Source organism: Micromonospora sp. NPDC051141 (assembly GCF_044455765.1).
Classification (GTDB): domain Bacteria; phylum Actinomycetota; class Actinomycetes; order Mycobacteriales; family Micromonosporaceae; genus Micromonospora.
Map to the genome: position 1 here is coordinate 1 of NZ_JBITFD010000019.1, position 54,752 is coordinate 54,752.

The window sequence follows — 54,752 nt, forward strand, 5'->3', positions numbered from 1 at the left end:
GGCGGCCGGCTATGCCTGTCTCCCCGCGGGCCCGGGGGGGGGGGGGCGGGGGCGGGCGGGGCCGGGGGGGGGGCGCCCCCCCCCCCCGGCCGGCGCCCCCCCCCCCCCCCCCCCCACGGGCTGAACGGATCAGTAGTTGAGGGAGCAGAACTCCGGGTGGCCGACCGCGGTGCCGGTGCACTCGACCCGGGCGTCGGTCGGATACACCTTGACCGTCATGGTCGAGGTGAAGTTCGCCGGGGTGAACGTCAGCGATCCGCCGACGCCGAACGGCTGCCCGCTGACGGTGCCGGAGAAGTTGCGCCCCCAGGTGGCCGCCGTGCCGAGGGTGTACGGCCCGCCGACCGCGGTGGGCGGCGTGCCGGACTTGGTGTAGCTCTTCCGTTCAAGGTTGGTGGAGACACCGCCGCTGGTCCGGTCCGCGTTACTGGACACGATCTTGGCGTAGGTGACCGAGCTGCCGTTCGAGCACCACTCGACGTTCATGGTCATGAAGGCGGTGGTGGCGCTGACCGTGCCGGTGCTGCCGTTGGTGTAGACGACGGGCACGTTGAGCTCGTTCACCGGGATCTTCATCTGGAGCCGGTAGGCGCTGCCCGACGCCTGCGCGCAGGTGCCCTGAAGATATCCGGTGTACGTCGCGGCGCTGGCCGGCGGCGCGGCCACCGCGACCAGGCCGGCCGCGCATCCGGCGGCGAACAGCGAACGAATCATGTTGCGGGTGACTCGCGACATTTCCTCTTCCTCTTTTCCGTCCCACGCGAGGTGGGGCGCCGGCAATTGTTCCCGCGTCGGTGCGCAGGGTGGGGTGGAAGCGTCCGGCGTTCGCCCGTACCGCATCAGCGCCGGTCAAGCCGCTTGCCGGTGACGGATCACCGGGTCGGCGGTGTGCCGCGCGGCCGGGCAACGCGAATTCCGTTCCCCGCTTCTATTCGTATCATCCGATCCCGGGAAATGCACCCGGAGGAAGGTGAATTGCTTTTGCTGCCACAACAGTTGACCCCCGAAACTGTCTTAGCATTTTCCTTTCCGCAGCACCGGGCTGGCCCGGACCCGCGGTGTCACCCCTAGGATCGGCCGGCATGAGTGTCGATCCGGCGGACCACCGGCTGCGGCGGGCCCGGCGCGTCACCCTGCTCTCGCTGGGCACGAACGGGTGGACCACGGTGCTGCTGCCCGCCGTCGGCCTGCTCCGGGAGCCGGACCCGGTGCGGGCGGTGCTCGGCGTGGTGGGGTTGCTCGGCTTCACGGTGGCCCAGGTGGCGGTGCTGCACGCGGCGGTCACGCCCTGGCTCGCCGCCCCGGCGCGGCGCCGCCGGCACCTCGTGCTGGCGGTGGCCGCGTTGCTCAGCCTGCCCCTGGTCGGCCCGGTTGCGGCCGGCGCCTGGCCGACCTGGGCGTGGTTGGGCGCGTCGCTGGTCGGCATGACGCCGTTGCTGTTCCGGCCGGCGGTGGCGGTGGTCGCGGCGGTCGGAGTGCTCGCCGCCGCGGCCGGGGTCACCGTGGCGACCGGTGGACCGCTGCCCACGGCGCTGCTGGTCGCCGGCGGGGTGGGCGCCGGGATCGCGCTGCTCACCTGGGTCCAGGTGTGGTTCTGGGACCTGCTGGTCGAGGCTCGGCAGGGGCAGGCGGCCGGGGCGCGGCTCGCCGCGACCGAGGAGCGGCTGCGGTTCGCCCGCGACGTGCACGACCTGCTCGGCCACGATCTCACCGTGATCGCGCTGAAGGCCGAGCTGGCCGAGCGGCTGGCGTCGGTGGACGGCGCCCGTGCCGGCCGGGAGGCGGCCGAGGCGCGTCGGCTCGCCGCGTCGGCGTTGACCCGGGTCCGCGCCGCCGTGCACGGCTATCGCGCCGTCGACCTGGTCGAGCAGGCGGCGGCGGTGGGGGAGGTGCTGCGCTCCAGCGGGGTGCGCTGCACGGTCGGGCCGCCGGTCGGCGCGCTGCCGGCCCCGGTCGCCGCCGACCTGGCCGCCGTGCTGCGCGAGGCCGGCACCAACGTGCTCCGGCACAGCCGGGCCGGCTGGTGCCGGATCGAGATCACCCGCGACGATGGGCTGGTGACGCTCACCGTACGCAACGACGGCGTCCGTGGCCCCGGCCCGGACGCCTTCAGCGGTGGCCTCCGTGGCCTCGCCGACCGGCTCGCACCCTCCGGTGGCCGCGTCCGGGCCTCCACCGAGGACGGCGTGTTCAGCCTGGTGGCGACCGTGCCGGTGACGCCGTGATCCGGGTGCTGCTGGCCGACGACGAGGAGCTGATCCGGCTCGCGCTGGCCGCGCTGCTCGACCTGGAACCGGACATCGAGGTGGTGGCGCACGCCGCCGACGGGCGGGCCGCCCTGGCCGCCGCGCTGGCCCACCGCCCGGACGTCGCCGTGCTGGACCTGGAGATGCCGCCGCCCGACGGCGTGGCGGTCGCCGCCGAGCTGACCCGTCTGCTGCCCGGGTGCGCCCCGGTGATCCTCACCGGTCACGGCCGGCCCGCGCAGCTCCGGCCGGCGCTGGCGGCCGGGGCGCGCGGGTTCCTCGCCAAGGGCGCTCCCGGCGGCGCGCTGGCCGACGTGATCCGCCGGGTGCACTCCGGCGCACGCTACGTCGACCCGGCGCTCGCCGCCGACGCGTTGACGCTGCCCGAGTGCCCGTTGACCCCGCGCGAGCTGGAGACGCTGCGACTGGCCGAACTGGGCACCCCGGTCGCGGTGATCGCCCGCCGGACCCACCTGGCCGCCGGGACCGTCCGCAACCACCTGAGCGCCTGCGTGCAGAAACTCGGCGCCGCCGACCGGGCCGAGGCGGTCCGGCGGGCCCGTGAGGCCGGTTGGCTCTGAGCCGGGCGGTCCGCAACCGGGTACCGGACGTCCCCGCCGTCCGCCGGGGACTAGCCTGGTCCCGTGCGGACGGTGGAACTGCTCTGCTCACCCGAGCTGGACGCCACGGTGCGGGCAGCCTGGAGCCGGCTCGCCGCCGCCGGCCTGCCCAGCCTCGCCCGTAACACGCATCCGACCAACCGGCCGCACCTGACGCTCGCGTCGGTCGACGATTTCCCGCCCGGCGCCGAGCAGCGCCTCGCCGACCTCTGCGACGCCGCGTTGCCGCTGCCCGTCCGGCTCGACCGGCTGGCGGTTCTCGACGGCAGCGCGCCGCTGGTCTGGCTGGTCCGTCCGACGCCGCAGCTCGTCGCGCTGCACGGCGCGGTCTGGGACGTGCTCGCCGAGGCGTCCGGCCCGCACCCGTGGCACCTGCCCGGCCGCTGGGTGCCGCACCTGAGCCTGGCGTTGCGGTTCCGGGGGGCGGACCGCCGCCGCGCCCGGGCGGTCGCCGCCGCGGACCGCCCGGGCGGGGAGTTCGTGGCCGCCCGCAGCTACGACGGCGACACCCGCACCGTCACCGAGCTGACCGCCACCTGCCCGCGCCCCGGCGGCTGAGCCGGGGCCGCCCCGGTTGTGGGGCGGCCCCGGACGCGGTCAGCGGTGGAAGCGGAGGTAGTCGAACTCCGCCGTCACCGCCGGCGTCGCGCCGCCGTGGGCGACCAGGCCGATCCGCGGCGTGGTGTCGGCCGGGAAGGTCCACACCGCGCCCCACGTCCAGTGCGTCCCGTCCCGGCTGGAGCCGGCGCGGAACTCGTGCTCGCCGGTGACCCGGTCGACGTGGTGGGCCAGCCGCAGCCAGGTCGTGGTCCCCGGGGTGCCGACGATGCTGCCGCCGTAGACCGGCTGGCCGGCGAAGGGCAGCTCGTAGCCGAACTCGACCTGCCGGGTGTTCCAGATGGCCACCTGGCTCAGCCGGGCGAACCGGTCGTCGTCGACGTACGCGACGAGGCCGGCCTGCTGGTAGTTGCGGACCGTCTCCTCGCCCAGGTCGAGCGTCACCCTGGTCTCCGCCACGTAGTCACCGGCCGGCGCGTCGCGCAGCAGCACCCCGGCGGTGTTGCCGGTGCCGGAGAGGTCGGCGTCCTGGACCGGCCAGCGCAGCGCGCCGCCGGACACGGTCGCGGCCGGGTCCTGGCGTACCCACCGCCAGGCCGGGTCGAGGCCGCCGGAGAACTCGTCGGAGTAGTCGCGCAGCACCGGGCCGACCCGGGGCGGGGCGACCTCGTGCCGCGCCGGGCGGTACAGGCGGGCGGCGCTGACGTTGTCGAACTCGGCCGTTCCGCCCTCGGCGCGCAGCGCCAGTGGGCCGTTCGCCGGCCGGGCGAGCCGCACCGACACCCGGGCGACCGGGTCGCCGAGCCGGGACGGGCTGAGCGTGGCGACGAGTTGCCGGCCGCGCACCTCCACGGCGAGGTTGTGCCGGTCGCGCAGGTCGGTGCCGGCGGGCAGCGGCACGCTGGCGGCGCCGGCGGCCAGCCGGCCGCCGCCGACCCGGACGTCCACCGTGCCGAGCCGCAGTCCGGCCGTGGTCGCGCCGGTCAGCCGCAGGTCGGTCTCGACCCGCAGGTCGCCGCCGAGGCCGGTACGGGAGGTGAGCGTCCCGGTGCCGGTCAGCACGCCGCCGGCGGCCCGCCACGAGCCGGACCCGGTCCGCCAGTCGCGCAGGTCGGCGGTCTCGAAGCGGGCGTCGACGCGACCGCTGGTGGCCGGCGCGGGGCGGTCGCCGTCGGAGGGGCCGGCGCCGGCGTTGACGGTGGGCCATCCGTCGATCCAGTCGAGGCGGTCCAGCAGCATCGGCCGCTCGTTGACGCCGAACGGCTCGTCCAGGTAGGGGTCGGCCCGGTCGATCGCGTGGTAGGCGATCCAGTCCTGCCCGGACAGGTCGGTGAGCACCGCGTTGTGGCCGGTGCCGATCCACCGGTTGCCGTTCTGGGTCAGCACCGGCGAGCCGCCGGCCCGGGAGACGTCGAGGCGCTGGCCCTCGCGGTCGAGGAACGGACCGCGCGGGTCGCGGGCACGGCCGACCTGGACGGAGTAGCCGGTGGCCGGGCCGGCGCAGCAGTTCGCGGTGGAGGCGAAGAGGTAGTACCAGCCGTCGCGGCGCAGCGCGTAGGCGCCCTCGAACTTGTTGTCCACCGCGACCGGTGTCGACGTGCCGACCGCGCGCAGCCCGTCGGGGGTCAGCTCGGTGACCGAGATGCCGCCGTAGTAGCTGCCGTAGTAGAGGTAGGAACGGCCGTCGGCGCCGGTGAGCTGGCTCGGGTCGATGGTCCACAGGTAGCCGCCGCCGGGGCCGGGGCGCGGGGCGACCACCGGCGTGTCGACGAACGTCCAGGGGCCGGCCGGACTCGGCGCGGTAGCCACGCCGACGGCGGTGTCGAACGTGTCGTCGGAGACGGTGGTGTCGGTGACGGTCAGGTACATCACCCAGCGCCCGCCGATCCGGCGCACGTCGGGCGCCCAGAACGCGGAGCCGGGCGCGGCGTAGGCGGGCCGCTGGTCGGCGCTGAACGCGTCGCCCACGTAGCTCCAGTCGACCAGGTCGGTGGAGCGGGCGATGGGCACCCGGTGGACCCGGCCCTCGCCCTCGCGCAGCGGGTCGGAGGTGCCGAAGGCGTACCAGACGCCGTCGTCGCCGCGGACCACGACCGGATCGGCGAAGGTGTCGGCGAACCCGGCGGAGACCGGGTTGCGGTAGCGGTCGGGCCCGGCGGCGGGCGCGGGCGCCGCCCCGGCGAGCGTCAGGGTGAGTACGGCGGCGAGCACGCCGCCGCGGTGGAGGTGTCGCATCGGGCCTGCCTCGGAGTAGACGGAGGTCACTGCGGTGCACACGTTTGTACAGCGTTGGATACAACGTTGTAAAGAACCGTTCGGAGGAGAGTGGGCGCATTGCCCCCGGCGCTCCCGTCCCGGGTGGTTACGTGAGGTGCAGACCCCGTTGCACCGTGTCCCGACGAGAGGGGGCGCAGACCATGCGAGTGCCCAGCCGTAGCCCCGGTCGCCAGCCCGGCCCCACCGTCACGTCCACCGCTCCCGCCCGCCGGCTGCCGGCCGTCGACCGGCCCGCCGCCGGGCCCGACCTGGCCGCCTACCGGGCGGCGGTGGCGGACCTGCTGGTCGAGGTGGGCGCGTTGGCGGACGCGCCCTCGACCACCGCCCGACAGGTGCTGCTCGACCAGCGGCTGCGCGAGCCGGCCATCGCCGCGGTCCTGGACGCGACCCCGCAGGGACTGGTCGGCGCGCGGGAGACGCTGCTGCTGGAGATGGCCCGCTACCAGCCCAACGCGCGCAGCTCGGCGCAGGACCTGACCGCGCTGGTCCGGATCTTCCTGCTCTCCCGCGTCGACGTGCTGTGGTGGCGGGACAGCCCGACCTTCCGCACCGACGACCAGGTGCGGGCCAGCACCGAACTCGTCGACCTGGAGTGGCTGCGCCGCCGCGGCTTGCTGGAGTTCCGCTACCGCGAGCAGCCCGCCACGGTGCTGGGACGCGGGCTGCACGCGGTCCGGCGCCGGGTCCGCCCGGGTGCCAGCCCGCGTACCGCCGGTCTGCTGTTCCGCCGGGCCCGTCGTGAGATGGTCGCGCTCCTCAACGACCTGGCCCGGGAGTTCGCCACGGTCACCCGCGCCGGCACGCCGCCGCTCTGGGTGACCAGCCTGGCCCGCAGCGCCGAGCACCAGTACCGGCTGCGCCGGCTGGGGTACGCCGCCATGGTGCCCAGCGGGCACTGCCTGGGCTGGGCGGCCGACGTCGAACTCGACTGGTACGAGCGGTTCGGCGCGCGCAACGCCCTGGCCGGGTTGCTGCTGGGCCGGCAGGAGGCCGGCGAGATCAACGTGGTCGACGAGGGACAGGCCTGGCACCTCTGCCTCGCGCCCTCGGCCCGTCGCCGGTACCGGCGGGCGTACGAGGCCGAGATGGGGTGCTGACCCGATGTGCGGGATCGCGCTGAGCATCGGCCCGGAGGCCGACCCGGCCACCTTCCGGCGGATGCTGGCCGCGCTGGCGCCACGCGGGGAGGTGACCGAGACCCGGCAGGAGAACGGCCTGCTGGCCGGCGTACGCCGACTGCGGATCGTGGACCGGGACCGGTCCGCGCAGCCCTGGGTCTCACCCGACGAGCGGCACCTGCTCTGCTTCAACGGCGAGGTCTTCAACCACCACGAGCTGCGCGCCGAGCTGACCCGGCTCGGTCACGTCTTCCGCACCACCGGCGACACCGAGGTGGTGCTCGCCGCGTTCCGCCAGTGGGGCGAGGGCGCGGTGCGCCGGCTGCGTGGCGAGTACGCCTTCGTGGTGGCCGAACGTGCCGGCGGTCGGGCGTACCTGGCCCGGGACCCGCTCGGGGTGAAGCCGCTCTACTGGTCCCGCGGCCCGGGTTGCCTGCACCTGGCCTCCGAGGTCAAAGCGCTGGTCGGGCACGGCGCGCCGATCAACGAGGTGCCGCCCGGGCACCACGGCTGGGCCGGGCCCGACGATCCGGTCCGGCTGCGCCCGCACGTGGACCTGCTCACGCTCGGCGCCGGGCTGCCGGTGATCGACGACCCGGACGAGGCCGCCCTGCTCGTCCGCGTCGCGCTCACCGACGCCATGCGGACCCGGTTGGACACCGACCTCACCGTGGGTGTGGTGCTCTCCGGCGGCCTGGACAGCTCGCTGGCGTTGCTGCACGCCCGGGAGCTGCATCCGGACTGCGTGGCGGTGACCGTCGGCGCTCCGGACAGCCCCGACGTGGCGTACGCGCGGCGGCTCGCCGCCGACCTCGGCGTGCCGCACGAGGTGGTCGAGCTGCGTCCGCGCGACATCCGCCACGCCGACGTGCGCGAGGCCATCCGGATCTCGGAGCTGACCGAGTACGGCGACATCATCAACGCGGTGGTCTCGGTGCCGATCTTCCGGCGCCTGCGCGAGCTGGGCGTGAAGGTGGTGCTCACCGGCGACGGTTCGGACGAGCTGTTCGGCGGCTATCCCATGTACCACCAGGTCGGGCCGGAGCGGTCCCGCCGGCTGTTCCTGCACAGGATCCGCAACCTGTGCCGGACCGAGTTGCAGCGGGTGGACCGGGCCAGCATGGGGCACGGCGTGGAGGCCCGGGTGCCGTTCCTCGACCTCAGCGTCGTCGAGCTGGCCATGCGGCTGCCGTTGGACCTCAAGCTGCGCGCCGGGCAGGAGAAGTGGATCGTCCGGCGGGCCTTCGCCGACCTGCTGCCCGACTACGTCCGGCGCCGGCCGAAGAACCCGATGTCCTACTCGTCCGGGCTGCACGAGCGGGCCCGGCTCTACAAGCCGCTCTTCGCCCGGTTGCACCGCTCCTTCGGCTACCACCTGCTGGAGCCGGTCCGGCGCGACTTCGACAGCGTCCTCACCCGGTGCGGCAACGACCTCGACCGGGCCATCGCCGACGGCGTGGCCCGGCCCGACTACACCGTGCTGGAACACGCCCGGGACCTGGTCGGGGCGGCCCGGTGGAACGCCGCGCCGATGGTGCGTCGGCTGGTCAACCCGCGGCGTACCCGCGGCGGCGACGAGGCGTCCCTGTCGGGGTGAGCCGTCCGCGATGGACATCCGGGCGTCGCTCTTCTAGCGTCGCGGGCATGCGGAGGACTCTCGTCGCCACCGGTCTCGCACTGCTGCTGCTCGGCGCCGGCTGCGGGGAGGGCCGCCCGTCGGCCGGCCCGGTCGGCCCGGCCGACGTCGGCACGCCGACCGCGTCCCGGCAGGACCCGGGCCAGGCCGAGCGCACGCTGGCCAGCCTGCGCAAGGTCGACGACCTGCCGCTGTACGAGATGACCTACGTCGGCGACTACGACCCGACCGCCGGGGTGGCCGACAGCACGCCGCCGAGCCCGTTCGGCTGCTCGCTGTTCGCCGCGCTCGCCGACCGGGACCGGCCGCTGTTCGCCCGCAACTTCGACTGGCAGCCGAACCCGGCGCTGGTGCTGCGCACCGACCCGCCCGACGGGTACGCCTCGATCTCGCTGGTGGACATCTCCTACCTGGGGGTGCCCGCCGACCCGGCCGGGGACCGACGACTGCTCGACGCGCCACTGCTGCCGTTCGACGGAATGAACGAGCGCGGCCTCGCCGTGGGGCTCGCCGCCGACGACGGCGCGCGGGCCGAACCGGTGGCCGGGCGGCCCACCGTCGGCTCGGTGCGCATCCTGCGCCTGGTGCTCGACGCGGCGGCCACGGTGGACGAGGCGGTCGCCGTGTTCGAGCGGTACAACCTGGACTTCGACGGCGGCCCGCCGCTGCACTACCTGCTCGCGGACGCCACCGGGGCGTCCGCCGTGGTGGAGTTCGTCGACGGGAAACTGCGCGTCGACAAGCGGCGGGGCCCCTGGCAGGCCCTGACCAACGTGCCCGCCGTCGGCGTGCCGGACCGGGAACTGCGCCAGGACCACCGGTACGGCGTGCTGGCCCGGGAGCTGGACCGGGCCGGCGGGACGGTCGACGCCGCCGGCGCGCTGCGCCTGCTCGACGCGGTCCGCCAGTCGCACACCCGCTGGTCGGTGACGTACGGGCTGCGCAGCGGCGAGGTGCGGCTGGTGACCGCCGGTGGCGGCGCCCGCGACTACCGGCTGCCGATGGGCTAGCCGACCGGGTGCCCGTGCCGGCGGGCCAGCGCGCCCAGGTCCGGCTCGCCGAACCGCTCGACGAGCGCCGCGAACCGGGCGACCTTGTCCGCGCCGAAACGCCGCACGGCCGCCGAGTACGAGGCGGCGGAGACGAACGTCGGCGGCGTCGTCTTGCTGTGGAACTTGTCCGCGTACATCACCAGCACCTCCTCGTCGGTGCCCGGGGTCCAGTCCGCGACCGGGAGCGGAAGCCGCTGCCGGAGCACGTCCTCGCGGGTCAGGCCCACCCCGGTGTGCCGGGAGCAGAAGCGGCCGAGCGTCTCGGGCAGGCCCGCCTGGAGCAGCAGCGCGTGGCCCAGCACGCCGTGCCGGACGTAGTTCGCCCGGTCCAACCGGCCGGCGGCGTCGTGCAGGCGGTAGACGCCGATGTCGTGCAGCAGGCTGCCGGCCCGCACCAGGGCGACGTCCAGGCCCGCGCCGTGTCGCTCCAGCAGTTGCTCCGCCACCTCGCACACGATCCGGCAGTGCGTCCAGACGAGGTGGAACGCCGCCTCCGTCGGCGCGTGCCGCTCGTGCAGCGCCCGGATCTGCGCGTCCGTCGGCACGGCGGTCCGCTGCTCGGTCGTCATGTTCCCGGGTCCCTCCCACGGGTCGGGCCCGGCCCCCTCGGGGGTGCCGGGCCCGGTGCGGCCGTCGTCAGGTCACCAGCTCAGGTAACCCGCCTGGGTCTGCGCGTTCAGCTCGGGCACCAGCAGGAACTGTGCCAGCCAGGTGCGCGGGTCGCGCAGCTCCAGCACGTCCAGTCCCTTCTGGATGTCGCTGGAGTAGATGTGGCCGTTGTACCAGTACGCCGACCAGGAGCCGCCGGTGCGTAGCTGGGTGGCGTCCAGCGGGCCGCGCTCCCAGTAGGCGATCTCCTTCGGCGTGCGGGAGTCGGTGAAGTCCCACACCGAGATGCCGCCCTGGTACCACGCCTGGACCATGATGTCGCGGCCGGGCACCGGGATCAGCGAGCCGTTGTGCGCCACGCAGTTCTCGGTGTCCGCGTTCACCCGGGGGATCTTGTAGTAGCTGCGGAACGCCAGCTTGCGGGCGTCGCCGCGACCGGTGATGTCGTAGATGGCGTCGGCGCCCCGGTTCGGGCCGACCACCTCGTTGCAGGTGGCCGCGCCGCCGCCGCCCAGCTCGTCGGTGAAGACGACCTTGGTGCCGGTGTTGTTAAACGTGGCCGAGTGCCAGAACGCGAAGTTCTCCGTGTCGGTGACCCGCTCGATGACCCGCGGCGCCTCCCGGTCGGAGATGTCCAGCAGGATGCCGTCGCCCATGCACGCGCCGGCGGCCAGGTCCTTCGACGGGTAGGCGGTGATGTCGTGGCAGCCGGTGGTGGCGGACTTCTCACCCGGGATGCCCGGGTAGCCGCCGTCCGGGAAGAGGTTCGGCGTGGCCACGACCGAGGCGGTGGTGGGGTTCCTCACCGGCACCTTGACGATGGAGATGGAGTCGTGCGGCGGCTGGCAGTCCGGGAACTCGGCGCGCGGGCTGTACGACGAGACGTACAGGTAGACGTCGCGTCGGTCCTTGCCCGGCACCAGCGTGTGGGTGTGCGAGCCGCACGCGGTCTCCACCGACTTGATGTAGCGCGGGTTGCGCTTGTCGCGGATGTCGAAGATCTTGATGCCCTCCCACGACTCCTTGACGGAGGCGGGCTGGGCGGTGCTGGCGCACGAGTCGTCGGTGCGGGACGAGTCGGTGGACAGGAACAGCAGGTCGCCGCTGACCGAGATGTCGTTCTGCGAGCCGGGGCAGAGCACCTGCGCCACGATCGACGGCCGGCTCGGCCGCGACACGTCGTAGACGACGAAGCCGTCGTAGTTGCCGACGAACGCGTACCGGCCCTGGAAGGCGATGTCGGTGCCCAGGGCGGCCGTGGTGTCGAACGGGGCCTGCTTAGGCAGGTTGGCCACCTGGCGCAGGTTGGGGCTGCTGGAGATCTCGTCGACCCCGGGGACGGCGTTGTCCACGGTGGCCGGCGCCGCCTGGGCGCGGGGGAGTTCCTGGGCGCTGCTCGGGGGCGCGGCGACCACGCCGGCGAGCAGCAGGCCGGCGGCGGCGAGGCTGACGGTCCGGGCACGGGACATGCGGATGTTGATCATCGGCAACACCCTTCGAAAGGGGGATGATGATTCGCCACACCTTACCGATCGGTGACCGTCATCAATGTGACGCCGATCACATCGAGGAACTTTACGCTCTGGATAGGATCGCTGTCACCTCGACCGGAGGGAGGGTCGTATGACCGGCCGGCAGGCACGCGTGTGGCTTCCCGTCACAGCGCTGGTGGCGCTCCTGGTGCTCGGCGGCCTGGCGCTGGCCGGGCGCGACGACAGCCGTCCGGCGGCGGCGCGGCTCAGCCCGGCCGCCACCGCCCCGACCACGCCGGCCGCGACCAGCGCGACCGGCTCGGCGCCGCCGGTGCTGGTGCCGGGACGCCCGGGGGAGCCGGCCGCCACCCGCGACGGCGGGCAGGTCCGCAACGCGGCGGCGCGCTTCAACAGCCTCGACGTCTGGTACGTCCGGATGATGATCCCGCACCACGAGCAGGCGCTGGAGATGGCGACGCTCGCCCCCGACCGGGCCGCCGACCCCCGGATCCGCGCCGTCGCCGACCGGATCCGAGCCGCCCAGGGGCCGGAGGTCGGTGTGCTGCGGGCCTGGCTCAGCACCCGCGACCTGCCCGCCGAGGTCGCCGGACACGATCACGCCACCATGCGCGGGATGCAGTCCACCGAGGCGGTGCGGCAGCTCGCCGCCGCCCGGGGCGCGGAGTTCGACCGCCTCTTCGTGCAGATGATGACCGCCCACCACCAGGGCGCGGTGGTGATGTCCACCGACCTGCTCAGGGTCGGCGCGGACCAGGCGATGCAGGAGTTCGCCAACGCGGTGGCCGTCGAGCAGTCCGCCGAGATCACCCGCATGCGGGCCCTCCTCACCCGCTGACCGGGCCAGGGCGACCCGCCCGGCTGGCCCCGTACGCTGGGTGACCGTGGACCGCCTGATCCTCGGCCGCCCGGTGCGCGGCGTCGCGTTCGACGTCGCCGTCTCCGGGCTGGTCGTCGTGTTCGCCGTGCTCGGCCTCCTGGCCGAGCAGGGCGGCCTGCCGGCGTTCGCGGTCGGCGTGGCGATGGCCGCGGCGTTGTTCTTCCGACGCACCCACCCGTCCGCGGTCGCCGTCGTGGTGGCCGCGCTCGCGCTGACCCAGGTGATCGTCGGCTGGGGGCCGCTGGGCTACGACATCGGCGTGCTGATCGCGCTCTACAGCGTGGTCAAGTACGCCGACCGGTCCGCCGACGGCATCCTGGCCGGCATCGGCGCCGCGATCGGCGTGCTGCTCTCCGCGCTCTCCTGGCCCGGGCCGTCGCCCTGGTGGGCGGGCGCGCTCTACTACGGCCTGGTCACCGGCGCGGTCTGGCTGGTCGGGCTGAACGTCCGCACCCGGCGGCTCTACGTGCTCAGCCTGGAGGAGCGCGCCGCGACGGCCGAACGCGAGCGGGAGGCCGAGTCGCGGGCCGCGGTGGCCGAGGAACGCACCCGGATCGCCCGCGAGCTGCACGACGTGGTCGCGCACAGCATGGCCGTGATGATCGTGCAGGCGGACGGCGTGCGGTTCACGCTGGACCGGGACCCGGCGACCGCCCGCGAGGCGGCCAAGGTGGTGGCGGACACCGGCCGGCAGGCGCTGGAGGAGATGCGGCGGCTGGTCGGCGTACTCCGGGAACCCAGCCGGCCGGAGCCGGCCGCGATGGCCGACGAGCCGGCGCACCGGCGTCCCGCGCTGGTCGAGCTGCCCGCCTTGCTCGACCGGTTCCGCGCCGCCGGGCTGCGGATCGACTGCGGTGGCGCCGGCGCGCCGGTGGCGTTGCCGCCCGGCCTGGAGCTGACCGTCTACCGGGTGGTGCAGGAGAGCCTGACCAACGCGCTCAAGCACGCCGGCGTGGGCGCGTCGGTCGAGCTGACGCTCGACTGGGCCGCCGACGCCGTCGCGGTCCGGGCCGTCGACGACGGGCGCGGTCGCCCGGTGGTCCGGCCGGCGCCGTCCGGCGGGCACGGCCTGGTCGGCATGCGGGAACGGGTCGGGGTGTACGACGGCAGCCTCGCCGCCGGCCCCACGCTGGCCGGCGGATGGCGGGTGGAGGTCCGGCTGCCGCTGCCCGCGGCGACCGGCGCCGAGGAGGGGAGCGCGGCGGCATGACCGTGCGGGTGATGATCGTCGACGACCAGGCGCTGGTGCGCGCCGGCTTCCGGATGGTGCTCGACTCGCAACCGGACCTGGCGGTGGTCGGCGAGGCCATCGACGGCGCCGACGCGCTGCGGGTGCTGGACCGGGTCGAGGTCGACGTGGTGGTGATGGACCTGCGCATGCCCACCATGGACGGGGTGGAGGCGACCCGACGGATCTGCGCCCGGTCGGCCGCCCACCGGCCGCGCGTGCTGGCGCTCACCACGTTCGACACCGAGGCGGACGCGTTCGCCGCGCTGCGCGCCGGGGCGAGCGGCTTCCTGCTCAAGAACGTGCCCCCGGAGGAGCTGCTGGCCGCGATCCGGGTGGTCGCCGAGGGCGACTCGGTGGTGGCGCCGTCGATCACCCGGCGGCTGCTCGACCGGTTCGCCGACCAGCTCGGCGCGGCCCCGGCCGAGAACCCGCGGCTGGCCCGGCTCACCGACCGGGAACGGGAGGTGCTGCTGCTCGTGGCGCAAGGGCTGTCCAACGCCGAGATCGCCGCCCGGGTGCACGTCGCGGAGGCGACCGTGAAGACCCACGTGGGCCGCATCCTGGCCAAGCTCCAGCTCCGCGACCGGGTGCAGGCCGTCGTGCTGGCGTACGAGAGCGGGCTGGTCACGCCCGGCGGTTGACCCGGCGTACGCCTCGGGGCGTACCGGCGCGGCCGGGCGGTGCGACCGGAGGCGTACGCGGGTCGCGCGCGCCGGTGGAGATCACCGCCGGGGTGCCGGCCGGTTCGCCGGAACGGCGGTGGCTCAGCGGCCGGCGACCGGCTGGCCGCCCGGGTCGCCGCCCGGGTCGCCGCCGGCCGGGGCGGTCGTGGTGGGGGTGGTCTCGGTCGGCGCGGTGGTCTCGACCGGGGGCGCGCTGGTGGTCGGCGCGGTGCTCGGCGCGGTCGGCGCCGTCGACGGCACGCGCGACGGGCTCGGCTCGACCGACGCGCTGGGCGAGGCGCTCGGCGTCACCGAGGCCGAGGCCGAAGGCCGCTCGTTCGGACCGACCGGGCGGTAGGTGTAGTCCTCGTCGTCCGCCGACGGCCCCCCGGTGACCGCGGTGTCCGCGACCGAGTTGCTCGGCGCCACCGCCGGGCGGGTGGAGTCGATCCGGGTGGCCGGCGCGTCCGCTTCCCGGGCGGCGGCCAGCAGCGCGCCGAGGGCGGTCACCGCCACCAGCACCGCGCCCGCCGCGCCGACCAGCGCGCCGCGTCGACCGGGGCGGCGCGGCGGCGCGACCACGGCCGCCGGCCGGGTCACCGGCTGCTCGTCGCGGGTGTGCCCGGACCCGGCCGCGCCGCGCAGCGCCGCCGGCACGGTCGCGGTGGGCGAGTCGGTACGCGCCGCCCGGGCCGCGTCGGCCATCGCCGCGGCGCTCGGGTAGCGGTCGGCGGGGTCCTTCGCCAGGGCCCGGGCCACCAGCTCGCGGACCGGTGCCGGGATCTCCGCCGGCAGCTCCGGCGGCTCGTCGTCGAGGTGGCGCACGGCGACCTGGAGCGGGTTGTCGCCGGTGAACGGCGGGCTGCCGGTCAGGCAGCAGTAGGCCACCGCGCCGAGCGCGTAGACGTCCGTGGCGCCGGTGACCGGCCGGCCGGCGGCCTGCTCGGGGGCCATGTAGAGGGCGGTGCCGGGCACCGCGTTGGTGCTGGTGATGCTGGTGACGTTGGTGGACCGGGCCACGCCGAAGTCGACCAGGACCACGGTGCCGTCGTCCTGCACGAGCAGGTTGCTCGGCTTGACGTCGCGGTGCACGATGCCCCGCCCGTGCGCCCCGTGCAGCGCCTGCGCCACCTGCGCCACGATCGACATGGTCTCGTCGACGCCGAGCTGGCCGGCGTCCTCGATCCGTCGGGACAGCGGCTCGCCGGCCACGAACTCCATGACCAGGTAGTCGGCCCGGCTTCCGTCGGGCAGCTCGTCCTCGCCGCAGTCGAAGACCTGCACCACGCCGGGGTGGCGCAGCGACGCCATGATCCGCGCCTCGGAGCGGAACCGGGCGATGAAGTCCGGATCGCGGACCAGGGCGGGAAGCAGCACCTTGACGGCCACCTGGCGGCCGAGCACCAGGTCCTTGGCCCGCCAGACGTCGCCCATGCCGCCGGTGGCGACACGGTCTTCCAGGCGGTACCGACCGCTGAGCAAGACGTCGGAGGAGAGCATCCCCATACCGTACCCACAGCGGTCGCGGAGTATTTCCGGCGATCTCTCCTGCGGCCGTCGGCGAGCGGCTGCGCCCCGGTCGGCCGAACGGCCGAGGGCACGGCGGCGGTGGGCTGACCGTGACCGGCCGGGTACGATCGGCCAGAAAATGTCGGTCTCCCGGCGGCCGTCCGCTTTCCGCGCGGGAGCAGCGACTCGACGGTGGCCTTCGTTACACCGACACGCCGTACCCGCCGGTAGACATTTCTCTCGGTTTTTCAGCCGTCCGGGCCATGCCACCCGCCCGGTCGCGCTCCCGACGTCGGCCCGGCTCCCGGTCGCCCCGCGACGCCGGTACGGTATGTCCCGCCGCCCGGCGTGCCCGGCGGCGTTGTCCAGCGTGCGTCCCGGGGCTCGCCCGGCGTCGATCAGTTCAGCGGGGGGCCGGGGGTGCGGATGACGGTGTGGTCTCCCGCGTCGACGGACGCCCGACGCGCGATCGCGGGACCCGGGCGGCGACCGTGACCAGAGAGCTGAACGAGGCGGTCACCGCGGCCCAGGCCGGTGACGAGGAGGCGTTCCGCTTCCTCTACCGCAGCCTGCAACCGGCCCTGCTGCGGTACCTGACCACGCTGGTCGGCGGGGACGCCGAGGACGTCGCCTCGGAGACCTGGCTGCAGATCTCCCGGGACCTGCCCTCGTTCACCGGCGGCGAGTTCCGGGCCTGGTCGGTCACCATCGCGAGGAACCGGGCCATGGACCACCTGCGGCGGCAACGGCGACGGCCGGTGGTACCGGTGCCCGTGCAGGCCCTGAACGACCTGGCCGGGGACGCCGACACCGCCGACCGGGCCGGCGAGGCCCTCGGCACCGAGAGCGCGCTGGCGCTGATCCGCACGCTGCCACCGGCCGAGGCCGAGGCGGTGATGTTGCGGGCCGTCATCGGGCTCGACGCGGAGACCGCCGGGCGGGTGTTGGGCCGGCGGGCCGGCGCCGTGCGCACGGCGGCGCACCGGGGGCTGCGCCGGCTGGCCGCGCTGCTGGAGCGCGCCGCGCCGGAGGACGTGCCGGGCGCGGTCCTGCCCCGGCCCCGTACCGACAGCCAGGCGCCGCACGCGTCCGAGGCCGAGCCGGCGGAGGGCTGACGTGAGGGGAGACGGCATGAGACCTCACCGGTCCGACGGGCCCGCCGACCGGGCGGCGTCCGACCGGCTGCTCGACGCCGCGCACGCCGTGCCGCCGGCCGACGCCGACCCGCTGACCCGGCTGCTCGCCGCCGCGGCGGCCCCGGCCACCGCGGGGGAACTCGACGGCGAGGAACGGGCGCTCGCCGCCTTCCGGGCCGCCCGGGCCGCGCCGGCGTTCGCCGCGCCGGTTCCGGCGTCCCGTCCGCGTCGTCGGCTCCGCGTCGCCGCCGCGCTGTCCGGGCTCGCCGCCACCGCGGTCGCCGGGGTGGCGTTCGCCGCCGTACGGCTGGACCGGGGTCCGCAGCCGGTGGTTCCGCCGGCCCCGACCACGGCCGGCCCGGCCCCGACCGCCGCCGGTCCGTCGCGGTCGGCCCCCGCCGGACCGTCCGGTCCGTCCGGTGCGGCCTCCGGCGCGGCCCCGTCGCCCGGGACGCCGTCCGGGAGCCGGCCCGCCGTCCCGCCGTCGGTCGGCGCGCTGGTCGGGCACTGCCGCGCCTGGCTGGCCAAGCCGGAGCCGCAGCGCGCCCGGGCCCTCACCACGCCGGGCTTCGCCGACCTGGTGGCCGCCGCGGGTGGGCCCGACCGGGTGGCGGCCTTCTGCCGGTCGCTGGTGTCGGCGGCGCCGTCGCCGAAGGGGCCGCCTCCGAAGTCGGCCGCCCCGAAGGCGCCCACGCCCACGCCGCCGTCGGCGAAGGCGACGCCTCCGAAGAAGCCGACGGACGACGGGCGCAGGCCCGGGCCGGACGACCACGACGAGAACTGAGCCGGCCCGGCGCAATCGGATTCCGGACAAAAATTCATCTCTCCGGGCGCGCGGATTCGGTCTGCTAGACAGAGGATGGGGAAGGCGCGGGCCCCGTGCCGGACCGGCCGGGCCCAGGGCGACGGTGGGTCGCCCGTCCCCGGGGAGAGGAGCCGCCACATGGTGATGTCGCCGGAGCTGGATCGGGCCACCGTCCTGGGGGACGAGGCCGCGGCGCGCGGGCACCTGGCCCGGATCTGCTTCAAGACCGGTCCACCCACACTCACCGGCGTCGAACTGGAATGGACCGTGCACGACGCCGCGGACCCGACCCGACCGGTCGACCGTGAGCGACTGCGCGCAGCGTTGGGACGGCACAGCCCCGTCACCCTCGACCCCACCAGCCCGACCGACGAGCTCCGGCGCGGCGGCACCGTGACCGTGGAGCCCGGCGGGCAGGTGGAGATCTCCACCCCGCCGCGACCGTCGGTCGCCGCGCTCATCTCGGCCACCGAGGCCGACATCACGCAGCTACGCACCCGACTGGACGCCGCCGGCCTCGTGCTGGGCCGTTCCGGCATGGACCCGTGGCGTCCGCCCCGACCGGCCGTGGAGACCGCCCGCTACCGCGCCATGCGGGACGTCTTCGACAGGCGTGGGCCGGCCGGGCGGGCGATGATGTACAGCACGGCCGGGCTCCAGGTCTGCCTGGACGCCGGTGAGCCCGACCAGCTCGCCCAGCGCTGGGCCGCCGCGCACGCCGTCGGGCCGCCGCTGCTGGCCGCGTTCGCCACCGCCGACCGGCACGCCGGCCGGCCCACCGGTTGGGCGTCCGCGCGGATGGCCGCCTGGCTGGCGATCGATCCGGCGCGTACCCGTCCGGTCTGGTCGCCGGCCGACGCCGACCGCGACCCGGTGGCGGCCTGGACCGACTACGCGCTCGCCGCGCCGCTGCTGTGCGTCCGCGGCGACGGACCGGACTGGACCCCGCCGGCGGACGTGACCTTCACCGACTGGCTGGCCGGCGCGTTGCCCCGCCCACCCACCACCGACGACCTGGAATACCACCTCAGCACGATCTTCCCGCCGGTACGCCCACGCGGCTACCTGGAACTGCGCTACCTGGACGCCCAGCCGGGCCGGGCCTGGACCGTGCCGCTGGCGGTGCTGGCGGCGCTGTTCGCCGACCGGACGACCACGGGCGACGCGCTCGCCGCGGCCGGTCCGGTCGCCGACCGGTGGCACGACGCGGCCCGGCACGGGCTGGCCGACCCCGGGCTGGCCACCGCCGCGGTGGCCCTGTTCGACCTGGCCCTGGCCGCCCTGCCGGCGCTGGACCTGCCGGCCGACCTGCACGACGAGACGCACCGAGCGATCCGGCGGCGGCACGCCGCCGCGGAGAGGGGACAGCGGTGACCACGACCGAGCGACCGGGCACGGACGCCGAGCGGCTGCGCGACCGGATCGCGGCCGAGCTGGAGCGCACCCGCGCCCGCACCGCGCTGCTGACCGACGCGGTGGACGACGACGACCTGGTCCGGCAGCACTCCACCCTGATGTCGCCGCTGGTCTGGGACCTGGCGCACGTCGGCAACCAGGAGGAGTTGTGGCTGGTGCGCGACGTCGGCGGGCGCGAGCCGGTGCGCCGCGACATCGACGACCTCTACGACGCGTTCAAGCAGCCCCGCAAGGACCGGCCGGCGCTGCCGCTGCTGCCCCCGGCCGAGGCCCGCGCGTACGTGCGGACGGTCCGGGACAAGGTGTACGACCTGCTGGACGGCATCCGGTTCACCGACCGCCGGCTGGTCGAGGACGGCTTCGCGTTCGGCATGATCGTGCAGCACGAGCAGCAGCACGACGAGACGATGCTCGCCACCCACCAACTGCGCGCCGGCGCCCCGGTGCTGGACGCGCCACCGCCGCCGGAGCCCCGGGTCGACGTCGGCGGCGAGGTGCTGGTGCCGGCCGGGCCGTTCACCATGGGCACCTCCACCGACCCGTGGGCGCTCGACAACGAGCGCCCGGCGCACACCGTGGACCTGCCCGCGTACCGCATCGACGCGACGCCGGTGACCAACGGGCAGTACCGCGCGTTCATCGCCGACGGCGGGTACGACCAGCCGCGCTGGTGGAGCGGGGCCGGCTGGCGACACCGGGTCGAGGCCGGGCTGAGCGCGCCGCTGCACTGGCGGCGCGACGGCGACGGCTGGGCGTACCGCCGGTTCGGCCGCTGGTCCGCGGTGCGCGACGACGAGCCGGTGGTGCACGTCTGCTGGTACGAGGCGCAGGCGTACGCGGCGTGGGCCGGCAGGCGGCTGCCCACCGAGGCGGAGTGGGAGAAGGCGGCCCGCTGGGACCCGGCGACCGGCCGGTCCCGCCGCTACCCGTGGGGCGACGAGGACCCGGGGACCGCGCACGCCAACCTGGGCCAGCGGCACCTGTGGCCGGCGCCGGTGGGCGCCTACCCGGACGGCGCCTCGCCGCTGGGCGTGCACCAGCTCGTCGGCGACGTCTGGGAGTGGACCGCCAGCACGTTCCGGGGGCACCCCGGCTTCACCGCGTTCCCCTACCGGGAGTACTCGGAGGTCTTCTTCGGCGACGACCACCGGGTGCTGCGCGGCGGCTCGTTCGGCACCGACCGGTCGGCGTGCCGGGGCACATTCCGCAACTGGGACTACCCGATCCGGCGGCAGATCTTCAGCGGGTTCCGCTGCGCCCGCGACGCCGGCGACGGGGAGTGAACCGGCCGGATGTGCCGTCACCTCGCGTACCTCGGTCCACCGGTCACCCTGCGGAGCCTGCTGTTCGACCCGCCGTACGGGCTGCTGCGGCAGTCCTGGGCGCCACGTGACATGCGCGGTGGCGGCACCATCAACGCGGACGGCTTCGGCGTCGGCTGGTACCCGGACGACGCCGACCCGGTCCGCTACCGGCGGGCCCAGCCGATGTGGAGTGACACGACGCTGCCGGAGCTGGCGGCCGTGACGTCCACCGGGGCGGTGCTGGCCGCCGTCCGCTCGGCCACGGTCGGCATGCCGCTGCACGAGACCGCCGCCGCGCCGTTCGCCGAGGGGCGCTGGCTGTTCAGCCACAACGGCGTGGTCCGGGGCTGGCCGGACAGCCTCGTCCCGCTCGCCGCCGGGCTGCCGGTGCGGGACCTGCTCACGCTGGACGTGCCGACCGACTCGGCGGTGCTCTGGGCGCTGGTCCGGCATCAGCTCCGGGCCGGTGCGGCGCTCGGCGACGCGGTGGCCGACACCGTCGCCGCGGTGGCCGCCGCCGCACCCGGCTCGCGGCTGAACCTGGTGCTCACCGACGGCGTCACGGTCGCGGCGACGGTGGCCGGGCACGCGCTGTCGGTGCGGCGCGGCCCGGGTTCGGTGCTGCTGGCCTCCGAACCGTTCGACGACGACCCCGGCTGGCAGGCGGTGCCGGACGGGCGGCTGGTGCTGGCCACCGCGGCCGGGCTGGACATCCGCGAGCTGACCCCGGCCGGGGCCGGCTCATCCACCGACGGCAGAGAGGACACCTGATGGGCGCGGAGCCACTGGAGATCCACCTGGAGGAGCAGGACCTCGACCGGGCGCTGCGGGAGGACGTCCGGGCCGGGTTGACCGCGTCGCCGAAGTGGCTGCCGCCGAAGTGGTTCTACGACGCCCGGGGCAGCGAGCTGTTCGAGGAGATCACGCGCCTGCCGGAGTACTACCCGACCCGGGCCGAGCGGGCGGTGCTGGCCGCGCACGCGGCCGACGTCGCGGCGCTGACCGGCGCGAAGACGCTGATCGAGTTGGGTTCCGGCTCGTCGGAGAAGACCCGGCTGCTGCTGGACGCGTTCACCCGGCACGGCGACCTGGGCACGTTCGTGCCGCTGGACGTCTCGGTCAGCGCGTTGCGCGGGTCCACCGAGCAGATCGCCGCCGCGTACCCGGGGCTGCGGGTGCGGGGCATCGTGGGTGACTTCACCCGTCACCTGGACCGGCTGCCCACCGGCGGGCGCCGCCTGGTGGCGTTCCTCGGCGGCACGATCGGGAACCTGCTGCCGGGGGAGCGGGCCGGGTTCCTCACCGCCATGCGCGCGACGCTGGAGGTCGGGGACTGGCTGCTGATCGGCACCGACCTGGTGAAGGACCCGGGCGTGATCGTCCCGGCCTACGACGACGCCGCCGGCGTGACCGCCGAGTTCAACCGCAACGTGCTGCGGGTGATCAACCGGGAGCTGGGCGCGGACTTCGACGTCGCCGCGTTCCGCCACGTGGCGGTCTGGGACCCGGACCGGGAGTGGATCGAGATGCGGCTGCGCGCCGAGCGTCCGACCCGGGTGCGGGTGCTGGACCTCGACCTCACGTTCGCCGTCGGGGAGGAGCTGCGCACCGAGGTCTCGGCCAAGTTCCGGCCGGCGGGCATCGCCGCCGAGCTGGACCGCGCCGGGTTCGCGCGGCAGGCGTTCTGGACCGACCCGGACGGGTTGTTCGGGGTGAGTCTGGCCCGGGCCGAGTGACGGCCGCCGCCGCGGCCCCGGTCACCCCCGGCGACCGGGGCCGGCGGTGATCGGCTAGGCTGGTCGGCGCGAAGGGGAGTAGCCCCCAATGTCGTGGTCGACACACTGGTGCGTTCCGCATCCGGCCACGCGGCCCCGGTCCCCGGGGCGGGCGAGACCTTCGACTCAGGCTGTCGCAGCCGGGTCGAGGGCGTCCCTGTCTCTCCTCCCGGCTTGATCGGGAAGGTTCACATGGAGGGTTTCCTCGTCGCGCTGGTGGTCAGCTTCGGCGTCATCTTCGTCGCCGAGCTGGGCGACAAGTCCCAGCTCATGGCGCTGACGTTCGCCACGCGCTTCCGACCGCTGCCGGTGCTCATCGGCATCACCATCGCCACCGCGATCGTCCACCTCGCCTCGGTGGCCATCGGCGTCGGCCTCAACAGCGTGCTGCCCACGGGCTGGATCTCACTCATCGCCGGTCTGGCGTTCCTCGGCTTCGGCGCCTGGACGCTGCGCGGCGACAAGCTCACCGAGGAGGAGAAGCGGAAGGCCGAACGCAGCACCAAGTCGGCGATCATCGCGGTCGGCGTGGCGTTCTTCCTGGCCGAGCTGGGCGACAAGACGATGCTCGCGACCATCACGCTGGCCACCAAGTACGGCTGGTTCGGCACCTGGCTCGGCTCCACGCTCGGCATGGTCGCGGCGGACGCGCTGGCCATCCTGGTGGGCCGGATGCTCGGCCGGCACCTGCCGGAACGGACCATCCGGTACGGCGCGGCCGTGCTGTTCGCCATCTGCGGTCTCTGGCTCGTCTTCGAGGCGGTCCGGGAGCTGACCTGAGCGGCGCTCGGATGATCAGGAACCGGCGCGGTGGGTAAGTGTCCTGGCGGGGGTGTCACGGCACCGCCGCCAGGATTCGGACGACCGGGAGGTTCCGCGCATGAGCAGGCACGATGAGCCCAACGAGTACGGCTTCGCCGGGGGCGCCACGGCGCCGGAACCGCCTCCCGGTGGTCGCGCGGACGAGCAGGACCGCGCCGAGGGGGTCGCGGTGCCCGGTGACGACCTCACCGAACCGTTCGCCGACGCGCTGGAGGAGACCGAGGACGGCGCCGACCGCCGCGCCGAGCGCCACCGCTGATCCCCGTCCCGCGCCGGCCGTCGCCCCGACCGGGGGCGGCGGCCGGCGCGTTCCGGCTCGGGCCGGCCGTTCCTGGACGTCGGCGGCGGTCAGCGCTGGCCGGGCAGCGCCGGCAGCACCGCGCCGATCGTCTCGCAGAACGCCGCCATCCGTTTCACCAGCTCCTCCGGGTCGGCGTACGGGTCCAGCGCGCGCACCTCGTCGGGGTCCAGCGGGGGCACCGGCACGTGGGAGATCAGCGGGTGCAGCGGCCGGCTGTCCGCCTCGTCCGCGCCGAAGAGGTGCTCGTGCAGCTTCTCGCCCGGCCGGAGCCCGGTGTAGACGATGTCCACCGGGTGATCCGCCTCGGCGGACAGCCGCCGCGCCACGTCCGCGATCCGGACCGGCTCGCCCATGTCGAGCACCAGCGCCTCGCCGCCGCGGCCGATGGTCGCGGCCTGGAGCACCAGGTGCACGGCCTCCTGCACGGTCATGAAGTAGCGGGTCACGTCCGGGTGGGTGACGGTGATCGGCACGCCTGCGGAGATCTGCGCCTGGAACGCGGTCAGCACCGAGCCACGGCTGCTGAGCACGTTGCCGAACCGGACGCTGAGGTAGGTGCCGCCGAGCTGCGCGGCCCGGTGGGCGGTGAGCCGTTCGGTGATCCGCTTGGAGTAGCCGAGGACGCTCGTCGGGTTGGCCGCCTTGTCGGTGGAGATGTTGACGAACTCGGCGACGTCCCGGCACGCCTCCAGCACGTTCAGGGTGCCCCAGATGTTGGTCTTGATCGCCTCGCCGGGGTGCCGTTGGAGCAGCGTCAGGTGCTTCAGCGCCGCCGCGTGGAACACCACGTCGGGCTGCCGGTCGGCGATCACCCGGGCGATGCCGTCGGCGTCCCGGATGTCGGCCAGGATCAGTTCGGGGCCGTCCAGCAGCGCCCGGCCGTGCAGGGACATCTGGAGCGCGTGCAGCGCCGACTCGTCCCGGTCGAGCATCATCAGCTCGTCCGGCTCGCAGCGGGCGATCTGCCGGCACAGCTCCGAGCCGATCGAGCCGCCGGCGCCGGTGACCAGCACCCGCCGGCCGGCCAGTCCGCCGCGCTCGACGGCCAGCTCGGCCACCCGGTGGGCGCGGCCGAGCAGGTCGGTGAGCTGGAGGTCGCGGACGTCGGTGGCGTGGACCGGGCGGTCGAGCACCTCGCGGACCGGGGGCAGGACCTTGAACGTGGCCCCGGCCTCCAGCGTGCGGGTGCGCACGTCGCGCAGCAGCCGCGGGTCGCCGCCGGTCATCGAGAAGATGACCGTACGCGCCTGGGTGGCCCGGACCACGGCGCCGACCTGCTCCCGCCCGCCGAGCACGCGCAGCCCTTCCAGCCGGAGCCCGCGGCTCTCCGGGGCGTCGTCGAGCAGACCCACCGGACGGTAGCTGCTGTCCGGGTCGTGCAGCAGCACGCGGACCAGCCGTTCGCTTGCCGCGTCCACGCCGTAGACCAGGCACCGCTCGGCGTGCCGCGCCGGGCGGTGCCGGTCGGCGTGCAACCGCCACAGTCCGCGGCCGGCCGCCATCAGCACCAACGCGACGGTGCCGCCGACCAGCGGGGTGGTCGCGGGTACCGGCCGTTCGGCCCAGGGCAGCACGCCGGCGAGCGTGACCGCGGCGGTGATCGCCGCGGTGCCGGCCAGCCCGCGGGCGTCCCCGGCGCTGCCGATCGGATAGCGGCCGTAGAGCCGGGAGCGCAGCAGCGTGAGCAGCGCGTAGAGCGCGGCGCAGGCGAGCGCGACGGTGAGCACGCGGCCGGTCGCGGCGGCGGTCAGGTCGAACTCGTAGCGGGTCCAGGCGGCGCCGAGAAATCCCCCGCACCACGCGGCCGTGTCCAGCGTTAACAGGGAGAGAGTGGCGGCGCGGTGGGTGGTGTGACTGCGTGTCCGCAGCGCCTCGTCGGCGGCGGCGGCTTCACGATCCATGGTTGCCCTCTACATGTTCATCCGGAATGGGCGGATTTACATAGTCCGCGCCTTCCGGTCGTTTACATTCGTCTGGTCACCTAACGATGTGAATGGGCGATTCGATCCTGGCACGGCTACTGGGGCTTTTAGGGGGCTTTTGTGCAACTTCATCGGCAGGTCGGCGTGTCGCGAGGAGGAGCGGGATGAGCGTCCTCGGCTACCTGCGCCTGGTCCGACGCCACTGGTGGATCGTGCTGGTCACCGTCATGCTGACGCTGGGCGTGGCCGCCCTGGTCACGGTCCGGTCCGTGCCGCGGTACCAGGCCTCCGTGACGTTCTTCGTCACCACGGCCAGTCCGGGCGTGATGGACGCCTACCAGGGCAGCCTGTTCCTGCAACAACGGGTGAAGTCCTACGGTGACCTGCTCACCAGCGACCGGCTGGCGCAGAGCGTGGTCGCCGACGCGCCGCTCGGCCTCACCGCCGACCAGGTGCGCGGCAAGATCTCCACGGAGGTGCTGCCCGACAAGGTGCTGCTCAAGGCGTTGGTCACCGACACCAACCAGACCCGGGCGCTGAAGCTCACCGAGACCCTGGCGACCGAGTTCACCGAGCTGGTGCGGAAGGTGGAGACCCCGGCGGACGGCAAGGCTCCACCGATCAAGATCGAGGTGGTGAGCGGCCCACGGGTCACCTCCAGCCCGGTCTCGCCGCGACCGGCGCGCAACCTGGTCCTGGGCGGGCTGCTCGGCCTGCTGGCCGGCGCCGCGCTGGCCGTGCTGCGCGGCATGGCCGACGTGCGGATGCGCGACGCCGTGGCGTTGCAGCGGGTGACCGGCAGCCCGCTCTTGGGCGAGATCCCGTTCGAGGCCGGCGCGAAGGCCGCCCCGCTGATCGTCGGTGACGCGGCCACCTCGGTCCGCGCCGAGGCGGTCCGCAAGCTGCGCACCAACCTGCGCTTCGTGGACGTGCACGAGCCGGCCCGGGTCATCGCGGTCACCAGCGCCCTGCAGGGCGAGGGGAAGACCACCATGGCCTGCAACATCGCCATCGCGCTGGCCGAGGCGGGCTGGCGGGTGCTGCTCATCGACGCCGACCTGCGCCGTCCCAAGGCCGCCGACTACCTCGGTCTTGACGGCGGGGTCGGGCTCACCGACGTGCTCGTCGGCGACGTGCAGGTCGCTGACGTGGTGCAGCGGTGGGGCGAGAAGTCGCTGCTGGTCCTGCCCAGCGGCGCCACCCCGCCGAACCCGAGCGAGCTGCTCGGCTCCAAGGCGATGGCGGATCTGCTGGTGGCGCTGCGCGAGTCGGCGGACATCGTGATCATCGACACCGCGCCGCTGCTCGCGGTCACCGACGGCGTGGTGGTGGCCGTGCAGGCCGACGGCGCGCTCCTGGTCACCCAGCAGGGACGGACCTCACGCGGCCAGGTGGCCGCCGCGGCGCGGGCGCTCAGCTCGGTGTCGGTGCGCCTGCTCGGCTGCGTGCTCAACATGGCCAAGGTCGGCAAGGCGGACGCCTACCAGTACGAGACGTACAAGGTGGTCGTGCCGCTGGCCGAGCCGGCCGTGCCCACCGGCCGGGTCGGGGCGACCCAGCGGGACGCGCAGACCGCCGAGGGTGACCGGACTCAGGAACTCACCCGGCTGTCGCGATGAGCGCGCGCAGGGGCCGGATCGACCGCTCGATCTCCTCGGCGCACCGGCGGAAGTCGGCCGGGGAGCCGCCGATCGGGTCCCGCAGGTCGTCCGTGCCGTCGGGGGCGGGTTGCAGCCGCCCCCGGGCACGGACGGCCGCCGCCACGGCCGCCCGCAGCGGGGTGGTCCCGGGCGTGCCGTCCGGCCGGGCCGCGGCGGCCAGGCGGGCGAACTGGTGCAGCGTGAACGTCCGGCCCAACGCGGCCGGGGCCAGCGCCGCGCAGGCCGAACGCTGGCGACGGCTCGCGGTCAGCACCAGCGTCGCCGAGGTGAGGTGCTCCGGGCGCAGCCGGCGGGTGCGGAACGCGGTGACGTCCGCGCCGTCCCCGGTGGCCACCTCGACGGCGTACGGGTGCATGCCCGCCCCGTCGATCGCGTCCGTGCCGGCGCTGGCCACCGTCACCGGGAGTCCGGCCAGCCACCGGCGGGCGATGAACTCGGCCATCGGTGACCGGCACATGTTCGCGTGGCAGACGAAGAGCACCCCGTCGGGCATCTGGCCCCCTCTGGTCGGCGCGGTCGCGCGGGGCGGCGCCGCGACGGTGGGCTGCCGGCGGTCGCGACCGGACAGCGAGGGGATGCCGGCATCGTACGCGCCACGGTGGACACGCCTCCGGCAGGCCGCGCCGGGAGCGCGGCCATGAGGATCGGCATCCTGTCGTACCACTTCCCGCCGGAGCCGGCGTTCATCCCGGGCAGCCTGGCCGAGGAGCTGGCCGCCCGGGGCCACGAGGTACGCGTGCTCACCGGGTTCCCGGACCACCCGGGCGGCCAGCTCTATCCGGGTTGGCGGCAACGGTGGGGGCACCAGACGCGCAGCGAGCGGCTGACCGTCCGCCGGGTGCCCCGGTACGCCGGCGGGGCGGGCTCCGCCCGCGCGCGGGCGGCCGGCTGGCTCTCCTTCGCCGGCAGCGCGACGCTGGCCGGCCGGCGCTACCTGCGGGACCTCGACGCGTTGTACGTCCTCCAACTCCCTGCGGTGACGTTCGCCGCGGCCGGCCTGCTGCGGATGCTGGGCCGGGTGCCGACGGTGCTGCACGTGCAGGACGTCTGGGTGGAGGAGGAGCCGGCCCGGCCGGGGGCGGCAGGTGGCTGGTCGGGGCGGTTGGACGCGGGCCTGCGCCGGCTGTACCGGGAGGCGGACGCGATAGCGGTCAGCGCACCGTCCATGCGCGAGCTGGTGCTTGCCGGCGGGGCCGAACCGGACCGGGTGCGCACGGTGCTGAACTGGACCGACGAGCGACTGTTCCGCCCGGCGCGGCCCGGTCCCGCCGCACGTCGGCTGATCCGCCGGGACGACCGCTGCGTGGTGATGCACGCCGGCACGATCGGCGTACGGCAGGGTCTGGAGACCGCGGTCCGGGCGGCGGCGGCGTTGGGGGACCGGATGGACCTGGTCCTGGTCGGCTCGGGCGCGGAGGAGCGGCGGGTACGGGACCTCGCCGCCGAACTGCGCGCGGACAACGTCCGGTTCGTCGAGCGGCGCTCACCGGCGGACATGCCCCAGCTCTACGCCGCCGCCGACTACCAGCTCGTCATGTTGCGCGACCGGCCGGAGCTGCGCGGCACCGTGCCCGGCACCCTGCCGGCCGCGCTCTCCTGCGCCGCGCCGGTGGTCGCCTCGGCCGGCGGCGACACCGCGGAGCTGGTGGAGCGGGCCCGAGCCGGGCTGTCCTGCCCGCCCGAGGACTGGGCGACCCTGGCCGACCGGTTCTGGCTGGCCGCGGCGATTCCGCCGGCCGCCCGGGCCGACATGGGCCGCCGGGGGCGGGACGCCTACCTGCGGCAGATGTCGCTGCGGGCCGGGGTGGACCGGATCGAGGCGCTGCTGCGCGACGTGGCCACGGTTCGGATGAAAAACCCGAAAACCGACTAGAAGCGTACTTTAGTCGATACATACTCCTATCCGACACGAGCACCGCATGGTGATCGCACACCTGTCGACTCCGAGGAGAGTGGCGTGACGGAACACGCGGCGTCGCCCCGCCGACGCCGACACTCACGGCGCCGCCGGCGGGCCCGCGTCCGGCGCGTCCTGCTGGTCGGGCTGGTCGTCGTCTCGGTGCTCGCCACCGCCGGCGGCTGGGTCACGTTCCGGGGCTGGCAGGCCCGGGCCCACCTGGTGAACGCCGCCGGCCTGGCCAAGGATCTCAGCGCCCAGGTGCTCGACGGCGATGTGGCCCGGGCCCAGCGGACCCTGGCCGCGCTCCAGGAACAGGCCGGCGCCGCGCGCGCGGCGACCGGCGACCCGGTCTGGTGGCTCGGCCAGGGCGTCCCGTACGCCGGGGGCAACCTGACGGCGGTGCGGCAGATCTCGGTGGCGGTGGACGACCTGGCCCGGCTCGCCTTCCCCACCCTGCTCCGGGTCGACCTCGCATCGCTGGTGCCGAAGCAGGGCCGGCTCGACGTGGGTCGGCTGCGCGCGGTCGCGGCCGAGGTGTCGGCCGCCGACCAGGCGGTCCGCCGGACGGCGGACCGGCTACGGGCGGTGCCGACCCGCGGCCTGGTGACGCAGGTGCGGAACGCGGTCACCGCGCTGCGGGAGGAGTTGGACCGGTTGGGCGGGCTCACCTCCGCCGCCGACCGCGGCGTCCGCCTGTTGCCGCCGCTGCTCGGCGCGGACGGCCCGCGCAGCTACCTGCTCGTCTCGCAGAACCCGGCCGAGTTGCGGGCCACCGGCGGCATGTTCGGCGCGTACGCCGTGCTGCGCGCGGACGCCGGCCGGATCCGGCTGGCGGGGCAGGGCAACGCCACGGATCTGCGGTACTTCGATCCACCGCTCAAGGTGGACCCGGAGATGCGCCGGCTCTGGACCGACCTGCCGGGGATGTATCCGGCGGACGTCAACCTGAGCCCGAGCTTCCCGACCGCCGCCGCGCTCTACCGCGAGATGGTGCGCCGGCGTACCGGGATCACGGTGGACGGTGTGCTGGCGGTCGACCCGGTGATGCTGTCGTACCTGCTCGACGTCATCGGCCCGGTGAAGGTGCCGGACGGTCCGGCGCTGGCCGGCGGCACCGCCGTGCGGACGCTGCTCAGCGACTCGTACCGGGACCTGGACGTGAAGGCGCAGGACGCGTTCTACGCGCGGGCCGCGTCGGGGGTGTTCGACGCGCTGTTCACGAGGACGGTTGACCCACGAGCGCTTTTAACCGTTATTAGCCGCTCGATACAGGAACGTCGGATATTGTTCTGGAGTGTCCGTTCTGAGGAGCAACGCGCGGTGGCCGGGACCCGGCTGGCCGGGCAGCTCCCGGAGCAGGACACCGTGCCGACGGTCGGCGTGTTCCTCAACGACGGCAGCGGCGCGAAGCTCGGCTACTACCTCAGGTTCTCGGCCACCCTGACGGTCGGCGCATGCCAGCCGGACGGACGCCGCGAACTGCGGCTGCGGGTCACGGTGCACTCCACCGCCCCGCGGTCGGGTCTGACGGAGTCGGTCACGGGCATGGCCCTGTCCGGCGACAAGTACACCGCCCGCACGTTCGTCTCGGTGCACACCCCCAGCGGCGGCGCGGTCCTCGCCGGCCGGCTGGACGGACGGGACACCGCGATGGGCAGCGGGCTCGACCGCCGGCGTCAGGTCGCGGTGGCGAATGTGGAGGTCGGCCCCGGGCAGACCCGGACGCTCGACGTCACGCTGCTCACCGGCCAGAACGGCGCCGGCACGGCCGATCTGGTGCTCACTCCCACCGTCACCCCGTGGACCACCCAGATAACCACCGCACCCAGATGTGAACAGTAGGAGGGAAACCATCATGCGGCTATCCCGCATCATCATGGCGCTCTCGGTGGGCCTGGCCATCGTGGCCGCGCCGACCGCGGCCGGAGCGGCGCAGCCGCAGCCACCGGTCTATCCGCCCGTGGTCGCGTCGCTGACCGTGACGCCGACCACCATCACGCTCGGCGAGACGTTCACGCTCAACGGCCGGAACTTCCTGCCGAACGAGCAGGTCCGCATCGACGTCGCCATCTCCAACCTGCCCGTCGCCGCACCCGCCGAGGGAACCGCGCGGCGCAGCGACGGCAGCACGGTGGCGATGGCGTCGGTGTCGTACACGTCGAGCCTCGCCGGACCCCAGACGGCGCCCACGACCTTCACGGTCACCGCCGACGCGAACGGCAGCTTCACCGTCACCTACCGTCCGACCCGTCCCGGTCGCTACACGTTCACCGCGACCGGGCTGACGTCCGGCCGGACCGCCAGCGCGACCGGCATCGTGTTGCCCAAGCGCCCGCCGCGTCCGCCACACCACGGCGGTCACCTGCCCGTCACGGGTGACAGCATCGGCACGCCGCTGAAGCTCGGCGGTGGCCTGGCCGGCGCCGGTGCGGTGCTGCTGCTCGGGTCCCTGGCCTGGCGCCGCCGTCGCCTCGGCTGACGCCAGGCGCGCCGGGGGAGACCCCGGGCCGATCGTGAGTGCCCGCCGGAGAAGCTCCGGCGGGCACCCGCGTGTCCGGGGCACGTCGCACAATGAGCCGGTGCACCCGACGCCACCGTGGACGGATCCCGCCGGTCTTCTGCCGCTGCCCGGCGGCGTCACCGTACGGGGACGCCGCGTCGCCGCCCCGGCCTCCCCGGCCGACTTCGCCCTGCTGCTGGCGCGCGGGCCGGAGCCGGCCTGGCCGGTCCGGCGGATCCGCTGGCCCGACTTCTGGCTCCCGCTGGACCGCGCCGACGCGCTGGACGCGCTGCGCGAGGCGCGGCGACGCGCGTACGCCGGTCAGCGGGTCGAGGTCGCCTGCTACGGCGGCGTGGGCCGCACCGGCACCGCGCTCGCCGCCCTGGCCGTGCTGGACGGGCTGGACCCCGGGCGGGCGGTCGCCTGGGTACGCGCGCACTACCATCCGCGTGCGGTGGAGACGCCGTGGCAGCGACGGTGGCTGCGCGGCGTCCACTGACCGACGCACCGGTCCCGGCGGGCCGCTCGGGACCGCCCGGCTCCGCGGCTCGACCACGGCGCGGGGCCGGACGATCGGCGCACCGTCACCGGCACGGTGAGCCGCGCCGCCGGCGGAGCCGCGCTGGGTAAGGTGCCTCTTCATGAGAGCCCGGGTCCTGGCCGCCGTCACCGCCGTCACCCTGCTCGCGGCCGGTGCGCCCGCCCCGGCGCGGGGCGCTCCCGCGCCGGCTCCCGCTCCCGGCGCCGTGGCGGCCTGCCCACGGCTGCCCGCGCCGAAGGTGTCCCGGCCGCCGCGTCCCGTCCCACCGGCGGCGGTGCCCGAACAGCAGGTGGTGGGCGGCGAGACGCTGGCCGGTCCGGGCCTCGTCACGCCGCCCGGCAGTCCCGCGCCGCCCGCGGTCACCGCCACCACCTGGCTGGTCGCCGACCTGGACAGCGGCGCCGTGCTGGGCGCCTGCGGGCCGCACGCGTACGGCACCCCCGCCAGCACCCAGAAGCTGCTGCTGGCCGCCACCATGCTCAACCGCCTCGACCCGAAGCAGGTGGCCGTCGCCACCGCCGCCGACCTGGACATCGAGCCGGGCAGCTCGGCGGTGGGCCTGCTGGTCGGCGGGCGCTACCCGGTGGAGACGCTCTGGCTGGGCCTGCTGCTCCAGTCCGGCAACGACGCGGCGAACATGCTGGCCCGGCTGGGCGCCGGCAGTGCCCGGGCCGGGGTCGACCAGATGAACGCCGAGGCACGCCGGCTCGGCGCGCTCCAGACCCACGCCGTCACGCCGTCCGGCCTGGACGGCCCCGGGCAGTTCACCAGCGCGTACGACCTGGCGCTGATCGCCCGCGCCTGCTTCGCCGACCCCCGCTTCGGCCGGTACGCGATGACCGAGCGGGCCCAGATCCCGGCCCAGCCCGCGCTGAAGAAGGGCGGGTTCCAGATCCAGAACGAGAACCAGCTCATCTACCGCTATCCCGGCGCGCTGGGCGGCAAGACCGGCTTCACCGAGCTGGCCCGGCACAGCTATGTCGGCGCCGCCCAGCGCGGCGGGCGCCGGCTGGTGGTGACGCTGCTCGGCGCCGAGGCCCGCCCGGTACGCGGCTGGCAGCAGGGCGCGCAACTGCTCGACTGGGGCTTCGCGCTGCCCCGGGACGCGTCGGTCGGCCGGCTGGTCGACCCGGGTGAGCTGGACCAGCCGGCCGCGCCGGCGGCGACCCGGGAACCCGCGGCCGACGCGCCGGCGACGCCGACGCCCCGACCGTGGCGAGGGCCGGCCGGCACCGCGCTGCACCGGATGGCCGACGGTGACTGGACGCTCATCGTGCCGGCCGCCGGCCTGCTGGCGCTCGCCGTCGGCGGGACCGTGGCGGCGCTCGTCGCCCGGCGGGGCCGGTTCCGGCGGCCCGCGCGCCGCCGCGCCTGACCGCCGCGCCGCTCCCCTCGGACCCGCCGCCGGGCCGTGCTGACCGGGCCCCCGCTCGGATCGTCCGCCGGTCGCGTTGACAAGGGCCCGGTCCCCGCTCGGACCGCCCGTCCGGGCCTGACCGGTCCCGGGCCCGCCGCGTGGACGCCGTCCGGGCGGGTATGCGCCGCCCATGGCGCACCCGGGACGGATCGTGGTGGTCTCCGCGGACATCGGCGCCGGACACGACCGGGCCGCCGACGAGCTGGCGGAGCGCCTGCGCGGCCGGGGCTTCCAGGTGGACCGGTTGAACCTCCTGCACCTGCTGCCCGGACCGGTGCACCGCGCGGTGCGGGAGACGTACCGGGGGGTGTTGCACCGGCTGCCCCGGGGCTACCACCTGCTGTTCCGGCTGACCAGCCGGTCCCGGGTGTCCGTTCGCGCCATCCGTGCGCTGCTGCGCCCGTTCCGGACCCGGATCCGCCGCCGCATCCCACCGGACACGAGAGCGGTGGTGACCACCTACCCGTTCGCCAACCAGCTTCTCGGCCCGCTGCGGCGCGGCGGCCGGCTCCGTGTCCCGATCCTCACCTACGTGACCGATTTCGTGGTGCACCCGACCTGGCTCGCGCCGGGCGTGGACGTCTACTGCACGGTGCGGCACGCCGAGCTGCAACGGGATGCCGATGTCGACGTCGCGGTGGTCGAGCCGCTGGTCTCCCGGGCGTTCGCCGGCGGCGCCGGCCTCGACCGGCGGCGGGCCCGGGAGCGGTTCGGCCTGCCGCACGACGGCGTGCTCGCCCTGGTGGTGGCCGGCTCCTGGGGCGTCGGCGAGGTGGCGGCCACGGTGGCGGAGGTCGGCGCGACCGGGGCCCGGGCGGTGGTGGTGTGCGGGCGCAACGGGTCGCTGCGCCGGCGACTGAGCGGTCCGGGCCGGCACGTGCTGGGCTGGGTGGACGACATGCCGACGCTGATGCGGGCCGTGGACGTGGTGGTGGAGAACGCCGGCGGGCTGACCTGTCAGGAGGCGCTCGCGGCCGGGGTGCCGGTGGTCACCTACCGTCCCCTGCCGGGGCACGGGCGGGCGAACGCCGACGTCCTGGCCCGGTCCGGCCTCACCCGGTGGGCGGGCAGCCCGGAACAGCTCGGCCCGGTGCTCGCGGCGGTGCTCGACGCCGGCCCGCCGCCCCCGCCGCCGCACCGCGCCCCGCCGCCGGGGACCGCCGGGCCGCGCCCCGACCCCGCCCCCGAGGACCCGGCCGGGGCGCGCGCCGGCCCGGTGCCGGAGGACGCGGTCCGACTGGTCGCCGAGGCCGCGCGTCGGGCCGCCCCGGCCGGTCCGGCCGAGCCGGGGCGTCGGCCGCTGCTGGACCCGGTCGGCGACGCGGTGGCCGTCGTCGCCGCGTTGCTCCAGTCCACCGGTGGACTGCGGTGAGGACCGCCGCCCTGGCCGCCGCGGTGGTGCTGCCGCTGGCTCACGCGGCGCCGGCGGTCACCACGCTCCCGGCCCTTCGGCGGCGCCTGCTGCCCGGCCTGCACGGCCTCGGGCCGCCCGACCGGGTCGCGCTGACCTTCGACGACGGCCCGGACCCGGAGTCGACGCCCCACTTCCTGGACGTGCTGGCCGCGCACCGGGTCCGGGCCACGTTCTTCGTGCTCGGCGTGATGCTGCGGCGCCGACCGGACCTGGGCCGCCGGCTGGTGGCGGCCGGACACGAGGTGGCGCTGCACGGCTGGGCACACGACAACCTGCTGCTGCGCGGGCCGGCCGGCACCGTCCGCGACCTGACCCGCGCGTACGACCTGGTGGTGGACGTGACCGGCCGGCCGCCGGCGTTCCTGCGCCCGCCGTACGGGGTGCTCACCGGCGCGGCCCTGGTCGCCGCCCGGCGGCTGCGCCTGCGGCCGGTGCTGTGGAGCTGCTGGGGGCGGGACTGGACCACGTCGGCGACCGGGGACGGGGTCCGCCGCCGCGTCCTGGCCGGGTTGCGCGGCGGCGGCACGGTCCTGCTGCACGACTCCTCCTGCGCCGCCGCGCCGGACGCCTGGCGGGCCGGGCTCGCCGCGCTGCCCGGACTGCTCGCGGAGTGCCGTCACCGGGGATGGCGGGTCGGCCCGCTCGGCGGCCACGGGCTCGCGGCGCGCTGACCGCGGAGCCGGGACCCTACGCCACCACCCCGCCGCCGGGGCGCGAATCCCGGAGCCGGTGACCCGTTCGGGTCGGCGTGGCTAGCGTCCGGGACATGAGGACCTGGGGACCATCCGTGGCGCTGGCCGCCGCCCTGCTCCTGCCGCTGTCGACGCCGGTGACATCCGCCGTGGCGGCGATCCGGGCCGGCGGCCCGGCCCGCCGGTTGCCCGGTGGGGCGCCGCCCTGCCCCAACGTGCCGGCCCCGGTGACCCGTCCGCCGCAGCCCCCGCCGCCGCCCGACCGGGCGGCCCGGTCCGTCGGCGGCGCGGCGCTGGACACCGCCGGACTCGTCGTGCCGACCGCGGCGACCGCGACGCCGCCGCCGGTGACCGCGACCTCGTGGCTGGTCGCCGACCTGGACACCGGCGCGGTGCTCGGCGGCTGCGGCCCGCACGAGTACGGCGTCCCGGCCAGCGTGCAGAAGCTGCTGCTGGCCGCCACCGTGCTGCCCCGGCTGGACCCGGACCGGGAGGTCACCATGACCGCCGGCGACCTGGCGATCGAGCCGGGCAGTTCGGCGGTGGGGCTGGCCGAGGGCGGGCGCTACCGGATCGAGACGATCTGGCTGGGCCTGCTGCTCAAGTCGGGCAACGAGGCCGCCAACGCGCTGGCCCGGCTCGGCGGCGGCCCGGACGGGCTGGCCGGCGGCGTCCGCGCGATGAACGACGAGGCGCACCGGCTCGGCGCCCGGCAGACGCACGCGGTCACGCCGTCCGGGCTGGACGGCCCGGGGCAGTTCACCAGCGCGTACGACCTGGCGTTGATCGCCCGGGCGTGCTTCCGCGAGCCGGCCTTCCGGCGCTACACCGCCACCCGCACCGCGCAGGTGCCGGCCCAGCCGGCGCTGCACGAGAAGGCGTTCCAGATCCAGAACGACAACATGCTGCTGGACCACTATCCGGGCGCGCTCGGTGGCAAGACCGGCTTCACCGATCTGGCCCGGCACACGTACGTCGGCGCGGCCGAGCGCGGCGGACGCCGGCTGGTGGTGACGCTGCTCGGCGCGGAGATCCCCATCCAGCGCGGCTGGCAGCAGGGCGCGGCGTTGCTGGACTGGGGATTCGGGCTGCCCCGGGACGCGTCGGTCGGCCGCCTGGTGGAGCCGGGCGAGCTGGACCGCTCGCCGACGCCCGCCACCGGGCCCGCGTCGGCGCTGGCCGGGCACGCCGACCTGGGCGGCGGTGCGGCGCGGGCCGGCACCGGGTCGGGTGTCGGCGTGCCGCTGACGGTGGGCGCGGTGGTGGTGGTCGGGGGAGCGGTGCTGCTGGCCCGTCGCCGTCGGCACGCCGCGGCGGTGGCGCTGTCGGCCGCGCCCGGGCTGCGGAAGCCGGAAATTCCGGAAGGGGACTGAGAAGTCCGGCTGGTCAGCGGCCGGCGGGGGCCGCCGTGCTGTCCCGCACCACCAGTTCGGTGGCCAGTTCGATCCGGGGCGACTCGATCTCCTCACCCTGGGCCAGTCGCAGCACGGTGCGGGCCGCGAGGCGGCCCATCTCCACCAGCGGCTGGCGCACGGTGGTCAGCGGCGGCGAGGCCCACCGCGCCTCGGGCAGGTCGTCGAAGCCGACCACGGAGACGTCGTCGGCGACCCGCAGGCCGCGGCGGCGCACCGCCTCGTAGACGCCGAAGGCCATCTGGTCGCTGGCCGCGAAGATCGCGGTGGGCGGGTCGTCGAGGTCGAGCAGCGCGCCGCCGGCCGTGTAGCCGGCGGCGTGGTAGAAGTCGCCGGGGTGCACCAGCCGGTCGTCGGCCGGCACGCCGGCGGCGGCCAACGCGGCCCGGTAGCCGTCCAGCCGGGCCCGGCTGCACAGCAGGTGCGGCGGGCCGGCGACGAACCCGATCCGCTGGTGGCCGAGGCTCAGCAGGTGTTCGGTGGCGGACAGGCCGCCGGTCCAGTTGGTGGCGCCGATCGCCGGCACGTCCGTCCCGGCCACGCCGGCGTCCGGGTCGACCACCACCACCGGCACGTTGAGCCGGCGCAGTTGCGCGTGCACCGCCGGGCTCAGGTGCGAGGTCACCACGATCACCCCGTCGGAGGCGCGGGCGCGCAGGTTGTGCAGCCACTGCCGGGTGGAGCTGGACTCGCGGTGCACGGCCGACACGACGATGCCCACCCCGGCGGCGTGGCCGACGTCCTCCACCCCGCGGATGATCTCCACGGCCCAGGGGCTGTCCAGGTCGTTGAAGACCAGGTCGATCAGGTCCGCCCGGCGTACCGTGCGGCTGTTGCGGCGTCGGTAGCCGTGGTGGCGCAGCAGTTCCTCGACCCGCTCCCGGGTGTCCGGCGCGACGTCGGAACGCCCGTTGAGCACGCGCGACACGGTGGGCACGGAGACACCCGCCTCCCGTGCGATCGCGGTGATGGTCACCCTGCGCTCGTCGTCCGCGCTCACCCGTGTTCCCTTCGCCGGCTGCCGGACCGACCGGAAAACCGTCCCGCCCCACGGACATCTTGCCGTACGCCGAGGGCTTGACGACAGATCGACCCGGCCCTAGCGTTCGGACAACTTGCGGAAACCTTCCGGAAACGCGTCGGCGACCGTGCCGCGACGTGCCATGCCGACCCGACGAGGAAGCCCAGGCGTGTTCACCGACCTGACCGAGGCCGAGCTCCGCCAGCACCGCAGTGACCTGCGTGAACCCGCCGACTTCGACGCCTTCTGGGCCGAGACGCTGGCCGAGGCCCGCTCCTGCGGCGACCCGGTGACCGTGACCCCGGTGCCGACCCCGCTGGCGGCCGTGGACGTCTTCGACGTGACCTTTCCCGGGTTCGCCGGGCAGCCGGTCCGGGCCTGGCTGCGGGTGCCCCGCGGCGCGTCCACGCCGCTGCCGACCGTGGTGCAGTACGTCGGCTACGGCGGCGGACGGGGCCACCCGCTGGAGAACCTGCTCTGGTCCGCCGCCGGCTTCGCCCACCTCCAGATGGACACCCGTGGCCAGGGCTCGGGGTGGAGCCGCGGCGACACCCCGGACGTCGCGGCGGCCGGGCCGCAGGCGCCCGGCATGGCCACCCGGGGCGTGGAGGAGCCCCGCCGCTACTACTACCGGCGCTTCCTCACCGACGCGGTCCGGGCCGTCGACGCGGCCCGGGAACTGCCGGGTGTCGACCCGACCCGGATCGCCGTGCTGGGCCACAGCCAGGGCGGGGCCGCCGCGCTGGCCGCCGCCGCGCTGGCCCCGGGGGTGCGCGCGGCGGTGGCGTACGTGCCGTTCCTCTGCGACATCCCCCGCGCCGTGGGGCTCACCGACTCGGCGCCGTTCCGTGAGATCCGGGACTACCTGGCCGTGCACCGGGACCGGGCGGAACAGGTGTTCCACACGCTCGGCTACGTCGACGGCGTCGCGTTCGCCAGGCGCGCCGACGTGCCGGCCCGCTTCTCCGTCGCGCTGATGGACGAGATCGTCCCGCCGTCGACGGTCTACGCCGCGTACCACGACTACCGCGGCGAGAAGGAGTTGATGGTCTGGCGCTTCAACGGCCACGAGGCGGGCGGCATCGACGACGACGCCGCCGCGGTCGACTTCCTCCACGCGACGCTGGGGTAAGGAGGGCCCCTTGTTAACAGACGTCTGTTAACAAGGGGCCCCTCCTTACCCCGTGGTAGACACGGCAGCGTGCGCAGACGTACGGCAGTGGTCCTGGTCGTGGTGGTCGCGGCCCTCGCCGCCGGCTGCCAGCGACCCGCGCCGCGCCCGACGCCGTCGGCCACCCCGACCGGCCCCCGTGCCCCGGCCGACATCGTCGACCTGACCACCGTCGACGCGGGCGTGCGCACCGACATCCGGTACGCGGGCGCGCACAACTTCGTCGGCCGGCCGATCGACGGCTACCCCGAGCCGCTCTGCCTGCTCACCCGCCGGGCCGCGGCGGCGCTGAGCCGGGTGCAGGCCGCCGCGCTCGACCGCGGCCACAGCCTGAAGGTGTACGACTGCTACCGCCCGCAGCGGGCCGTGAACGAGTTCGTCGCCTGGGCGAAGCGCCCGCAGGAGCAACAGATGAAGGCGGAGTTCTACCCCGACGTGCCGAAGGAGCGGCTCTTCGCCGACGGCTACCTGGGCGCGCCCACCGCGCACAGCCGGGGCAGCACGCTCGACCTGACCCTGGTCCCGGCGCCCACCCCCACGCAGCCCGGCTACCGGCCGGGCCAGCCGCTGCTGCCCTGCACCGCGCCCGCCGGCCGGCGCTTCGCCGACGACTCGGTCGACATGGGCACCGGGTTCGACTGCTTCGACCCGCGCGCCCACACCGCGGCCCCGGGGCTCACCGACACCGCCCGCCGGAACCGGGCCCTGCTCAAGGAGTTGATGACGGCGCAGGGCTTCGAGAACTACCCCCGCGAGTGGTGGCACTACCGGTACGTGGACGAGCCGTACCCGGACACCTGGTTCGACTTCCCGGTGGCCCGCTCCTCGCTGCGGTAACCCGGTTGCCTCATGATCCACGACGGTTAGGCTCCGGAGGACCGACCCCGCCCCGGAAGGACGTCCCCGGTGACCATCGAACGGATCGGCCCGCCGCTGCGGGCCGGCGAGCGGGAGACGCTGCGCGCGTTCCTCGACTTCCACCGCGCCACGCTGGCCCGCAAGTGCGAGGGGCTGACCGACGAGCAGCTGCGCCGACAGTCCTCGCCGCCGTCCACGCTGTCCCTGCTCGGCCTGGTCCGGCACATGGCCGAGGTGGAACGCGCCTGGTTCCGTCGCGTCATCGCCGCCGAGGACGTGCCGCTGGTCTGGTCGGAGACCGACGACTACCAGGCGGCGTACGACGCACGCGAGGCCGACCGCGCGGAGGCGTTCGAGGCGTGGCAGCGGGAGGTCGCGCACGCCCGCCGGATCGAGCTCGCGGCCAAGTCGCTCGACGTGACCGGCCACCAGGCCCGCTGGGGCGAGGACGTCTCGCTGCGCCTGGTGATGCTGCACATGATCCACGAGTACGCCCGGCACAACGGCCACGCCGACCTGCTCCGGGAAGCCGTCGACGGCGCCGTCGGCGTGTGAGCGTGCCGGTCAGCGACCGCGCAACGGCAGCCAGGCGAGCACGTTGGCGATCTGGGCGTCCCAGTAGGCCCAGTCGTGGTCGCCGGGGGCGAAGTCCACGGTGAGCGGCAGGCCGCGCCGCCGGGCGGTGTCGACGAACCGGACGTTGTCCTCGTACAGGAAGTCCTCGGTGCCGCAGGCGACGTAGAGCGCGGGCAGGTCGTCGCCGGCCCGCTCCAGCAGCGCCACCGTGTCGTCCCCGTCCGGCGCCGGGCCGTCGCCCCAGACGGTGTGCCACACCGCCGGGTCGAGTGGGCTGGACGGGTGGTGCCGCCGGTGCACCACGTCGAGCGCGCCGGAGAGGCTGGCCGCCGCCGCGAACCGGTCCGGGTGGCGCAGCGCCCACTTCACCGCGCCGTAGCCGCCCATCGACAGGCCGGCCACGAACGTGTCCTCCCGGCGGGTGGAGAGCCGGAAGAAGGACCGGCAGACCTCGGGCAGTTCCTCGGTGAGAAAGGACCAGTACCGGTTGCCGTGCGCCTCGTCGCAGTAGAAGCTGCGCTGCGCCTGCGGCATCACCACGGCCAGCCCCAGCGGGGCGGCGTACCGTTCGACCGACGACCGCCGGGTCCACGCCGTGTCGTCGTCGCTGAGGCCGTGCAGCAGGTACAGCACCGGCGGATCTCCGTCGCCGGCCGCGCCGGCCATGCCGATCCCGGCCGCGCCCCGGTCGGGCAGCAGCACCGTCATCGAGGTGCCCATGCCGAGCGTCTCGGAGAAGAAGTCACACCGTATCCGCGCCATGAGCCGGCAGCGTACCGGTGGTCCGATGGGGGCGGATTGACCGTTCCTATTGCCGCGGGCCCTTCGCGCGGGACAGGATGGGCATGCATGCCGGAAACGTGTTCGTAACCTGCGCGTTGCTGGTCTCTGTCACGAGGAAGTGGGAGTCAGTCATGAGCGACGTCTCGGCGGCACTGGGTGTGCGCCTCTACCCGGATCTGGTCGAGCCCGGCGGTCTGGCTCCCGCGCTCGCGCAGACCGCGACCGCCCACCAGCTCGACATCGGGCGGGTCAGCGCTCCCGAGCAGGGCCGCAGCCGGTTCACCTGCGCCGAGCTGACCTCCGACCGGGGCGTGGTCTGCGTGAGCCTCGGCGCCCAGGCCCGCTACTTCATGATCGACCTGCGGGTCGACGGCGAGGTGCAGGCCCGGGGCGACGCCACCGACCTGCTCCAGGTCGCCCAGGTGGCCGCCGCCTGGCGGTCCGGCACCACGCTCACCGACCTCACCGCTCGTTTCCCCTTCATGGAGGAGATGAAGCGTCACCCGGTGGCCCAGGCCGGCTAGGGCCGGTGGCCCGGCCCGCGTCAGCGGGTGAGGCCGACCGCCGCCGCCAGGTGCGCCACGCCGGCCGGCGCGGGTCCGCCGCGCGCCACCTCGGCCAGCACGGTACGCGCCACCGGCCGCATCCGGACCTCGGCCGGCGCGAGCCGGTCGGCCTCGGTCAGGGCCCGGCCCGCCCGCAGCAGGTCACCGATCTGGAGGTACGCCCGCGCGGCGTCGACCAGGTGCGCGGCGCGATGCTCGACGGGCAACCACCGCCAGCCCGCCGACCGGATCGCCGTCTCGTGCCGGGTGACCGCCTCGGCGCCGTCGCCGAGTTCGACGGCCACCGTCACGTGTGCCACCTGCACGGCAGCCGGCCCGAACCCGTCGAGGTGGGGGTCGGCCCGCCCGGCGATCCCGGCGGCCACCCCCAGCCACTCCGCCGCGCTGCGCGCGTCGCCGCAGGACGCCGCCGCGAGCGCCGCCTCGACCCACAGTGTCCCGGCCAGGGCCGCTCCGACGGGCGAACCGCCACGCGCCGCCGGGGCGCCGGTCCGGTTCGCGGCGGCGATCGTCACCGTCGTCGCCAGCCGCCCCCGCCCCGTGGCGCGCAGCGCCTGCCCGAGCGGCACCGCGGCAACCGCCGTCCACCTCGGATCACCGGCCGCCACCGTCACCGCCCGGTCGGCCGCCAGCCACGCCAGGTCCGGCTCGCCGAGTTTCACCAGCACCGACGCCGTGATCCGGTACGCCCGCACCAGCAGCCCGCCGGCGCCGTCGCCGTCCCCGGCGTGCGCCGCCCGGGTCGCGTCGAGCAGTTCCGGCACCAGGCGCAGCACCTGCGGATAGCGTGCGTGCCGGTACGCCGACCACGCATGATCCACCCGCCGGCCCAACTCGTCCGTGGACGCCGAATCCTGGCGGCCGGAACCGGCCGGGAACAGGTCGTAGCGCGCCAACGCCGCGCGTACCCCGTCCACCCCCTCGTCGCCAAGGACCGGCGGCGGATCCTCCCGGCCGAGCAGCGTCGCCGGTTCCACCCGCAGCACCCGGGCGACATCCTGGATGACGGAGAAGCGGTCCAGAGCGCGTACGCCGCGTTCGACCTTGTCGACCCAGCTCTTCGACTTGCCCAACCGGTCGGCCAGCATCTGCTGGGTCATCCGACGCCGGACCCGCCACTGCGCGACGCGGCGGCCGACCGGCACGTCACCGCCGGTCATGCCGCCGGTCCGGCACCGCCCGGGTCGTCTCCTCGACCGGTATCCGGTCCGCCTCGGCCTGCGCGAGCAGCCGCTGCCGCGCCGCCTCCCGTTCGGCGGCCTGAATCTGCTCGCCCCGATCAGCAGTCGGCCTGTCGCCACGCTTCGGCATCGCCACCTCCATCGGCGGAGGCGCGTCGACGCGCCTCACCAGCACAGGTTGCGGTGACTCAGGGTGATCAGAAAGGTGCGGATGGTGCGATCCGGAGATCGTGAGTCATCGACTCGGACGCGTTGTACCAGTCACCGCACACCACCCATCAGCTCGGCCAGCGCGGCCAGCTCGTCCGTCATCGCCCGGCGGCGTCCGGTGGCGATGGTGTCCACGATGTCCCGCGCGTACCGCTGCTGCCGCAGCCAGGTCGGCGCCGTGTCGCGCAACTGTGTCAACACCGCTGTCGCTTTCCCGTAACGCCGCAGATCCGCGTATGCCCACGCCAGGTCCAGTCGGTGCCGGCGCCATGCCGACGTGCTGATGGTGGGCGCCGGCGGCACCGACGCGGACAGCTCCAGCACCCGTCCCGCCTCACCGGCCACCGCCGCCGCTTCCGCCCGCTGCATCTGCACCTTGGCGCTGTCGAAGCCACCCACCAGCATCAACTGGTCCGCCGCCGGTATCCGCTCACCGATCCGGACCGCGGCGGCAGCGGCGACGCCGATCAGGTCGGCCACCTCGTCCGGCCGGTTGTCCCGGGCCCGCGCGGCGGCGGCGCCCAGCAGCAACCACCCCCACGCGGCCAGGTCGGCGGGCGTCGCCCGGGACAACCGCGGCTCCACCTCGTCGGCGGTGACCACCGCCAGTTCGGCCGCCTCGCTGATCCGGCCCTGACGCATCAGCAGCCAGCACATCGTCCGGATGACGGTCGCCGCCACCACCTGGTCCCCGGAGCGCTGCGCGGCGTCGAGGGCACCCGAGAGCGCGGTCTGCGCCAGGTCGTCGGCGCGAAGTTGGATCAGCAGACCGCCGGCCAGGTGATACGTGCGGGCGAGCAGGTCGTACGCCTCGGCCTGCCGCTCGTCGCCGGCCAGACCGACCGCCGCGCGCACGTCGACCAGCAACGGCGGCACCACCCGCAACGCCACCGCGTAGTCACCGGCGTTGTAGACCCGATCGGCGGCGTGCAGGTTCCCGCGCAACGTGCGGAGGTCGGGTGGCTCGCTCCGCGGCACCATGAACGGCGTGCCGTCGATTCCCCGCAGCGGGGTGACGACCCGGCGGATCTCCGCCAGCGACAATGGCCGGTGCTCCGCCTCGCCGCGCGCGGCGGCCTGCGACGCGTCGCCGAGCAACCCGGACGTCGACACACCCAGGGCCCGCGCGAGCGCATGCAGCGTGTCGAGGCGAGCCGTGCCCCGGCTGCCCTGCTCCAGCTTCCGGATCACCTCGACGCTGACCCCGGAGCGCTCGGCCAGTTGCTCCTGGGTCAGCCGCGACTCACGACGGAGCCCGGCGAGACGCTCCCCGACGGTGGGTTCAGCCATGCCATCTCCCGCTGCCGCAACGACCGGCCGCCCATCGACGTGCAGGCGGATGAGCTGCCACTTCGGACGGTACACCGGTCTGAGCTGTGCGTGACGTCCCGCGGGTGGGATCGACTCAGGTTCGCCGACGTGGTGGTATCACGCCGCCGCGTGCGCTACACGGACAGCTCGCGGACGGCGGTCTCCGCCTGGTCGACGAGCGTGGCCGTGCGGGTGGCTCGGCCGAGACTCTGGACCCGCTCGTAGAGGTCGAGGGCTTCGGTGGTGTCCCCGGTGTCCGCGAGCGCCGCCGCGAGGCGTAGGAGATAGGGACCCGTCCACGCGGCCCCGGCCGCCTCTGCCGGCAGCCCGGCCAGCCCGCGCCGGAGATGCTCGATGGCGTCCGCGTCGCGGCCGAGGAGCCGGTACGCGAGTCCACGTTGCATGGTGAGATAGGCGGGCGAGTGGAAGTAGATCCACGGCGGCTCCCGGTCGAGGGCCTGACCGGCCGCCTCGTGCAGGTCGGCGGCTCGATCGAGCAGCCCGGTCACGGCGCTCGCCTCCCCGGTCAGGGCATGACCACGGGCCTGCTGCTGGACCGCGATCGCTCGCACACCCGGGCTTGCCGGCTGCCGGGCCGCTGCTGCGGAAAGGTCGATGACCGCATCCACGCGGCGTTCCGACCAGGCCAGGTGCCCCCGCATGCTGAGTACGGTGGCGATCATGTCCGGGTTGCCGGCTTCCGTACTCCACTCCAGCGCGGTGCGGTACCAACGCCCGGCAAGACGCCGCCGATCACTCGCGGCGTGCAGCCAGCCGCCGAACTGTGCCCACTGCGCGGCGACGTCGACCACCTGTGGTCGGAGGGTGCCAGTGGCCTCGGCTACCAGCGTGGTCAGCATGTCCAGTTGGGCGCGGACCGTCGGCAGCAGCGATGTGGAGCCGAGGGTGTCTTCGAGCCGGCGGTGGGCGGCGAGCGACTCTGCCAGGGCATGCAGCGTCACGTGGTCGACCCGGCGGGGATGTCGGGCAACGTAGGCCAACCGCTCCGGATCGGCCGGGGCGGCAGCCTGGTGGTGCCGCATGCCGGCTAGCAGGCCGTTGGCTCGGAGCGCGGTGTCGAGCCGGCCGACCAGGTCGACTGTCGGCTGACGTCGTCCCGTCTCCAGGTCGTGCAGGTGACCTCGGCTGGAGAGGACGAGTGGAGCGAGCTGCCGCAGCGAGAGCCCTGCCGACATGCGGAGCCGGCGTAGCTCAGGACCGAATCGGCCATCCCAGACAGGCGGCACGGGCGTCACCCCCAAACTCCACTGACGCGGCAGCCTGCCCGACGCGACGTAGAAGGCCACTTCGGACGGTACACCGGTCTGAGCTGTGCGTGACGTCCCGCGGGTGGGATCGACTCCGCTACGCCGAAGTGGTGGCATCACGCGGTTGGCCATGCCGCCACTTCGGCGAAGTGGTGCCGATCAACGCCCTCGTGAATATCGCGTTGCCGGCCGGATGACGCGGCCGTACCGTGAACGGGCAACGTCAACCGGTTCCAGCCCCCAGGAGCACACCGTGTCGCGGCAGAATCGCACCCGAGCCGAGCGGCCCGCGCCGCGCGCCGGTGCCCTGCTGCCCGAACCGGGCCGCGGTGGCCGCCGGGAACAGCGGTGGCAACCGGGGTGGTGGCGCGCCTAGCGCCGATGCGACGATCCGCGCGAACCGCCCGCCCCAGACCGGAGCCGGGCGGTTCTCCGTGTCCGGGGCGCATTCCGGCACGGACACCAGCACCGCCCGGGACGTCCGTCCCGACACGGGCCGTTGGAGCAAACGGGCAGCTCACCCGGTTCTCACCCGGGAGGCTACGGGTTCGAGTCCCGTACGGCCCACATCCCACGAGCAAGGAGACGATCATGGGTTTCACCCCGCTGGCCGGTACCCGGGCGCCGGTCCGGGTCTGGACCGACCCGTACGCGATCGAGGCGCAGGCGGCCCGGCAGCTTCGCAACATCGGCGCGCTGCCCTGGGTGCAGGGCGTCGCGGTGATGCCGGACGTGCACTTCGGCAAGGGCGCGACGGTCGGCTCGGTCATCGCCATGCGGCAGGCCGTCTCGCCGGCCGCGGTCGGTGTGGACATCGGCTGCGGCATGTCCGCGGTGCGGACCTCGCTCACCGCCGCCGACCTGCCCGACGACCTCGGGCCGCTGCGCTCGGCGATCGAGGCGGCGATCCCGGTCGGGTTCGCGATGCGCGACGACGCGGTCGACCCGCGTCGGGTGCGGGGCCTGGAGCAGGCCGGCTGGGTCGACTTCTGGCGTCGGTTCGGCACGCTCGACCGGAGGGTGGCGCAGCTCGAGACGCGGGCGCAGCGGCAGCTCGGCACGCTCGGCGGCGGCAACCACTTCATCGAGGTCTGCCTGGAGCAGGGCGGCCCGGACGACGGTCGGGTCTGGCTGATGCTGCACTCCGGTTCCCGCAACATCGGCAAGGAGTTGGCCGAGCGGCACATGGCGGTGGCGCGCGGGCTGCCGCACAACACCGACCTGCCCGACCGTGACCTGGCGGTGTTCCTGTCCGGCACGCCGGAGATGGACGCCTACCGCCGGGACCTGTGGTGGGCGCAGGAGTACGCGCGGCGCAACCGGGCGGTCATGCTGGCGCTGCTCTGCCAGGTGGTCCGGGACGCGTTCCCGCTGGTCGGCTACGACGAGCCGATCTCCTGCCACCACAACTACGTGGCGGAGGAGCGCTACGACGGGGTGGAGGTGCTGGTGACGCGGAAGGGGGCGATCCGGGCCGGCGACGGCGACCTGGGCATCATTCCCGGCTCGATGGGTACCGGCTCGTACATCGTGCGCGGCAGGGGCAACCTCGACGCGTACTGCTCGGCGTCGCACGGCGCGGGGCGGCGGATGTCGCGGGGGCAGGCGAAGCGGACGTTCAGCACGGCCGACCTGGCCGCGCAGACCGCCGGCGTGGAGTGCCGCAAGGACGCCGGGGTGGTCGACGAGATCCCGGCCGCCTACAAGGACATCACCGAGGTGATGGCCCAGCAGGAGGACCTGGTCGAGGTGGTCGCCCACCTCAAGCAGGTCGTCTGCGTGAAGGGCTGACCGGCGGGGCCGGCGTCGAGGGGGCGCCGGCCCTACCGGGTACGCCGGGCGACGCGCACGGCGACGGCGACCGCGCCGATGACGAGCAGCGCGGACAGGAGCTGGAGGCCGGGGGAGTCGTCGACTTCCCCGTACCCGAAGCCGGCGACGCCGAGCGCGACGGCGAGGACGGCCAGGGCGGTGAGCGCGTATCTCATGCTTCCTCCCCGTCGGCGACCCATTCGAGCAGGTCGCCGGGTTGGCAGTCGAGGACCCGGCACATGGCCTCCAGGGTGCTGAACCGGACGGCCTTGGCGCGGCCGTTCTTGAGCACCGCGACGTTGGCCGGGGTGAGCCCGACCCGCTCGGCGAACTCGCCGACGCTCATCTTGCGTTTGGCCAGCTCGACGTCGATGCGGACGACGATGGGCATCAGATCACCGCTTCCATGTCGGTGCGCAGCGTGGTGGCCTGCCGCAGCAGCGCGCGCATCACCACCATCAGCAGCCCGAGCACGCTGACGCCGGTGGTGAGCAGGAACAGCAGCAGCGGCAGCCCCGGGTCGTTCGCGTGGAACCCGACGTAGAGGAAGACGGCGACCAGGCTCGCCCAGGCGGCGGCGACGGCCCAGACGATCCCGTCGACCCAGGCCAGCGACGCCTCGGTGAAGATGCGGTCGGTGCGGACCAGGGTGAGCAACTGCCAGGTGCACATGATCACCACCTGCACGCAGAGCACCCAGAACACGGTCACCGCGGTGGCCGGCCAGCGCAGGTATGCCATCTCCGGATCCTCCCGGGCCAGGTGCGCGAACTGGCCCGGCAGCGACATGGTCTGGAACAGCAGCAGAATGCCGAACAGCAGGACGAGGAAGGCACGCAGTGCGGTCACCGCACGTTCGGTAGTCACCATGAATCGACTATCACTCGTAAGCTATCGAAAGTCAATCGGTTCGGGGTTCATCCGTGCACCGGGTGCTCGGCCTGGAAGGCCAGCCGATGGTCCGCGCCGGCGGCCAGGTCGGCCAGCACGTCGTCGAGGTCCAGGAACGTCTGCCAGGGCTCCTGCCCGGTGATGTCGGCGAGTCGGTCCACCACGAGCTGCTCCAGGTCGGTGACCCGCCGGCCCTTCCACACCTTGTCGGCGAGGCTGACCAGCAGATCCTCCAACTGCACGCCGGGGGAGTGCCAGGCGGCGTGGGTGACCGCGAAGCGGGCCCGCTCCTCGGGCACGCCGAAGCGCAGCAGCAACTGGTAGCCCGCCTCCTCGTGCGCCGAGCCGGGACCGGTCAGCTCGGCCGGGTGCTCGACCTTGCCGAGGTCGTGCACCGCGGCGCCGAAGAGCACCGCCTGCCTGTCGAACGGCACCGCGGCGAAACGCTCGGCGAACGCGGCGGTGAGGTGCCAGGCGACGTCGTGCACCAGCCGCAGGTGCGCGCCGAGCCGGGGCGGCGCGGACAGGGCGGCCAGCAACTCGACCGCCACCCCGGGCAGCGGGAGCAGCGGCGGGTCACCCGGTTCGGTCAGGGCACGGCGCAACGCGTCGGAGGTCACCGGGGCGAGGGTACCGGGCGTCGACGCCGCTCACCCCGCGTCCTGACCGAGTGGCCGACGGTGAACGGTCCGCTCGCCCGATCCCCGCGTCTCCGTCCTGTCAGGAGGGTGGAGCGATGTCTACCACGGGGGATTTCGCATGATCGAGTTGAACCGTCGTCATCTGCTGCGCGTCGCCGCGCTGACCGGCGTGGCCGCCACGACCGGACTGGCCGGCGGGACGGCCGCCGCGACACCGGCCGCCGCTGCTGAGACCGTCAACGGGCCCTGGCTGGTCAGCGTCGGCTGGGGAGTGCGCCAGGTCGACCCCGGCCGCACCACCCCGCGATGGCTGCTGGAGGACGGCGACCACGCCAAGACCTCACCCGACGGCCGGTACGTGGCCTGGGTGAACACCGCCTGGTCGGGCGACGGCACGCTGCTGCCCTACGTGGCGGTCCACGACCGGGTCACCGGCCAGAGGCGCACGCTGCTCGCCGACCCGCCCGGCGTTCACTACGGCGCGCCCACCTGGTCGCCGGACGGCCGGGAGATCGCCCTGGTCACCGGCGCGCAGGACGACACGCTGATCGCTGTCGACGTGGCGACCGGCGCCACCCGGGTGCTGGCCCAGGGGCACGTCATGCGGGACCCGGACTGGTCCCGGGACGGCTCCATGATCGTCCTGCACTGGCTCAGCCGCTCCGAGGGCTGGCAGTTGCGGGTGCTGGAGCTGGCGACCGGCACCGTCCGGCGGCTCTACGCGCCGCAGGCGGGAGAGCGGGTCAGCGGGCCGGTGTTCACGCCCGACTCCCAGCGCGTGGTGTTCTGCACCACCCGCTGGTATCCCGACCGGGACACCTACAACCAGTCGCTGGCGTCGGTGCGGCTCGGCGGCACCGGGCTGAAGCAGCTCACCGACCAACCGCGGTTCTACCTGTCGCCGGTGTTCTCCCCGGACGGCCGTTACTGCGCGGCGCTGTCCATCCCGCCGGAGAACACCGAGCCCGACGGTGGCAACATCATCGTCTCCACCAGCGGCTTCGGTGAGCCGTGGTGGATCCCCGGCGACGAGTACGACGACAGCACCCGGCTGGACTGGGCCCGGGCGCTCACCACGGAGGTGCCCGCATGAGCGCGATGAACCGTCGAGCCCTGCTGCGCGCCGCCGTGCTCACCGGCGCCGCCGCCGCGACCGGGCTGGCCGGAGGACTGGTCGCCGGCGCGCCGGCCGCCGCCGACGACGTGGTGAACGGGCCGTGGATCGTCACCGGCCCCGGCGTGCTCCAGATCAACCCCGGCCGGACCACCCCGCAGGTGCTGCTCTCCCAGGGCAACGCCGCGACCGCCTCCCCGGACGGCCGCCACCTGGCCGTACTCGGCCAGAAACCCGGCCCGGCCTTCGACCCCACCCTCGACCTGTACGACCGGGTCACCGGGCAGAGCCGCACGCTGATCACCGACCCGTTCGGCGTCTACTACGAGTGGCCGACCTGGTCCCCGGACGGCACCGAGATCGCGCTGCTGGTCAACCACAACACGCTGATCGCGGTGAACGTGGCCACCGGCGCCCGCCGCGTCCTCGTCGCGGGCCACGACATGGCGCGACCGAACTGGTCCCGCGACGGCTCGCTGATCGTGATGGAGTGGTCGAGCCGGTCCGAGGGGCGCCAACTGCGGACCCTGGAGCTGGCCACCGGCAAGGTGCGCCGGATCTACCAACCCGATCCGGGCGAGTTGTTCGGCTGGCCGGTCTTCACCCCGGACACCGGCCGGGTGGTGTTCGTGAGCAACCACTGGACCCGTGACGTCGACGTCTTCGGCGGCTCGCTCGGCTCGGTGCGCGTCGACGGCACCGGTCTCAGGCGGCTCACCGACGAACCGCGCTTCTTCCAGTCGCCGGTGTTCTCCCCGGACGGGCGCTACTGCGCGGCGCTGTCGGTGCCGCCCACCAACCCGGAACCCGACGGCGGCAACATCATCGTCTTCACCAGCGGCTTCGGTGAGCCGTGGTGGATCCCCGGCGACGAGTACGACGACTCCTCCCGGGTGGACTGGGCGCGGGCCATCTGACCCGCCCGGACGACGCGGCGGCCGGGCCACGGCCGCCGCGTCAACGTATCCGGGGTGGAGATCCCCGCAACCGGGCGCGCGTGGTGCGAGGCTTGGGGTGGACGCCGCCGACGGGGCCGGCGACCGCTGTGGAGGATGCGATGGCCGAGCCGCCGACCGGGACTTCGGCGCACCGCGCGCAGGCGCACGGCCGGCACGCCAACCACCACAGCTACCACGACGGCGCGCAGGTCGACGGGTACGTCGACGACCCGTACCACCGGGTGCGCCGCGCCGTCGCGGCCCGGCTGATGGGCGACGGGGTGACCGGCGACGGACCGGTGCTGGAGTTGGGCTGCGGGTCGCGCGGCATGCTCGACCCGGCCGCGCTGCCCGGCCCGCTCGTGCTGGCCGACATGGCCGAGACCGCGCTGGGCACGGCCCGGCGGGCGGCCGGCGGGCCGGCGCTGCCGGTCTGCCTGGACGCCACCCGGGGCCTGCCGTTCCGGGCGGGCAGCTTCGCCGGGCTGCTCGCCGGCGAGCTGATCGAACACGTCTACGATCCGCTGGCGCTGCTGCGGGAGTGCCACCGCGTGCTGGCCCCGGACGGCCTGCTGGTGCTCACCACCCCCAACCTGGCCCCGGTGCAGGACCGGCTGGCCTTCCTCGCCGGCCGGGCGCCGCGCCAGGTCGACCCGCTGCACCCCTACCTCTGGCTGCACATCCGCCCGTTCACCGCGTCGCTGCTGCGGCGCACGCTGCGCCGCGCCGGCTTCCTCCCGCTGGCGATGCGCTCCAACGAGGTCGGCTGGCGGCTGCCGGGCGGACGCTGGGTCGCCTCGCGGTGGCTGGCCCGGGCCGCGCCGGGTCTCGGCGGTTCGTTGATCTGCGCCGCCCGGCGACGCGGCACACCGCCGCCACCGGCGAGACGGGGCGTGATCGAGCATTGACAACGGGCTATCATGGAGGCTCCGTCGTCGACCGGGGGATGTCATGGCGCGCCTGCTCGGCTGGGTCGTCAGCAATCTCGACGCGTTCATCGGTCTGCTGCTGGCCGTCACGGTCGCCGTCCTCGGCCTGACCAACACCGTCAGCCAGGACGTGGTCAACAGCGCCATCCTGCTGGTCCTCGGCCTGCTCGCCCAGGCGGTGCTGCGCGACCGGCTGCGCCGCCGGACCGCCGAGCAGGAGGTCCGGCAGGTCATGGTGGACGTCCGCGCCCGGCTCACCGACCTGGTCCCGCCGATGGCTGCGCTCACCGGCCCGGAGGGTGCGCTGACCCGTTCCCGGGAGGCGATCCAGAGCGCCTCCATGGTCCGGGTGCTGCACGGCAGCGAGGTCGGCCAGGCGCTCGACGAGGCACGACAGCACACCGACCAGTGGCACTTCAAGGGCGGCACCGGCACCTACCTGCGCGCCGTCACGCTGCCCGAGTGCCTGAAACACGCCCGCCGCCGCAACGCCACGCTCAGCCTCGCCATCGAGATCATCGACCCGACCGACGAGGAGGTCTGCGAGCGGTACGCGTGGTTCCGGCGCAGCCTGGAAGCCGACGAGCCGACCGAGCCGAAGGAGCCGTGGACGGTCGACCGCACCCGCAAGGAGTCGTACGCGACGGTGCTGGCCGCCTGCTGGCACATGCAGCGCTCCGGCCTGCTCACCGTCGACATCCGGCTCTCCGCGCAGATGACCACGTTCCGCTACGACCTCTCCTCCTCCTGTGTGGTCATCACCCAGGAGAACCCGCAGACGCCCGCGCTGCGCATCGACCGCGGCGAGGTCTACTACAACCGGTTCAACATCGAACTCGACTACAGCCGCCGGCAGAGCCGCCGGGTGCCGATCGAGTCCGCCGGTCAGGTCCGCCTCGACGACGAGCCGTCCGTCGAACAGGTCCGCCGGCTGTTCGCCGCGCTCGGGCTGCCGCTGCCCCGGTCCTTCGGTGACCGGGAGGTCGGCGAGATCGTGCGCAAGGCCCTCCAGGCGAGGAACCCGTACGCATGACCAGCTACGCCGACCTGGCCCGCGAGATCGACCGGGGCACCCGGCCGGAGCTGCTGCGCGACTGGGTGCTGCACGTGCTCGCCGACGTCGCCGACGGGCGGCGACCACTGCGGGCGGTCCGGCACCCGCTCGGCTTCACCTGCCTGCCGGTGGAGCGCGACGGTCCCGACGGGATCTGCGTGCACGCCTGGCCGGCCGACCCGCCGCCGGTGCGCCCCACCACCTCGACCATGCACTCGCACAGCTGGGACCTGCTCAGCCGCGTGCTGTACGGCACGGTCCGCAACGAGCTGATCGACGTCACCGACGCGCCCGCCGACCCCTCCTGGCGGATCTACGAGGTGCACAGCCTCGGCGAGGTCGACGAGGTGGCCGCCACCGACCGTCTGGTCACCGCGATGACCGCCACCGTGGAGACGCACACCGCCGGCGACTCGTACGCGCTGCGCGCCGGTGGCTTCCACACCTCGGAGGTGGCCGCCGGCACGCCCGCGGTGACCGTGGCGCTCGGCCGGACCACACCCGGCGCGTGCGACCTGAGTCTCGGCGCGGTGGACGGGCGCAGCCACCGGGTCCGCCGGGACCGCTGCGACGCGGCGGAGACCGCGCGGATGGCGCGGGAGATCGCGCGACTGGTGGCACGGGGCTGACTGGCTGGAGGAGCCGTGGACGTGGAGCCGAACAGAGGCGGGCCCGACCTGCGCGACGCGCACCGGTTCGCGGTGGACGCCGCCCGGGCGGCCGGCCGACTGCTGCGCCGGGGCATCCGGGGCGAGGTGCACGCCCGGGCCAAGGACGACTCCGGTGACCTGGTCACCGACCTCGACCTGGCCGCCGAGCGGTTGATCGTCGACCGGATCCGGGCCCGCTGGCCGGAGCACGGGGTGATCGCCGAGGAGGGCGGCGAGTACGCCCCGGACACCACCTGGGCGTGGCTGGTCGACCCGCTCGACGGCACCAACAACGTGGCGATCGGCCTGCCGGCGTACGTGGTGGGCATCGCGTTGTGTGAACGCGGCTCGCCGGTGCTCGGCGTGGTGCACGACCCGGTCGCCGGCCGGACCTGGTCCGCGCTGCGCGGCCACGGCGCGTTCGTGCACGGTGCGGACCCGGCCGGCCGTCCGCTGCGCACCGCCCACCGGCCGGTGCCGGCCGCGCCGGTGCTGGCCTGGACCCAGGGCCACGGCGTACGCCGCGACGACAGCACCGCCCGGGCGCTGAAGGTCGTCCTCGACACCACCGCCCGCCGGGTGCTGCAACTGTGGGCGCCGCTGCTGTCCTGGGTGATGCTGGCCCGGGGCGACATCGACGGCATTGTCGGCTACCGCCCGGAGGCGGTCGACCTGCCGGCCGGGCTGCTGCTGGCCGCCGAGGCCGGCATGGTGGTACGCGCGCTCGACGGCGGCCCGTTCGACGACCGCTACGGTTGCCCGGCCGACCGACGCAGTTTCGTCGCCGGCCCACCGGAGACGATCGACCGGCTGGTCAAACTGGTCACCGCGGCGCAGTGGATCGAGCCCCAGGTCCGCCAGCTCACCCCGAT

Annotated in this window: 54 protein-coding genes and 1 tRNA gene (1 of these 55 running past the window's edge); 38 read left to right on the plus strand and 17 right to left on the minus strand. The window is 74.8% G+C overall.

Translation table 11 applies throughout. The features are described 5' to 3' along the window. Nucleotides 1–129: 129 nt before the first annotated feature. Entirely contained in the window at nt 130–735 is a 606-nt protein-coding gene (locus ACIA6B_RS28550; protein WP_396778010.1) for a hypothetical protein, read from the minus strand. A 347-nt stretch (nt 736–1,082) separates the two neighbouring features. On the opposite strand from ACIA6B_RS28550, the gene ACIA6B_RS28555 reads away from it, so the two are divergent. From ACIA6B_RS28555 to ACIA6B_RS28565, 3 genes are all read left to right on the plus strand, one after another. Further along, nucleotides 1,083–2,225, plus strand: a complete 1,143-nt coding sequence (locus ACIA6B_RS28555) for a sensor histidine kinase (protein WP_396778012.1) — start codon at nt 1,083–1,085, stop codon at nt 2,223–2,225. Then, a complete protein-coding gene (locus ACIA6B_RS28560) occupies nt 2,222–2,827 on the plus strand; it encodes a response regulator (protein WP_396778014.1) in 606 nt (201 codons plus the stop codon). The genes ACIA6B_RS28555 and ACIA6B_RS28560 overlap by 4 nt, the downstream gene beginning before the upstream one ends. A 63-nt stretch (nt 2,828–2,890) precedes the next feature. Continuing rightward, nucleotides 2,891–3,424 carry a 2'-5' RNA ligase family protein gene (locus ACIA6B_RS28565; RefSeq protein WP_396778016.1) on the plus strand — a complete coding sequence of 178 codons (534 nt, stop codon included), beginning with the start codon at nt 2,891–2,893 and terminating at the stop codon, nt 3,422–3,424. Nucleotides 3,425–3,463: 39 nt separating this feature from the next. Here the strand turns inward: ACIA6B_RS28565 and ACIA6B_RS28570 are convergent, their stop codons facing one another. Further along, nucleotides 3,464–5,659, minus strand: coding sequence for a family 43 glycosylhydrolase (locus ACIA6B_RS28570; RefSeq protein ID WP_396778018.1), 2,196 nt, complete (start codon nt 5,657–5,659; stop codon nt 3,464–3,466). A gap of 182 nt (nt 5,660–5,841) precedes the next feature. Here ACIA6B_RS28570 and ACIA6B_RS28575 point away from each other — a divergent pair, with 182 nt between their 5' ends. Genes ACIA6B_RS28575 through ACIA6B_RS28585 form a run of 3 tightly spaced genes read left to right on the plus strand, consistent with a single transcriptional unit; the run spans nt 5,842 to nt 9,465 of the window. After that, nucleotides 5,842–6,798 (plus strand): hypothetical protein, encoded by a 957-nt coding sequence (locus ACIA6B_RS28575; protein ID WP_396778020.1) that lies wholly within the window; start codon nt 5,842–5,844, stop codon nt 6,796–6,798. A 4-nt stretch (nt 6,799–6,802) separates the two neighbouring features. Next, nucleotides 6,803–8,416, plus strand: coding sequence for an asparagine synthetase B family protein (locus ACIA6B_RS28580; protein WP_396778022.1), 1,614 nt, complete (start codon nt 6,803–6,805; stop codon nt 8,414–8,416). A gap of 47 nt (nt 8,417–8,463) precedes the next feature. Next, complete coding sequence (locus tag ACIA6B_RS28585; RefSeq protein WP_396778023.1) at nt 8,464–9,465, plus strand: linear amide C-N hydrolase; 1,002 nt, start codon at nt 8,464–8,466, stop codon at nt 9,463–9,465. Here ACIA6B_RS28585 and ACIA6B_RS28590 read toward each other — a convergent pair. Then, nucleotides 9,462–10,076 (minus strand): HDIG domain-containing metalloprotein, encoded by a 615-nt coding sequence (locus ACIA6B_RS28590; RefSeq protein ID WP_396778025.1) that lies wholly within the window; start codon nt 10,074–10,076, stop codon nt 9,462–9,464. The genes ACIA6B_RS28585 and ACIA6B_RS28590 overlap by 4 nt on opposite strands. Before the next feature lie 72 nt (nt 10,077–10,148). After that, nucleotides 10,149–11,585 carry an LVIVD repeat-containing protein gene (locus ACIA6B_RS28595; protein ID WP_396778249.1) on the minus strand — a complete coding sequence of 479 codons (1,437 nt, stop codon included), beginning with the start codon at nt 11,583–11,585 and terminating at the stop codon, nt 10,149–10,151. A gap of 154 nt (nt 11,586–11,739) precedes the next feature. Between ACIA6B_RS28595 and ACIA6B_RS28600 the strand changes: the two genes are divergently transcribed. Genes ACIA6B_RS28600 through ACIA6B_RS28610 form a run of 3 tightly spaced genes read left to right on the plus strand, consistent with a single transcriptional unit; the run spans nt 11,740 to nt 14,358 of the window. Further along, nucleotides 11,740–12,444: a DUF305 domain-containing protein gene (locus ACIA6B_RS28600; protein ID WP_396778027.1), complete on the plus strand. Its 705-nt coding sequence runs from the start codon at nt 11,740–11,742 to the stop codon at nt 12,442–12,444. Nucleotides 12,445–12,484: 40 nt separating this feature from the next. Further along, nucleotides 12,485–13,696: a sensor histidine kinase gene (locus ACIA6B_RS28605; protein ID WP_396778029.1), complete on the plus strand. Its 1,212-nt coding sequence runs from the start codon at nt 12,485–12,487 to the stop codon at nt 13,694–13,696. After that, on the plus strand, nt 13,693–14,358 hold the full coding sequence (locus ACIA6B_RS28610; protein WP_396778031.1) for a response regulator: 666 nt from the start codon (nt 13,693–13,695) through the stop codon (nt 14,356–14,358). The genes ACIA6B_RS28605 and ACIA6B_RS28610 overlap by 4 nt, the downstream gene beginning before the upstream one ends. A 123-nt stretch (nt 14,359–14,481) precedes the next feature. Here ACIA6B_RS28610 and ACIA6B_RS28615 read toward each other — a convergent pair whose 3' ends face one another. Beyond that, a complete protein-coding gene (locus tag ACIA6B_RS28615) occupies nt 14,482–15,879 on the minus strand; it encodes a protein kinase (RefSeq protein ID WP_396778033.1) in 1,398 nt (465 codons plus the stop codon). A 500-nt stretch (nt 15,880–16,379) separates the two neighbouring features. Here ACIA6B_RS28615 and ACIA6B_RS28620 point away from each other — a divergent pair, with 500 nt between their 5' ends. From ACIA6B_RS28620 to ACIA6B_RS28655, 8 genes are all read left to right on the plus strand, one after another. Further along, nucleotides 16,380–17,003: an RNA polymerase sigma factor gene (locus tag ACIA6B_RS28620; protein ID WP_396778035.1), complete on the plus strand. Its 624-nt coding sequence runs from the start codon at nt 16,380–16,382 to the stop codon at nt 17,001–17,003. A gap of 16 nt (nt 17,004–17,019) precedes the next feature. Further along, on the plus strand, nt 17,020–17,808 hold the full coding sequence (locus tag ACIA6B_RS28625) for a hypothetical protein (RefSeq protein WP_396778036.1): 789 nt from the start codon (nt 17,020–17,022) through the stop codon (nt 17,806–17,808). A 159-nt stretch (nt 17,809–17,967) separates the two neighbouring features. Next, the gene (egtA, locus tag ACIA6B_RS28630) at nt 17,968–19,203 is read left to right on the plus strand and encodes an ergothioneine biosynthesis glutamate--cysteine ligase EgtA (protein ID WP_396778038.1); all 1,236 of its coding nucleotides are present in this window, start codon (nt 17,968–17,970) and stop codon (nt 19,201–19,203) included. Further along, nucleotides 19,200–20,528, plus strand: a complete 1,329-nt coding sequence (gene egtB / locus ACIA6B_RS28635; protein WP_396778040.1) for an ergothioneine biosynthesis protein EgtB — start codon at nt 19,200–19,202, stop codon at nt 20,526–20,528. Before egtA ends, egtB begins: the two co-directional genes overlap by 4 nt. A 9-nt stretch (nt 20,529–20,537) precedes the next feature. Next, the gene (gene egtC / locus ACIA6B_RS28640; protein ID WP_396778042.1) at nt 20,538–21,320 is read left to right on the plus strand and encodes an ergothioneine biosynthesis protein EgtC; all 783 of its coding nucleotides are present in this window, start codon (nt 20,538–20,540) and stop codon (nt 21,318–21,320) included. After that, entirely contained in the window at nt 21,320–22,285 is a 966-nt protein-coding gene (gene egtD, locus ACIA6B_RS28645) for an L-histidine N(alpha)-methyltransferase (protein ID WP_396778044.1), read from the plus strand. Before egtC ends, egtD begins: the two co-directional genes overlap by 1 nt. A 231-nt stretch (nt 22,286–22,516) precedes the next feature. Further along, nucleotides 22,517–23,104 (plus strand): TMEM165/GDT1 family protein, encoded by a 588-nt coding sequence (locus ACIA6B_RS28650; RefSeq protein ID WP_107162705.1) that lies wholly within the window; start codon nt 22,517–22,519, stop codon nt 23,102–23,104. A gap of 100 nt (nt 23,105–23,204) precedes the next feature. Beyond that, nucleotides 23,205–23,405: a hypothetical protein gene (locus tag ACIA6B_RS28655; RefSeq protein ID WP_396778045.1), complete on the plus strand. Its 201-nt coding sequence runs from the start codon at nt 23,205–23,207 to the stop codon at nt 23,403–23,405. A gap of 89 nt (nt 23,406–23,494) precedes the next feature. Here ACIA6B_RS28655 and ACIA6B_RS28660 read toward each other — a convergent pair whose 3' ends face one another. Next, complete coding sequence (locus ACIA6B_RS28660; protein WP_396778047.1) at nt 23,495–25,348, minus strand: polysaccharide biosynthesis protein; 1,854 nt, start codon at nt 25,346–25,348, stop codon at nt 23,495–23,497. 185 nt (nt 25,349–25,533) lie between these two features. Between ACIA6B_RS28660 and ACIA6B_RS28665 the strand changes: the two genes are divergently transcribed. Beyond that, nucleotides 25,534–26,988 carry a polysaccharide biosynthesis tyrosine autokinase gene (locus ACIA6B_RS28665; protein WP_396778049.1) on the plus strand — a complete coding sequence of 485 codons (1,455 nt, stop codon included), beginning with the start codon at nt 25,534–25,536 and terminating at the stop codon, nt 26,986–26,988. On the opposite strand, the gene ACIA6B_RS28670 is transcribed toward ACIA6B_RS28665, so the two are convergent. Further along, nucleotides 26,969–27,523: a low molecular weight phosphatase family protein gene (locus tag ACIA6B_RS28670; RefSeq protein ID WP_396778051.1), complete on the minus strand. Its 555-nt coding sequence runs from the start codon at nt 27,521–27,523 to the stop codon at nt 26,969–26,971. The two genes, ACIA6B_RS28665 and ACIA6B_RS28670, sit on opposite strands and share 20 nt — an antisense overlap. A 144-nt stretch (nt 27,524–27,667) precedes the next feature. Here ACIA6B_RS28670 and ACIA6B_RS28675 point away from each other — a divergent pair, with 144 nt between their 5' ends. The 8 genes from ACIA6B_RS28675 (at nt 27,668) to ACIA6B_RS28710 (ending at nt 36,867) form a co-directional block, all read left to right on the plus strand. Further along, nucleotides 27,668–28,903, plus strand: a complete 1,236-nt coding sequence (locus ACIA6B_RS28675; protein WP_396778052.1) for a glycosyltransferase family 4 protein — start codon at nt 27,668–27,670, stop codon at nt 28,901–28,903. Nucleotides 28,904–28,987: 84 nt separating this feature from the next. Then, the gene (locus tag ACIA6B_RS28680; protein WP_396778053.1) at nt 28,988–30,772 is read left to right on the plus strand and encodes a DUF4012 domain-containing protein; all 1,785 of its coding nucleotides are present in this window, start codon (nt 28,988–28,990) and stop codon (nt 30,770–30,772) included. A gap of 13 nt (nt 30,773–30,785) precedes the next feature. After that, entirely contained in the window at nt 30,786–31,409 is a 624-nt protein-coding gene (locus tag ACIA6B_RS28685) for a hypothetical protein (protein WP_396778055.1), read from the plus strand. A gap of 100 nt (nt 31,410–31,509) precedes the next feature. After that, nucleotides 31,510–31,929: a protein-tyrosine phosphatase family protein gene (locus tag ACIA6B_RS28690; protein ID WP_396778056.1), complete on the plus strand. Its 420-nt coding sequence runs from the start codon at nt 31,510–31,512 to the stop codon at nt 31,927–31,929. 142 nt (nt 31,930–32,071) lie between these two features. Next, on the plus strand, nt 32,072–33,346 hold the full coding sequence (locus tag ACIA6B_RS28695; RefSeq protein WP_396778058.1) for a D-alanyl-D-alanine carboxypeptidase family protein: 1,275 nt from the start codon (nt 32,072–32,074) through the stop codon (nt 33,344–33,346). Between the two features lie 172 nt (nt 33,347–33,518). Continuing rightward, nucleotides 33,519–34,760 carry a glycosyltransferase gene (locus ACIA6B_RS28700; RefSeq protein ID WP_396778059.1) on the plus strand — a complete coding sequence of 414 codons (1,242 nt, stop codon included), beginning with the start codon at nt 33,519–33,521 and terminating at the stop codon, nt 34,758–34,760. Further along, on the plus strand, nt 34,757–35,473 hold the full coding sequence (locus ACIA6B_RS28705) for a polysaccharide deacetylase family protein (protein ID WP_396778061.1): 717 nt from the start codon (nt 34,757–34,759) through the stop codon (nt 35,471–35,473). Before ACIA6B_RS28700 ends, ACIA6B_RS28705 begins: the two co-directional genes overlap by 4 nt. Nucleotides 35,474–35,568: 95 nt before the next feature. Then, entirely contained in the window at nt 35,569–36,867 is a 1,299-nt protein-coding gene (locus ACIA6B_RS28710; protein WP_396778062.1) for a D-alanyl-D-alanine carboxypeptidase family protein, read from the plus strand. A 13-nt stretch (nt 36,868–36,880) separates the two neighbouring features. On the opposite strand, the gene ACIA6B_RS28715 is transcribed toward ACIA6B_RS28710, so the two are convergent. Continuing rightward, the gene (locus tag ACIA6B_RS28715) at nt 36,881–37,906 is read right to left on the minus strand and encodes a LacI family DNA-binding transcriptional regulator (RefSeq protein ID WP_396778064.1); all 1,026 of its coding nucleotides are present in this window, start codon (nt 37,904–37,906) and stop codon (nt 36,881–36,883) included. Between the two features lie 190 nt (nt 37,907–38,096). Here ACIA6B_RS28715 and ACIA6B_RS28720 point away from each other — a divergent pair, with 190 nt between their 5' ends. The 3 genes from ACIA6B_RS28720 to ACIA6B_RS28730 all read left to right on the plus strand — a co-directional run bounded on the left by ACIA6B_RS28720 (nt 38,097) and on the right by ACIA6B_RS28730 (nt 40,511). Beyond that, on the plus strand, nt 38,097–39,059 hold the full coding sequence (locus tag ACIA6B_RS28720; RefSeq protein ID WP_396778066.1) for an acetylxylan esterase: 963 nt from the start codon (nt 38,097–38,099) through the stop codon (nt 39,057–39,059). Nucleotides 39,060–39,128: 69 nt separating this feature from the next. Then, nucleotides 39,129–39,935: a M15 family metallopeptidase gene (locus tag ACIA6B_RS28725; protein ID WP_396778068.1), complete on the plus strand. Its 807-nt coding sequence runs from the start codon at nt 39,129–39,131 to the stop codon at nt 39,933–39,935. Between the two features lie 69 nt (nt 39,936–40,004). Next, nucleotides 40,005–40,511 (plus strand): DinB family protein, encoded by a 507-nt coding sequence (locus ACIA6B_RS28730; RefSeq protein WP_396778069.1) that lies wholly within the window; start codon nt 40,005–40,007, stop codon nt 40,509–40,511. Nucleotides 40,512–40,520: 9 nt separating this feature from the next. Here ACIA6B_RS28730 and ACIA6B_RS28735 read toward each other — a convergent pair whose 3' ends face one another. Then, a complete protein-coding gene (locus ACIA6B_RS28735) occupies nt 40,521–41,294 on the minus strand; it encodes an alpha/beta hydrolase (RefSeq protein WP_396778071.1) in 774 nt (257 codons plus the stop codon). Nucleotides 41,295–41,446: 152 nt separating this feature from the next. Between ACIA6B_RS28735 and ACIA6B_RS28740 the strand changes: the two genes are divergently transcribed. Next, nucleotides 41,447–41,839 (plus strand): hypothetical protein, encoded by a 393-nt coding sequence (locus ACIA6B_RS28740; RefSeq protein ID WP_396778073.1) that lies wholly within the window; start codon nt 41,447–41,449, stop codon nt 41,837–41,839. Nucleotides 41,840–41,859: 20 nt separating this feature from the next. Here ACIA6B_RS28740 and ACIA6B_RS28745 read toward each other — a convergent pair whose 3' ends face one another. The 4 genes from ACIA6B_RS28745 to ACIA6B_RS28760 form a co-directional block, all read right to left on the minus strand. Next, nucleotides 41,860–43,041, minus strand: coding sequence for a helix-turn-helix domain-containing protein (locus ACIA6B_RS28745; protein WP_396778075.1), 1,182 nt, complete (start codon nt 43,039–43,041; stop codon nt 41,860–41,862). Continuing rightward, complete coding sequence (locus ACIA6B_RS28750; RefSeq protein ID WP_396778076.1) at nt 43,028–43,231, minus strand: hypothetical protein; 204 nt, start codon at nt 43,229–43,231, stop codon at nt 43,028–43,030. The genes ACIA6B_RS28745 and ACIA6B_RS28750 overlap by 14 nt, the downstream gene beginning before the upstream one ends. 92 nt (nt 43,232–43,323) lie before the next feature. Next, a complete protein-coding gene (locus tag ACIA6B_RS28755) occupies nt 43,324–44,562 on the minus strand; it encodes a helix-turn-helix domain-containing protein (protein WP_396778078.1) in 1,239 nt (412 codons plus the stop codon). 155 nt (nt 44,563–44,717) lie between these two features. Then, nucleotides 44,718–45,983 (minus strand): helix-turn-helix domain-containing protein, encoded by a 1,266-nt coding sequence (locus ACIA6B_RS28760; RefSeq protein ID WP_396778079.1) that lies wholly within the window; start codon nt 45,981–45,983, stop codon nt 44,718–44,720. A 361-nt stretch (nt 45,984–46,344) separates the two neighbouring features. On the opposite strand from ACIA6B_RS28760, the gene ACIA6B_RS28765 reads away from it, so the two are divergent. Together ACIA6B_RS28765 and ACIA6B_RS28770 are read left to right on the plus strand one after the other, a co-directional pair. Then, nucleotides 46,345–46,418: transfer RNA gene (locus ACIA6B_RS28765), tRNA-Glu, on the plus strand. A gap of 24 nt (nt 46,419–46,442) precedes the next feature. Then, a complete protein-coding gene (locus ACIA6B_RS28770) occupies nt 46,443–47,642 on the plus strand; it encodes an RtcB family protein (protein ID WP_396778081.1) in 1,200 nt (399 codons plus the stop codon). Between the two features lie 32 nt (nt 47,643–47,674). Here ACIA6B_RS28770 and ACIA6B_RS28775 read toward each other — a convergent pair whose 3' ends face one another. The 4 genes from ACIA6B_RS28775 to ACIA6B_RS28790 are packed head-to-tail and all read right to left on the minus strand — an operon-like array spanning nt 47,675 to nt 49,174. After that, nucleotides 47,675–47,839, minus strand: coding sequence for a hypothetical protein (locus tag ACIA6B_RS28775; protein ID WP_396778082.1), 165 nt, complete (start codon nt 47,837–47,839; stop codon nt 47,675–47,677). Beyond that, the gene (locus ACIA6B_RS28780) at nt 47,836–48,054 is read right to left on the minus strand and encodes a helix-turn-helix transcriptional regulator (RefSeq protein ID WP_107158121.1); all 219 of its coding nucleotides are present in this window, start codon (nt 48,052–48,054) and stop codon (nt 47,836–47,838) included. Before ACIA6B_RS28780 ends, ACIA6B_RS28775 begins: the two co-directional genes overlap by 4 nt. After that, nucleotides 48,054–48,533, minus strand: coding sequence for a DUF2975 domain-containing protein (locus ACIA6B_RS28785; protein ID WP_396778084.1), 480 nt, complete (start codon nt 48,531–48,533; stop codon nt 48,054–48,056). Before ACIA6B_RS28785 ends, ACIA6B_RS28780 begins: the two co-directional genes overlap by 1 nt. 47 nt (nt 48,534–48,580) lie before the next feature. Then, complete coding sequence (locus ACIA6B_RS28790; protein WP_396778086.1) at nt 48,581–49,174, minus strand: HD domain-containing protein; 594 nt, start codon at nt 49,172–49,174, stop codon at nt 48,581–48,583. 139 nt (nt 49,175–49,313) lie between these two features. Between ACIA6B_RS28790 and ACIA6B_RS28795 the strand changes: the two genes are divergently transcribed. The 6 genes from ACIA6B_RS28795 to ACIA6B_RS28820 all read left to right on the plus strand — a co-directional run. Then, a complete protein-coding gene (locus tag ACIA6B_RS28795) occupies nt 49,314–50,288 on the plus strand; it encodes a TolB family protein (protein ID WP_396778088.1) in 975 nt (324 codons plus the stop codon). Continuing rightward, nucleotides 50,285–51,226, plus strand: a complete 942-nt coding sequence (locus ACIA6B_RS28800) for a TolB family protein (RefSeq protein ID WP_396778089.1) — start codon at nt 50,285–50,287, stop codon at nt 51,224–51,226. The genes ACIA6B_RS28795 and ACIA6B_RS28800 overlap by 4 nt, the downstream gene beginning before the upstream one ends. A gap of 140 nt (nt 51,227–51,366) precedes the next feature. Beyond that, nucleotides 51,367–52,155: a class I SAM-dependent methyltransferase gene (locus ACIA6B_RS28805; protein ID WP_396778091.1), complete on the plus strand. Its 789-nt coding sequence runs from the start codon at nt 51,367–51,369 to the stop codon at nt 52,153–52,155. Nucleotides 52,156–52,198: 43 nt separating this feature from the next. Then, entirely contained in the window at nt 52,199–53,209 is a 1,011-nt protein-coding gene (locus ACIA6B_RS28810) for a hypothetical protein (RefSeq protein ID WP_396778093.1), read from the plus strand. Then, entirely contained in the window at nt 53,206–53,859 is a 654-nt protein-coding gene (locus ACIA6B_RS28815; RefSeq protein WP_396778095.1) for a hypothetical protein, read from the plus strand. Before ACIA6B_RS28810 ends, ACIA6B_RS28815 begins: the two co-directional genes overlap by 4 nt. A 21-nt stretch (nt 53,860–53,880) precedes the next feature. Further along, nucleotides 53,881–54,752 carry the 5' portion of an inositol monophosphatase family protein gene (locus ACIA6B_RS28820; RefSeq protein ID WP_396778096.1) on the plus strand. The gene runs 25 nt beyond the window's last position, so the window shows 872 of its 897 coding nt (coding positions 1–872); it begins with the start codon at nt 53,881–53,883; its stop codon lies beyond the right edge, outside the window.

Excerpts from the sequence above, each read along its gene's own strand:
- ACIA6B_RS28800 (WP_396778089.1), top strand. The coding sequence starts at position 50,285 with ATGAGCGCGATGAACCGTCGAGCCCTGCTGCGCGCCGCCGTGCTCACC.
- egtD (WP_396778044.1), top strand. The coding sequence starts at position 21,320 with ATGGGCGCGGAGCCACTGGAGATCCACCTGGAGGAGCAGGACCTCGAC.
- ACIA6B_RS28775 (WP_396778082.1), bottom strand. The coding sequence starts at position 47,839 with ATGAGATACGCGCTCACCGCCCTGGCCGTCCTCGCCGTCGCGCTCGGC.
- ACIA6B_RS28670 (WP_396778051.1), bottom strand. The coding sequence starts at position 27,523 with ATGCCCGACGGGGTGCTCTTCGTCTGCCACGCGAACATGTGCCGGTCA.
- ACIA6B_RS28615 (WP_396778033.1), bottom strand. The coding sequence starts at position 15,879 with ATGCTCTCCTCCGACGTCTTGCTCAGCGGTCGGTACCGCCTGGAAGAC.
- ACIA6B_RS28580 (WP_396778022.1), top strand. The coding sequence starts at position 6,803 with ATGTGCGGGATCGCGCTGAGCATCGGCCCGGAGGCCGACCCGGCCACC.
- ACIA6B_RS28610 (WP_396778031.1), top strand. The coding sequence starts at position 13,693 with ATGACCGTGCGGGTGATGATCGTCGACGACCAGGCGCTGGTGCGCGCC.
- ACIA6B_RS28770 (WP_396778081.1), top strand. The coding sequence starts at position 46,443 with ATGGGTTTCACCCCGCTGGCCGGTACCCGGGCGCCGGTCCGGGTCTGG.
- ACIA6B_RS28665 (WP_396778049.1), top strand. The coding sequence starts at position 25,534 with ATGAGCGTCCTCGGCTACCTGCGCCTGGTCCGACGCCACTGGTGGATC.
- ACIA6B_RS28780 (WP_107158121.1), bottom strand. The coding sequence starts at position 48,054 with ATGCCCATCGTCGTCCGCATCGACGTCGAGCTGGCCAAACGCAAGATG.
- ACIA6B_RS28590 (WP_396778025.1), bottom strand. The coding sequence starts at position 10,076 with ATGACGACCGAGCAGCGGACCGCCGTGCCGACGGACGCGCAGATCCGG.
- ACIA6B_RS28660 (WP_396778047.1), bottom strand. The coding sequence starts at position 25,348 with ATGGATCGTGAAGCCGCCGCCGCCGACGAGGCGCTGCGGACACGCAGT.
- ACIA6B_RS28785 (WP_396778084.1), bottom strand. The coding sequence starts at position 48,533 with ATGGTGACTACCGAACGTGCGGTGACCGCACTGCGTGCCTTCCTCGTC.
- ACIA6B_RS28575 (WP_396778020.1), top strand. The coding sequence starts at position 5,842 with ATGCGAGTGCCCAGCCGTAGCCCCGGTCGCCAGCCCGGCCCCACCGTC.
- ACIA6B_RS28650 (WP_107162705.1), top strand. The coding sequence starts at position 22,517 with ATGGAGGGTTTCCTCGTCGCGCTGGTGGTCAGCTTCGGCGTCATCTTC.
- ACIA6B_RS28585 (WP_396778023.1), top strand. The coding sequence starts at position 8,464 with ATGCGGAGGACTCTCGTCGCCACCGGTCTCGCACTGCTGCTGCTCGGC.
- ACIA6B_RS28570 (WP_396778018.1), bottom strand. The coding sequence starts at position 5,659 with ATGCGACACCTCCACCGCGGCGGCGTGCTCGCCGCCGTACTCACCCTG.
- ACIA6B_RS28805 (WP_396778091.1), top strand. The coding sequence starts at position 51,367 with ATGGCCGAGCCGCCGACCGGGACTTCGGCGCACCGCGCGCAGGCGCAC.
- ACIA6B_RS28655 (WP_396778045.1), top strand. The coding sequence starts at position 23,205 with ATGAGCAGGCACGATGAGCCCAACGAGTACGGCTTCGCCGGGGGCGCC.
- ACIA6B_RS28625 (WP_396778036.1), top strand. The coding sequence starts at position 17,020 with ATGAGACCTCACCGGTCCGACGGGCCCGCCGACCGGGCGGCGTCCGAC.
- ACIA6B_RS28685 (WP_396778055.1), top strand. The coding sequence starts at position 30,786 with ATGCGGCTATCCCGCATCATCATGGCGCTCTCGGTGGGCCTGGCCATC.
- ACIA6B_RS28810 (WP_396778093.1), top strand. The coding sequence starts at position 52,199 with ATGGCGCGCCTGCTCGGCTGGGTCGTCAGCAATCTCGACGCGTTCATC.
- ACIA6B_RS28595 (WP_396778249.1), bottom strand. The coding sequence starts at position 11,585 with ATGTCCCGTGCCCGGACCGTCAGCCTCGCCGCCGCCGGCCTGCTGCTC.
- ACIA6B_RS28700 (WP_396778059.1), top strand. The coding sequence starts at position 33,519 with ATGGCGCACCCGGGACGGATCGTGGTGGTCTCCGCGGACATCGGCGCC.
- ACIA6B_RS28735 (WP_396778071.1), bottom strand. The coding sequence starts at position 41,294 with ATGGCGCGGATACGGTGTGACTTCTTCTCCGAGACGCTCGGCATGGGC.
- ACIA6B_RS28675 (WP_396778052.1), top strand. The coding sequence starts at position 27,668 with ATGAGGATCGGCATCCTGTCGTACCACTTCCCGCCGGAGCCGGCGTTC.
- ACIA6B_RS28710 (WP_396778062.1), top strand. The coding sequence starts at position 35,569 with ATGAGGACCTGGGGACCATCCGTGGCGCTGGCCGCCGCCCTGCTCCTG.
- ACIA6B_RS28745 (WP_396778075.1), bottom strand. The coding sequence starts at position 43,041 with ATGACCGGCGGTGACGTGCCGGTCGGCCGCCGCGTCGCGCAGTGGCGG.
- egtC (WP_396778042.1), top strand. The coding sequence starts at position 20,538 with ATGTGCCGTCACCTCGCGTACCTCGGTCCACCGGTCACCCTGCGGAGC.
- egtA (WP_396778038.1), top strand. The coding sequence starts at position 17,968 with ATGGTGATGTCGCCGGAGCTGGATCGGGCCACCGTCCTGGGGGACGAG.
- ACIA6B_RS28695 (WP_396778058.1), top strand. The coding sequence starts at position 32,072 with ATGAGAGCCCGGGTCCTGGCCGCCGTCACCGCCGTCACCCTGCTCGCG.
- ACIA6B_RS28600 (WP_396778027.1), top strand. The coding sequence starts at position 11,740 with ATGACCGGCCGGCAGGCACGCGTGTGGCTTCCCGTCACAGCGCTGGTG.
- ACIA6B_RS28760 (WP_396778079.1), bottom strand. The coding sequence starts at position 45,983 with ATGGCCAACCGCGTGATGCCACCACTTCGGCGTAGCGGAGTCGATCCC.
- ACIA6B_RS28555 (WP_396778012.1), top strand. The coding sequence starts at position 1,083 with ATGAGTGTCGATCCGGCGGACCACCGGCTGCGGCGGGCCCGGCGCGTC.
- ACIA6B_RS28740 (WP_396778073.1), top strand. The coding sequence starts at position 41,447 with ATGAGCGACGTCTCGGCGGCACTGGGTGTGCGCCTCTACCCGGATCTG.
- ACIA6B_RS28755 (WP_396778078.1), bottom strand. The coding sequence starts at position 44,562 with ATGGCTGAACCCACCGTCGGGGAGCGTCTCGCCGGGCTCCGTCGTGAG.
- ACIA6B_RS28815 (WP_396778095.1), top strand. The coding sequence starts at position 53,206 with ATGACCAGCTACGCCGACCTGGCCCGCGAGATCGACCGGGGCACCCGG.
- ACIA6B_RS28550 (WP_396778010.1), bottom strand. The coding sequence starts at position 735 with ATGTCGCGAGTCACCCGCAACATGATTCGTTCGCTGTTCGCCGCCGGA.
- ACIA6B_RS28795 (WP_396778088.1), top strand. The coding sequence starts at position 49,314 with ATGATCGAGTTGAACCGTCGTCATCTGCTGCGCGTCGCCGCGCTGACC.